Annotated in this window: 43 protein-coding genes, 4 tRNA genes, 1 rRNA gene and 1 riboswitch (2 of these 49 cut by a window edge); of the genes, 19 read left to right on the top strand and 29 right to left on the bottom strand. The window is 38.0% G+C overall.

What is annotated here, in order from left to right; translation table 11 throughout:
* Window positions 1-1175 (bottom strand): 16S ribosomal RNA (locus L6471_RS08280) (it extends 355 nt beyond the left edge of the window).
* 514 nt (window positions 1176-1689) lie between these two features.
* On the opposite strand from L6471_RS08280, the gene L6471_RS14260 reads away from it, so the two are divergent.
* Complete coding sequence (locus tag L6471_RS14260) at window positions 1690-1902, top strand: leucine-rich repeat protein (RefSeq protein ID WP_404830166.1); 213 nt, start codon at window positions 1690-1692, stop codon at window positions 1900-1902.
* Between the two features lie 662 nt (window positions 1903-2564).
* Here the strand turns inward: L6471_RS14260 and L6471_RS08270 are convergent.
* From L6471_RS08270 to L6471_RS08260, 3 genes are all read right to left on the bottom strand, one after another.
* Complete coding sequence (locus L6471_RS08270; RefSeq protein WP_173652183.1) at window positions 2565-3590, bottom strand: PrsW family intramembrane metalloprotease; 1026 nt, start codon at window positions 3588-3590, stop codon at window positions 2565-2567.
* A 24-nt stretch (window positions 3591-3614) separates the two neighbouring features.
* Window positions 3615-3884, bottom strand: coding sequence for a hypothetical protein (locus L6471_RS08265; RefSeq protein WP_006283244.1), 270 nt, complete (start codon window positions 3882-3884; stop codon window positions 3615-3617).
* Between the two features lie 172 nt (window positions 3885-4056).
* Entirely contained in the window at window positions 4057-4737 is a 681-nt protein-coding gene (locus L6471_RS08260) for a peptidylprolyl isomerase (protein ID WP_006283245.1), read from the bottom strand.
* Between the two features lie 154 nt (window positions 4738-4891).
* Here L6471_RS08260 and L6471_RS08255 point away from each other — a divergent pair, with 154 nt between their 5' ends.
* Window positions 4892-5728, top strand: coding sequence for a hypothetical protein (locus tag L6471_RS08255; RefSeq protein WP_237797672.1), 837 nt, complete (start codon window positions 4892-4894; stop codon window positions 5726-5728).
* Between the two features lie 310 nt (window positions 5729-6038).
* Window positions 6039-6135: riboswitch (purine riboswitch) on the bottom strand.
* 242 nt (window positions 6136-6377) lie between these two features.
* On the opposite strand, the gene L6471_RS08250 is transcribed toward L6471_RS08255, so the two are convergent.
* The 11 genes from L6471_RS08250 to L6471_RS08200 all read right to left on the bottom strand — a co-directional run bounded on the left by L6471_RS08250 (window position 6378) and on the right by L6471_RS08200 (window position 15786).
* Window positions 6378-6581: a hypothetical protein gene (locus L6471_RS08250; protein WP_006283246.1), complete on the bottom strand. Its 204-nt coding sequence runs from the start codon at window positions 6579-6581 to the stop codon at window positions 6378-6380.
* Between the two features lie 275 nt (window positions 6582-6856).
* Window positions 6857-6930: transfer RNA gene (locus tag L6471_RS08245), tRNA-Arg, on the bottom strand.
* 30 nt (window positions 6931-6960) lie between these two features.
* Window positions 6961-7034: transfer RNA gene (locus tag L6471_RS08240), tRNA-Arg, on the bottom strand.
* A 63-nt stretch (window positions 7035-7097) separates the two neighbouring features.
* Window positions 7098-7829: a tetratricopeptide repeat protein gene (locus L6471_RS08235; protein ID WP_094449000.1), complete on the bottom strand. Its 732-nt coding sequence runs from the start codon at window positions 7827-7829 to the stop codon at window positions 7098-7100.
* A 113-nt stretch (window positions 7830-7942) separates the two neighbouring features.
* The gene (gene leuB, locus L6471_RS08230; RefSeq protein ID WP_006283248.1) at window positions 7943-9004 is read right to left on the bottom strand and encodes a 3-isopropylmalate dehydrogenase; all 1062 of its coding nucleotides are present in this window, start codon (window positions 9002-9004) and stop codon (window positions 7943-7945) included.
* A gap of 32 nt (window positions 9005-9036) precedes the next feature.
* Window positions 9037-10611 (bottom strand): alpha-isopropylmalate synthase regulatory domain-containing protein, encoded by a 1575-nt coding sequence (locus tag L6471_RS08225; RefSeq protein WP_006283249.1) that lies wholly within the window; start codon window positions 10609-10611, stop codon window positions 9037-9039.
* Window positions 10590-11180: a 3-isopropylmalate dehydratase small subunit gene (gene leuD / locus L6471_RS08220; protein WP_006283250.1), complete on the bottom strand. Its 591-nt coding sequence runs from the start codon at window positions 11178-11180 to the stop codon at window positions 10590-10592. The genes L6471_RS08225 and leuD overlap by 22 nt, the downstream gene beginning before the upstream one ends.
* 32 nt (window positions 11181-11212) lie before the next feature.
* Window positions 11213-12607, bottom strand: a complete 1395-nt coding sequence (gene leuC, locus L6471_RS08215; protein WP_027453737.1) for a 3-isopropylmalate dehydratase large subunit — start codon at window positions 12605-12607, stop codon at window positions 11213-11215.
* Window positions 12608-12624: 17 nt separating this feature from the next.
* Entirely contained in the window at window positions 12625-14124 is a 1500-nt protein-coding gene (locus L6471_RS08210) for a 2-isopropylmalate synthase (protein WP_006283252.1), read from the bottom strand.
* A 417-nt stretch (window positions 14125-14541) separates the two neighbouring features.
* Window positions 14542-15075, bottom strand: coding sequence for an outer membrane beta-barrel protein (locus tag L6471_RS08205; RefSeq protein ID WP_237797671.1), 534 nt, complete (start codon window positions 15073-15075; stop codon window positions 14542-14544).
* A gap of 93 nt (window positions 15076-15168) precedes the next feature.
* Complete coding sequence (locus L6471_RS08200) at window positions 15169-15786, bottom strand: hypothetical protein (RefSeq protein ID WP_027453735.1); 618 nt, start codon at window positions 15784-15786, stop codon at window positions 15169-15171.
* A gap of 410 nt (window positions 15787-16196) precedes the next feature.
* On the opposite strand from L6471_RS08200, the gene dnaB reads away from it, so the two are divergent.
* Window positions 16197-17708: a replicative DNA helicase gene (gene dnaB / locus L6471_RS08195; RefSeq protein WP_006283255.1), complete on the top strand. Its 1512-nt coding sequence runs from the start codon at window positions 16197-16199 to the stop codon at window positions 17706-17708.
* A gap of 70 nt (window positions 17709-17778) precedes the next feature.
* Here dnaB and L6471_RS08190 read toward each other — a convergent pair whose 3' ends face one another.
* From L6471_RS08190 to sstT, 3 genes are all read right to left on the bottom strand, one after another.
* The gene (locus L6471_RS08190) at window positions 17779-19002 is read right to left on the bottom strand and encodes a tetratricopeptide repeat protein (RefSeq protein WP_036858186.1); all 1224 of its coding nucleotides are present in this window, start codon (window positions 19000-19002) and stop codon (window positions 17779-17781) included.
* 215 nt (window positions 19003-19217) lie between these two features.
* Entirely contained in the window at window positions 19218-21848 is a 2631-nt protein-coding gene (gene gyrA, locus L6471_RS08185) for a DNA gyrase subunit A (RefSeq protein ID WP_074548271.1), read from the bottom strand.
* Between the two features lie 162 nt (window positions 21849-22010).
* Window positions 22011-23243, bottom strand: coding sequence for a serine/threonine transporter SstT (gene sstT / locus L6471_RS08180; RefSeq protein WP_027453733.1), 1233 nt, complete (start codon window positions 23241-23243; stop codon window positions 22011-22013).
* 1470 nt (window positions 23244-24713) lie between these two features.
* On the opposite strand from sstT, the gene L6471_RS08175 reads away from it, so the two are divergent.
* The 9 genes from L6471_RS08175 to L6471_RS08135 all read left to right on the top strand — a co-directional run bounded on the left by L6471_RS08175 (window position 24714) and on the right by L6471_RS08135 (window position 36979).
* Entirely contained in the window at window positions 24714-26642 is a 1929-nt protein-coding gene (locus L6471_RS08175) for a RecQ family ATP-dependent DNA helicase (RefSeq protein ID WP_237797670.1), read from the top strand.
* A 70-nt stretch (window positions 26643-26712) separates the two neighbouring features.
* Window positions 26713-26946 (top strand): hypothetical protein, encoded by a 234-nt coding sequence (locus L6471_RS08170; RefSeq protein ID WP_006282288.1) that lies wholly within the window; start codon window positions 26713-26715, stop codon window positions 26944-26946.
* Between the two features lie 137 nt (window positions 26947-27083).
* Window positions 27084-27797 carry a glycoside hydrolase family 25 protein gene (locus tag L6471_RS08165; protein WP_237797669.1) on the top strand — a complete coding sequence of 238 codons (714 nt, stop codon included), beginning with the start codon at window positions 27084-27086 and terminating at the stop codon, window positions 27795-27797.
* A gap of 110 nt (window positions 27798-27907) precedes the next feature.
* Window positions 27908-29437, top strand: a complete 1530-nt coding sequence (locus L6471_RS08160; RefSeq protein ID WP_237797731.1) for a DUF4301 family protein — start codon at window positions 27908-27910, stop codon at window positions 29435-29437.
* Window positions 29438-30013: 576 nt separating this feature from the next.
* On the top strand, window positions 30014-32227 hold the full coding sequence (locus tag L6471_RS08155; RefSeq protein ID WP_237797668.1) for a RelA/SpoT family protein: 2214 nt from the start codon (window positions 30014-30016) through the stop codon (window positions 32225-32227).
* Between the two features lie 84 nt (window positions 32228-32311).
* On the top strand, window positions 32312-34705 hold the full coding sequence (locus tag L6471_RS08150) for a TonB-dependent receptor (RefSeq protein ID WP_237797667.1): 2394 nt from the start codon (window positions 32312-32314) through the stop codon (window positions 34703-34705).
* Window positions 34706-34774: 69 nt separating this feature from the next.
* Window positions 34775-36340, top strand: coding sequence for an acyl-CoA carboxylase subunit beta (locus L6471_RS08145; protein WP_006282293.1), 1566 nt, complete (start codon window positions 34775-34777; stop codon window positions 36338-36340).
* Between the two features lie 29 nt (window positions 36341-36369).
* A complete protein-coding gene (locus L6471_RS08140; RefSeq protein WP_006282294.1) occupies window positions 36370-36519 on the top strand; it encodes a hypothetical protein in 150 nt (49 codons plus the stop codon).
* Between the two features lie 34 nt (window positions 36520-36553).
* Complete coding sequence (locus tag L6471_RS08135; protein WP_237797666.1) at window positions 36554-36979, top strand: biotin/lipoyl-containing protein; 426 nt, start codon at window positions 36554-36556, stop codon at window positions 36977-36979.
* Between the two features lie 141 nt (window positions 36980-37120).
* Here the strand turns inward: L6471_RS08135 and panD are convergent, their stop codons facing one another.
* Both panD and panC read right to left on the bottom strand, forming a co-directional pair.
* A complete protein-coding gene (panD, locus tag L6471_RS08130; RefSeq protein ID WP_006282296.1) occupies window positions 37121-37465 on the bottom strand; it encodes an aspartate 1-decarboxylase in 345 nt (114 codons plus the stop codon).
* A gap of 2 nt (window positions 37466-37467) precedes the next feature.
* Window positions 37468-38325: a pantoate--beta-alanine ligase gene (panC, locus tag L6471_RS08125; RefSeq protein ID WP_237797665.1), complete on the bottom strand. Its 858-nt coding sequence runs from the start codon at window positions 38323-38325 to the stop codon at window positions 37468-37470.
* A 171-nt stretch (window positions 38326-38496) separates the two neighbouring features.
* Here panC and L6471_RS08120 point away from each other — a divergent pair, with 171 nt between their 5' ends.
* Genes L6471_RS08120 through L6471_RS08110 form a run of 3 tightly spaced genes read left to right on the top strand, consistent with a single transcriptional unit; the run spans window position 38497 to window position 40997 of the window.
* Window positions 38497-39303 carry a glycogen/starch synthase gene (locus tag L6471_RS08120; protein ID WP_027453722.1) on the top strand — a complete coding sequence of 269 codons (807 nt, stop codon included), beginning with the start codon at window positions 38497-38499 and terminating at the stop codon, window positions 39301-39303.
* A 32-nt stretch (window positions 39304-39335) separates the two neighbouring features.
* Window positions 39336-40859: a DUF4270 domain-containing protein gene (locus tag L6471_RS08115; protein WP_006282299.1), complete on the top strand. Its 1524-nt coding sequence runs from the start codon at window positions 39336-39338 to the stop codon at window positions 40857-40859.
* A gap of 6 nt (window positions 40860-40865) precedes the next feature.
* Window positions 40866-40997 (top strand): hypothetical protein, encoded by a 132-nt coding sequence (locus tag L6471_RS08110; RefSeq protein ID WP_006282300.1) that lies wholly within the window; start codon window positions 40866-40868, stop codon window positions 40995-40997.
* A gap of 66 nt (window positions 40998-41063) precedes the next feature.
* Here the strand turns inward: L6471_RS08110 and L6471_RS08105 are convergent, their stop codons facing one another.
* Genes L6471_RS08105 through L6471_RS08095 form a run of 3 tightly spaced genes read right to left on the bottom strand, consistent with a single transcriptional unit; the run spans window position 41064 to window position 44887 of the window.
* Window positions 41064-43415 carry an ATP-dependent helicase gene (locus L6471_RS08105; RefSeq protein ID WP_237797664.1) on the bottom strand — a complete coding sequence of 784 codons (2352 nt, stop codon included), beginning with the start codon at window positions 43413-43415 and terminating at the stop codon, window positions 41064-41066.
* Window positions 43416-43460: 45 nt separating this feature from the next.
* Window positions 43461-44201, bottom strand: coding sequence for a monofunctional biosynthetic peptidoglycan transglycosylase (mtgA, locus tag L6471_RS08100; protein WP_404830165.1), 741 nt, complete (start codon window positions 44199-44201; stop codon window positions 43461-43463).
* The gene (locus tag L6471_RS08095) at window positions 44198-44887 is read right to left on the bottom strand and encodes an OmpA family protein (protein WP_006282303.1); all 690 of its coding nucleotides are present in this window, start codon (window positions 44885-44887) and stop codon (window positions 44198-44200) included. The genes mtgA and L6471_RS08095 overlap by 4 nt, the downstream gene beginning before the upstream one ends.
* A 121-nt stretch (window positions 44888-45008) precedes the next feature.
* Between L6471_RS08095 and proS the strand changes: the two genes are divergently transcribed.
* The 4 genes from proS to L6471_RS08075 all read left to right on the top strand — a co-directional run bounded on the left by proS (window position 45009) and on the right by L6471_RS08075 (window position 47202).
* Window positions 45009-46490, top strand: coding sequence for a proline--tRNA ligase (gene proS / locus L6471_RS08090; RefSeq protein ID WP_006282304.1), 1482 nt, complete (start codon window positions 45009-45011; stop codon window positions 46488-46490).
* Window positions 46491-46557: 67 nt separating this feature from the next.
* Complete coding sequence (locus L6471_RS08085) at window positions 46558-46785, top strand: FeoB-associated Cys-rich membrane protein (protein ID WP_074614311.1); 228 nt, start codon at window positions 46558-46560, stop codon at window positions 46783-46785.
* 84 nt (window positions 46786-46869) lie between these two features.
* Window positions 46870-46940: transfer RNA gene (locus L6471_RS08080), tRNA-Cys, on the top strand.
* Window positions 46941-47131: 191 nt separating this feature from the next.
* Window positions 47132-47202 (top strand) — tRNA-Cys (locus tag L6471_RS08075).
* 501 nt (window positions 47203-47703) lie between these two features.
* Here the strand turns inward: L6471_RS08075 and nqrF are convergent.
* The 6 genes in view from nqrF to L6471_RS08045 are tightly spaced (at most 28 nt apart) and all read right to left on the bottom strand, a layout consistent with a single transcriptional unit that may run on beyond the window.
* Window positions 47704-48972, bottom strand: coding sequence for an NADH:ubiquinone reductase (Na(+)-transporting) subunit F (gene nqrF, locus L6471_RS08070; RefSeq protein ID WP_006282305.1), 1269 nt, complete (start codon window positions 48970-48972; stop codon window positions 47704-47706).
* Between the two features lie 28 nt (window positions 48973-49000).
* Window positions 49001-49627, bottom strand: coding sequence for an NADH:ubiquinone reductase (Na(+)-transporting) subunit E (nqrE, locus tag L6471_RS08065; protein WP_006282306.1), 627 nt, complete (start codon window positions 49625-49627; stop codon window positions 49001-49003).
* A gap of 18 nt (window positions 49628-49645) precedes the next feature.
* Window positions 49646-50275, bottom strand: coding sequence for an NADH:ubiquinone reductase (Na(+)-transporting) subunit D (locus L6471_RS08060; protein WP_006282307.1), 630 nt, complete (start codon window positions 50273-50275; stop codon window positions 49646-49648).
* A 24-nt stretch (window positions 50276-50299) separates the two neighbouring features.
* On the bottom strand, window positions 50300-50932 hold the full coding sequence (locus L6471_RS08055; RefSeq protein ID WP_006282308.1) for an FMN-binding protein: 633 nt from the start codon (window positions 50930-50932) through the stop codon (window positions 50300-50302).
* 13 nt (window positions 50933-50945) lie between these two features.
* Entirely contained in the window at window positions 50946-52103 is a 1158-nt protein-coding gene (locus L6471_RS08050) for an NADH:ubiquinone reductase (Na(+)-transporting) subunit B (RefSeq protein WP_006282309.1), read from the bottom strand.
* Between the two features lie 18 nt (window positions 52104-52121).
* Window positions 52122-53285 carry the 3' portion of a Na(+)-translocating NADH-quinone reductase subunit A gene (locus tag L6471_RS08045; protein ID WP_006282310.1) on the bottom strand. It continues 186 nt past the right edge of the window, so 1164 of the gene's 1350 nt are visible here — the last part of the coding sequence; the start codon falls outside the window, past its right edge; its stop codon occupies window positions 52122-52124.

Genomic DNA, 53285 nt, shown 5'->3' with positions numbered 1-53285 from the left:
CCTCACACCTTACGGTGGCAGTGTCTCCAGAGTGCCCAGCTTAACCTGATGGCAACTGAAGAGAAGGGTTGCGCTCGTTATGGCACTTAAGCCGACACCTCACGGCACGAGCTGACGACAACCATGCAGCACCTTCACAGATGTCCCGAAGGAAGTCTCTATCTCTAGATCCGGCATCTGCAATTCAAGCCCGGGTAAGGTTCCTCGCGTATCATCGAATTAAACCACATGTTCCTCCGCTTGTGCGGGCCCCCGTCAATTCCTTTGAGTTTCACCGTTGCCGGCGTACTCCCCAGGTGGGATGCTTAACGCTTTCGCTTAGCCACTCACCCCGAAGGGCAAACAGCGGGCATCCATCGTTTACCGTGCGGACTACCAGGGTATCTAATCCTGTTCGATACCCGCACTTTCGAGCTTTAGCGTCAGTAACACTACAGCGAGCTGCCTTCGCAATTGGAGTTCTTCGTGATATCTAAGCATTTCACCGCTACACCACGAATTCCGCCCGCTTCCTGTGCACTCAAGTCTGACAGTTCGCGCTGCAGTGCCCAGGTTGAGCCCGGACATTTCACAACACGCTTACCAAACGGCCTGCGCTCCCTTTAAACCCAATAAATCCGGATAACGCCCGGACCTTCCGTATTACCGCGGCTGCTGGCACGGAATTAGCCGGTCCTTATTCGTAGGGTACATGCAAATAACCACACGTGGCTAACTTTATTCCCCTAAAAAAGCAGTTTACAACCCATAGGGCCGTCTTCCTGCACGCTACTTGGCTGGTTCAGACTTCCGTCCATTGACCAATATTCCTCACTGCTGCCTCCCGTAGGAGTTTGGACCGTGTCTCAGTTCCAATGTGGGGGACCTTCCTCTCAGAACCCCTACTGATCGTCGGCTAGGTGGGCCGTTACCCCGCCTACTACCTAATCAGACGCATCCCCATCCATAAGCGATAAATCTTTATTCCATCTCAGATGTCTTTGACGGAAACCATAGGGCATTAATCTTACTTTCGCAAGGCTATTCCCTACTTATGGGCAGGTTGGATACGCGATACTCACCCGTGCGCCGGTCGTCATCAAAGAAAGCAAGCTTTCTTCATGTTACCCCTCGACTTGCATGTGTTAAGCCTGTAGCTAGCGTTCATCCTGAGCCAGGATCAAACTCTCCATTGTAAAATATCTTTGAATATCTAATTGAATAGATGATTTGTCTCTGTTTCAAGGACGCTTATCCTTTTATTGAAGTCGGTTTAAAGCCTGGACAAAAACTAAACTTGACGGTTCGTTTTTGTTACCCATTCACACATATTTATAATATGTGGACGCTTCTTGTACTACTTCTCTGTCTATGTAATCTTTTCAAAGAACTCTTTCTTTTAAGCCTCGTAACCAACGTTATTTGGCTGCTTCCGTTTGTTCGAAAGCGAGTGCAAAGGTATACAAAATATCCATAACCTCCAAATGTTTTCAAGAAAAAATTGCAAAAAACTAAGATTTTGCGCGTTCTTTGACAATAAAAGCTTGCTCCCGTGGACGTACACATTATAATATATAATATAAGAATAAAGAATTAAAGATTAAATAATATATAAGGACTAAAGAAAAATAAGAATAGTTTTAGATTTAAAGAAGGAAGATTAATTATAGGACTCCCCTACTCCCACAAATTATACGAGTATTGGCAGTTATGCATGCATTCATTGATTGCTCTTGCCTTACATCCGCCACAATCGGCAATAACATGACGAGTATTGGCAGACTGTCTTTCTCTGATTGCTATGGCCCGACTTCCGCCACAATCGGCAATAACATGACGAAGCTGGTTGACACCGCTTACTACACCTCCCGACATATTTTACAGTATCAGCCTACTTTTACCATTCTACGACATGTACAATAAAAGAACCGATTTGAAATTTACGGACAAGAACCCTCATGAGATTTGCGTATTTGAAATTGCGATGTAAGAATGCCTCAAATACGTGAATTTTGAAGAATTTTCATATCTATCTGAATATCAACACGTTACACATTTAACGTTTCTTCGGTTCAAGAAGTGGGCGCCAAAACCCCAGCTCCTAGGGGTCGAAAGCTTAGGGTTGATGCGATAAGGTCATAGAGTTTAGCGAACAAAGTCTTAGGTTTCGACCCCCAGGAGCTGGGGTTTTGGCGGGAGAGAGAATCAAGGGGAAGAAAAAAGTCCAAACAGGCTGATCAAAAGTTGAATATTTTGAGCTAGATGACGATTTTTGAAAACGCTGTTTTTTGATAAATTATTTGACAGCCCAACCATTACAAGCAGGAAAAATCAACAAACGCACGATACTTATAGTCGTGACAGGATTCAGAATTTTTAAATCAGATAAAAACAAAACGCAACATAAACAGAACAGACTCAAAAAATACTCATCACCACAAACAGTCCATTCAAAAAATGAAGTCAACACTAACGACAAACCACAAAAAAATACTCCTCATAGCTTCCTTAACAAGCAATGAGGAGTAACAGATAATTCAAAGTTAAAAGAAAAAAGTATTTAGCAGGGAAAACTATGTAACCTATCAAGCCCTCAATCTTTCTTGCAAACTTGAACTCTTTCTTAAATATGTCATCAAGAGAAGCACGCTACCAAAAGCTATCAACATTGAGACTAGATAGCTAAGACCTGCAAAAGAATCATACAAACCGTGCAAGGTAGCAGGAATAGCCAAGGCTAAAGTATACATCGATTTACGAAATCGTGGATATAAATTTGCCAGGGAAATAAAATATCCAGAGATACCAGCCCATATCGCATGTAGAAATGGAAGAGAAGTCAACCGAGCTATATTCAAAACAAAAGCTGAAGTATAATCTGCCTGTATATTTACTTGAGTTTGATACTGCACACCTTCAAATACACCAAAAGCAATACCAGCCATCAAGCCATAATAAACTAATGTCTGTGGCAAAATAGGTTCTTTTGCTTTTTTCTCCAAATATAATAATGGAACCATTTTCGCCAATTCCTCAGTCACACCTACACCTAATATATATCCGATAATATTTATAGGGAAGCCAACATGAGTAAACGAATAAAAGAAATTAAGACTATTAAGACCTGAAAAAATTAAGAACACTGCTAACTGAGTCAAAAAGAAAACACCAATAGTAGTCTTAACACTCACCTGCCTTGTCTTGAAAAAATAATAAAAGAAAATGCCCCAGATTGTTGCAAAATAAAGTGATACCGCATAAAAGACGAAATACCCTTCTATCGGCAAAAGCATTATTACTGATAAAGAGAGACCAACAATAGCCAATATCATCAACCGTTTGTCATCTTTAAATCCTTTCTCGGTCATCTCTTTGTGAGGAAAAATAAATTTTCTTCCTATATAAGATAACTGCTGACCAATAGTACCACTATTCTTAATTCGAGGATTTATACCAGCACGATTTAGAAATAATTCTATTGTCCCCTCTTCACCTGTCCATGCATCACGAGCTTTATCATGCATCAGAAGTTTACCTTCTTCTACATAATGCGCCACCACCACTTCCTCATAGGGTCCATAATCACGTGAATTTCTCGTTACTATTATCATAGTACATGTATGCTATTTAACACATTACTTAGAATAGTATCGCAAAGCCATACTTTCTATGGCCAAAACATTTGGAATCATTCCACCATTGATACTTCTTTTTAAAAAATCTCGGAGATTATAATGATCACAACCTATACTTTGAGCAGGATCATCAATAACACTAACACCAATTTCAGGTTGAACAAGCAATTTTGCATTACTTGGAAATAAGTTTAGATTATTAATGTAATAACTAAGCATATCTTCTACATTATGCACAAATTCTTTGATATTTTTAAATCTTTTTTCCATAAACTCTTATTATTATATTTTACATGACGAATATACATCATAAATTATAACAAACAAGGAATATGCCATTAAGTTTGGATAACTTTAAAATCTCTTATCAATTCATTAGATTTGCAAGGTATATTACCTATAATTATGAAAAATTCAGATCTACTGCCAATATGTCGCAATTCTATTTTACAACATAAGCCTTAATGATTTTTACATCTTCTTTTGGACGAGACCAAGCATCTACCTCAACTTGTTGTATCCTATCGATAACCTCTAACCCTTCTGTCACTTCACCAAAAACAGTATACTGTCCATCCAAAAAAGGCGTACCTCCCACTTCTTGATACACTTTTCTAATTTCTGGTGTAAACTTCACCTTAAAGTTTGTAACAGTATCTATAACTGACTGATAAAAGTTAAGCTGATGCTCTGAAAACTTCTTACCCCAAACAATATAAAATTGAGATCCAGATGATTTTTTGTCTGGATTTTCGTTGTCAGGTTGGCGAGCTGCTGCTAAAGCTCCACGCTTATGAAAGAACTGCGGATATATTATTTCTGCAGGAAAATCCTTTCCAATCTGATGATTTCCTAATACTTGCCCCGGCTTAGCCTTTCTACTATCAGGATCGCCAGTCTGAATCATAAAATCTTTAACAACACGATGAAATAACATACCATCCATCTGTTTACTATTTACTATCTTAAGAAAATTATCGCGATGTTTCGGAGTTTCATTATACAACTGAATTCGTACATTACCCATACTGGTTTGAAGCAGCACCTCGGTACGCTTCACAGACTGTGAGTAAACAGATAATTGCACCAACAACAAGCCTAAAGCCAAAATAAATTTTTTCATACACTATTTAAATTATATTTGTTTTCTTTACTAAAAATCCAATGACAAAGATAATAAAAATTTCGACATATCAGATTAAATTAGTATCTTTGCAAACCTTTTAGAATATAATTGGACTAGAAACCAAAATTAATGATAAATACATTAAGGTAATATGACAGACAACATGGATAACGCTGAATTTACAGCAGGAGTTTGGACTGAGGTAGAATGTACGGAAGAATGTTATAACCAATTTGTACAAGAACCTATTTTCGACGAAGACCATGCTCAATTTTTTCTTTGTCGCGAAGATGGTACACGCAAACCTGTTCGCATGAGTACGGTTGTTTTCCGTCAGTATGGTTCTGAAGATTGGGAAGATGATATCATGTACGGATGCGTTGAAGCTCAAGCCTTAGGTGATGGTCAAGAGGAACCTATACCTGTAAAAATATACAATTTAGGTACTCCTGCAGACGAACTTGTACAAGTAATCAAACAGGATGCTAATGGTACACTTTTCACCGTGAATTATGATGATGGTAATATAGAAATACCTGCTGCACAAAAAACTGATGAAGGCTTTTTGATTACTCACGAACAGGTTGTAATTGGAGACCCTATCGAAATAACATTTAACCCAACTAACGGGAAAGCTTTCACCATGCACATAGAAGTTCCAAACATCGGTTTGACTATTCGTGACGGTGAAGGCAAAGCTGTAACAGGCAATCTGGAACTCAGTTTCGAAGATGTAATGACATACACCTATAGTTTTAAAGGAAACGAACACGACGACCGTTTTCTCATTTCTTTTAACAACGACAAGAAAATATATCTATATATCCAATCTGACAGCCATACACTATCTATCAGAAACAAAAAAGATAAAATGGCCAAAGTGGGAGAAACAGCAAGTGAAGGAAAACTTGCCTTGCTACTTGAGGGCATACCAAACGCTGTTATTAAACACGGTAATGAGCGTTGGCGTATCAAAGTGGAAGGATAAATCCTCCCACTTTTTTCTTCAAAATAAATCTTATCTAAAGATACTTTAATCGATACAAAAAAACCGATGAGCAATTAATCCCTCAAGCTCATCGGTCTGTTTTTTTTCATCGTACAAAATATTAAAAATGTGGGTCGTCCGCCGACGACGAGTTAAGTCAAATATTATTTTTCCAAGATTATATATGTGAATCTTTAAAAGTATGCATGTTTAAAACTCACCAAATGGTTAAACCATCTCGCGAGCAGATTAAAATTTCGGACATAAAGTATATTAGTTATATAATGCTCACTATCCGTAAATTAGTTAATCCTTCAATCAACAAAGCTATAAGTCACTATTTACGGTAGTTTGTAGAAACGCCTGACCAATTACAGGTATATATAACTTTTGGGACAACAAAGGTACAAATATTATTGTAACTACCAAAATAAAATGGATGTTTTTTACAAAAAAAACATCCATTTCCCTTTAAATATATAATTAATTCCCAATTACAAAGCAAATTCCATGAGATTTACCCATTATTTCGAGCAATCCACTATCACAAGCAATCCTGCAATCATATATTAGATAAAGTATGAACAAAAAATTGAATTTCGCAATAATATAAAAATTATTGTAGCCCGCTTAATACAGAAAATCTATATTAATCATCTTCCCAATTACGAGCCTTCCATGTTGCATCTTTATAAGATGCAAATAAGCCACAAAATCCAACTATCATTCCAAAAATATTCCCAATTGAATTATCAAGATTATCTATCAAAAAATCATTAATGACAAAATTGATTTCAACAATTATTAATGCTAGTGACAATCCTACCATTGCAATTAAAAATAATTTTTTCATACTTCAGTAAAAAATAAAATTCAACTATAAGATTAACTTCATTTGCAAAGATACATTTTTTTTTAAAACATCCAAATATTCAAATAAGTATTTTTTTGAGTTTAACATCATTTAACTATAAAAATATAGATAATTAGGCAGGAGCATGGGAATTAGTTCCCCATAAGACCTTCCCGTTATTAGGGCGGCTTAGAAACTTGCGCTCGTTAGAATATGCCCATGCTGGGAGAACAAAAAAAAAGAGAAAAACAAAACTTGTTTTTCTCTTTAATCTGTGACTTCGCTGGGATTCAAACCCGGAACCTTCTGATCCGTAGTCAGATGCTCTATTCAGTTGAGCTACGAAGCCAAACCATAGAATTTGCAAATCAAAGAAAAGTGACTTCGCTGGGATTCAAACCCGGAACCTTCTGATCCGTAGTCAGATGCTCTATTCAGTTGAGCTACGAAGCCATATTTCTGAATTGCGAGTGCAAAGGTAGCACTATTTTTTGAAACCACCAAATATTTTAGCTATTATTTTTTGATTTTTTTTAATCGAATTCCGAATTCTTTTAAAGCACTTGGTCTAACTCCCTTATACATAAGGGCTTCCAGACATTCTCGAGATTCCTTCTTTCTACGCAGTAATAAATTCAAATCGAGCAAATTAGTAAGATAATCAATATTCATCGTATCAAGTTCATATGCTCTTTGATAATCATAAGCGGCAGTTTCAAGCATATTCCGCTCTTTTTCCATACCAGCTCTTGCTGCAAAAGCCACAGCACTGTCAGGATTAGCTTCTATCAGCATATTAATCTGATCATAAGCTTCTGTATAGTGCTTATCTTTTTGATTAAGAAGTGCCAACCCAAGCTGAGCTTCAAAATTACCAGGAACCAAAGTTAACAAATTCTGATAATCCAAACGTGCAAAATTATATCGCATCATCTTATCATTCACAAAAGCACGGTAAAAGAGTCCCGCAATATTAGTAGGATCAATATAAAGTACTTTATCTAAATCATCCTTAGCATATTCCCACTGCTCCAGTTGTATATTCCATGAAGACTTCTTCAACCTGAGATCTATACTATCAGGGTGATAAGCTAAAGCCTCTGTTGCAGCTGCCAAACTATCACGAAGTGGATTACGATAAGGTTGTACCGTTTGGTTTTGTATTCGCTGGTTAAAAGAACTCATTTGAGCCATGCCTTTCAGACCGCCCATAACACTTAGCAAATATAAGAGGAGAAACTTTTTCATATTATACCATTTACTATTAGACTCTACACCATAGTGTTCGTAGACTGCAAAGGTACAAAAAAAGCGGAACGAAATAGTCTCCGCTCCGCTTTGTTATCATTTATATTAAGAAATTAAGCATTCTTTATATAATTAGTGATCCACTGACCTACTTCAATAGTACCATACTTTGCGCCACCTTCTACCTGAATTTCTGGTGTACGCACATTCTCATTAAGAGACGCATCAACAGCCTGACGGATTAAAGCCCCCTCCTCTTTCAGACCAAAATGCTCGAGCAACATAGCAGCACTTAAAATCTGAGCTACAGGGTTTGCAAGGTTCTTTCCGGTAGCCTGTGGCCATGAGCCATGAACAGGTTCAAATAAAGGAGTATGTTCACCCAAAGATGAAGAAGGCTGAAGTCCCATACTTCCAGTGATACAACTTGTCTCATCTGTAAGGATATCACCAAAAGTATTTTCTGTAACGATAACATCGAAGAATGTTGGTTCAGTTAACACACGCATAGAAGCGTTATCAATAAACATATAATCTACGTTAACTTCAGGATACTGCGGCTCCATTTCTTTCGCAATCTGACGCCATAAACGAGAAGAAGCCAAGACATTCGCCTTATCAACAACAGTAAGGTGCTTATTGCGCTTCATTGCAAAATCGAAAGCTACCTTAAGAATACGCTCTATTTCTGGTCGATAATAAATATCAGTATCATAAGCCTTATCATTATCCTGATACTTCTCGCCAAAATACATACCTCCAGTTAACTCACGGATAACGACAAAATCTGCGCCCTTAAGTAGTTCATCCTTCAATGGACTCATATGAAGCAATGTGTCGAAAGTTGCAACAGGACGTACATTGGCAAACAGTCCAAGCTTTTTACGCATAGCTAGAAGTCCTTGCTCAGGACGAACTTTTGCAGTAGGATCGTTATCAAAGCGAGGATCACCTACAGCAGCAAAAAGAACAGCATCTGCCTCCATACAAGTTTTGAATGTTTCTTCAGGAAATGGATCACCAACCTCATCAATAGCATGTGCGCCACAGATAGCTTCCTTATATATAAAGTTATGACCAAATTTTGCTGCGATGGCATCCATAACAGCTACACCTTGTTTCATAATTTCTGGTCCGATACCATCACCGGCCAATACCGCAATTTTTAAATCCATAATTAATATTTTATGATGTACTAATACAATGTTTATTCCAAATTCAAATTTCTTGGAGAAGGATTGTTTATTGTACTTTCGTTGTTTTCTACCATATTAAGCATTTTGAGTGTTGCTTTGATAGCAGCCTCAGTCTGATCAGCATCCAATCCTCGTGTTCTCCAAATTTTATCACCTTCACGCCAGGTTATTACAGTCTGTACCAAAGCATCAGTACGCCCACCTGGTGGAATACTTACAGCATAATTGTCAAGTGCAGGAAATGTGCGATGCAACTTATGTTTGTAAATAGAACGAAGTGCTTTAACAAAGGCATCATACTGTCCATCACCAGTGGCATCCTCTTCATACTCTTCACCATTAATACTTACCTTCAGACTGGCTATAGGCTTTAAGCCATAACTAGTTGAAACCATGTAACTTACCAGCTTCACTTTATCTTCTGGTGCATTATGTTTAAGAACATCACTAACAATATATGGTAAGTCATCAGGAGTAACCAGTTGTTTACGAGCCCCAAGTTCTGTTATGCGTTTAGCAACAGCCTTAGTCTGTTCTTTAGTCAGTTCTAAACCGAAATCAGCCAAGTTTTTAATAATATTGGCTTTACCAGAATTCTTTCCTAATGCATATTCACGATGGCGACCAAATCTTTCTGGAACCAAAGCATTAGCGTAAAGATTTCCTTTATTATCGCCATCAGCATGTACCCCTGCAACCTGTGTAAAGACATAATCACCTACGACAGGTGTATTAGGAGCAACAGCAATGCCACTATAGCCCGCCACCAAATGACTAGCATCAACCAAAGCGGTTTCATCAATATTATCTTTATAGCCCATTTGGTCTTTAATCATTACATGAACAGACGACAAAGGAGCGTTACCACACCGTTCTCCCAAACCATTCACGGTAACATGTAGACCAGTACAACCCGCTTCTAAAGCTGCTAAAGAATCACCGACAGCCATATCATAGTCATTATGCGCATGAAAATCAAAACGTACACCAGGATAACGGCTAACCATATCATGAAGGAATTTATAGGCATTCAAAGGATTCAAGATACCCAAAGTATCAGGCAACAAGAAACGTACAATACCTTCATCTTTCAAGCCATCCATCATTTGATAGACAAATTCAGGACTATTAATCATCCCCTGCGACCAGTCTTCGAGATATAAGTTAACCTTCATATCCTTTCTATGAGCATAACTGATAACCTCCTTGATATCTAAGATATGTTCACGAGGAGTTTTACGCAACTGCTGTGAGCAGTGTTTAAGCGAACCTTTAGCCAGCAGATTGATAACTTTACCACCACACTCATTAATCCAGTCCACAGACTTCATTCCATCCACAAAGCCGAGAACCTCTACACTTTCCAAACGGTCGATGCTTTTGGCATAATTACAGATCATGCTAACAGCATCTTTTTCACTTTCAGATACTCTCGCCGAAGCCACCTCAATACGATCGACTTTGACTTCAGAGAGTAACTGACGCGCAATCATCAACTTTTCGTGAGGCAAGAAAGAGACACCATTGGTCTGTTCGCCATCACGAAGGGTTGAATCGAGTATTTCTATTTGTTTGCTAACTCCCATGCTTCGACCTTATCTCTATTTTGGACCAGGAAGTCTACATCGTCCAGTCCATTTTCGAGGCAGTGCTTCTTGTAACCATTGATTTCAAACTGTTCACTGTGACCTGTTGTCAGATTCGTGACAGTCTGATTAGGCAGGTCAACTTTCACCTGAGCTTGATGATTACCATCAATAGTATCGAAAAGCTCTTTCAAGAAATTTTCACTTACCACTACAGGTAACACCAAGTTATTCAACTCATTATTCTTATGAATATCTGCAAAGAAGGAACTAATTACGACACGGAAGCCTGCACCTGCGATAGCCCATGCTGCATGTTCACGAGAAGAACCTGAACCAAAATTTTTACCAGCCACTAAGATAACACCACTGTAAGAAGGGTCATTCATCACGAAATCAGCCTTTGGAGAACCATCAGCATTGTATCGCCAGTCACGAAAAAGATTTTCACCCATACCCTTTTTATCAATCGCCTTTAGAAAACGAGCAGGTATAATCTGGTCTGTATCTACATTTTCCAGAGGAAGTGGAATACAACTTGATGTTATTACGTTAAATTTCTGTTTCATTTTGATGTGCATTTGAATGTGAAAAGATAGAATTACATGAACTCACGAGGGTCTGTCAACTTACCTGTAATAGCAGAAGCGGCAGCGACCAATGGACTAGCCAAAATAGTACGACTACCTGGTCCCTGACGACCTTCGAAATTACGATTTGAAGTACTTACAGAATACTTGCCCGCCGGTATTTTATCATCATTCATAGCAAGACATGCAGAGCACCCTGGCTGACGAATTTCAAAACCTGCAGCTTCAACAATTTTATCAATTCCTTCTTCACGAATCTGCTTATCAACCAACCATGAACCAGGAACCAACCAAGCTGTCACGCCTTCAGCCTTCTGATGTCCTTTTACAATTGAAGCAAAGGCACGGAAATCCTCAATACGTCCATTCGTACAAGCACCAAGGAATACATAATCTATCTTATGGCCTAAAATTTTCTCACCAGGTTTAAAACCCATGTAATTCAAACTCTTTTTGAAAGAAGCCTGCCCCTCTGCATCGATTTCATCGAGTGTAGGGATAGTATCATTGATACCAATACCCATACCAGGATTTGTACCATATGTAACACGTGGTTCAATGTCTGCAGCATCATAGTTAAGTTCACGATCGAATACTGCATCATCACCACTCTTCAGTTTCTTCCATTCTTCTACAGCCTTATCCCACTCTTCTCCCTTAGGAGCATATTCTCTACCCTTGATATATTCAAAGGTTGTCTCATCAGGAGCAACAAAGCCACCACGAGCCCCCATCTCAATACTCAGATTACATAAAGTCAAGCGGCCTTCCATAGACATATCCTTGACCACATCACCAGCATATTCTACGAAATAGCCAGTAGCGCCTGAAGTAGATATCTGAGCCATGAGATAAAGTGCTACATCCTTAGCTGTTACACCTTTTTTAAGTTTACCATTGATATTAATTCGCATACTCTTTGGCTTAGACTGCAGGATACACTGTGATGCCATAACCATCTCTACTTCAGAGGTTCCTATACCAAAAGCAACTGCGCCCATCGCACCATGAGTAGAAGTATGAGAGTCACCACAAACAATCGTCATACCAGGCAAAGACAAGCCTTTCTCTGGACCAACGACATGTATTATACCATTGTCCTTTGAATTCATTTTGAACTCAGTTACACCAAATTCTGCACAGTTTTTGTCGAGTGTATCTACCTGTCGTTTACCAATAGGATCCTCGATAGGTTTGTCTTGATCATGTGTAGGAATATTATGGTCAGGCATACAGAAAATTTGATCAGGGCGAAATATTTTAAGTCCTCGCTCACGCATACCTGCAAAAGCCTGTGGTGAAGTCACCTCGTGACAATACAAGCGATCAATATAAAGTTGTGTCGGACCGTCTTCTACGATCTGAACTACATGTTTGTCCCAAATCTTGTCAAATAAAGTATTCATATATAATCTTGTATTTATTATTTCTTAAATTTATTAATACAATCGATATAAGCCTCTACTGAAGCCGTTACGATATCTGTGTCTGCACCAAAGCCATAATATACATGACCATCGTATTCTACCTGCATGTGCACCTTACCAACATCATCACTTCCTTTATCAATAGCTTGAATTGTAAACTCCTTCAGTGTCATGCGCTTTGTGATGATTTTCTTCAGCGCACGTATAGCAGCATCTACAGGACCGTTTCCGGTAGCAGCTGCTTCAAACTTTTCACCAGAGATATCCAAGCCTATGCTGGCAACACTGCGAACGCCTTTACCCGTAGTAACCTGTAGATAATCAAGAGACAAAGCATGCACAGAAGCATTGTCTGCACCTGCAAGCATCAGCACATCATCATCAGTTACCTCTTTCTTCTTATCTGCCAAAAGAAGGAATTGCTTATATAACTTATCAAGCTTAGCATCATCGTTGACTGTTATACCATTAACTTCTAAACGGTATTTTAAAGCGGCCCGACCACTTCGAGCTGTAAGTACAATAGCGTTATCATCAAGACCCACATCTTTAGGATCCATAATCTCATAGGTCTGAACATTTTTAAGCACGCCATCCTGATGAATACCCGAAGAATGAGCAAAAGCATTACGGCCAACAATAGCCTTATTAGGCTGAACTGGCATATTCATCAAGCTAGACACCATACGACTGGTAGGTACGATTTTGGTTGTATTAATATTAGTATCTATTCCGATATGTTTATGGCATTTAAGAATCATCGCAACTTCTTCGAGTGAAGTGTTACCAGCACGCTCACCTATACCATTAATAGTAACCTCAACCTGACGGGCACCATTTAGAACACCTTGTAAAGTATTGGCAGTAGCCATACCTAAGTCATTGTGACAGTGAGTAGACAAACGAGCTTTATCCACTCCATCTACATGCTCCATCAAATACTTAATTTTAGCACCATATTCATCAGGCATACAATAACCTGTAGTATCTGGGATATTCACCACAGTGGCACCAGCCTTAATAACAGCCTCAACAACGCGAGCCAAATACTCATTATCTGTACGACCAGCATCTTCAGCATAAAACTCAACATCCTCAACATACTTTTTTGCATACTTGACAGCAGCAACAGCACGCTCTATAATTTCTTCACGATTGGAGTTGAACTTATATTTAATATGAGAATCGCTGGTACCAATACCGGTATGTATACGTTTATGCTTAGCATATTTTAGAGCTTCAGCAGCACAGTCGATATCCTTCTCTACCGCACGTGTCAGTGCACAGATTGTAGGCCACGTTACAGCCTTAGATATTTCAACCACAGAATTAAAATCACCTGGAGAAGAAATTGGGAAACCAGCTTCGATAACATCGACACCTAGCAATTCCAACTGTTTAGCCACCTGAATTTTCTCTACTGTATTCAGCTGACAACCAGGAACCTGCTCGCCATCACGAAGTGTTGTGTCAAAAATGTATAATCTGTCACTCATAATAATATAATGTTTTTATTAAGTTCAAATTAAAAAAGCCTCTCGCACCCGCAATCGGAAGTGTGAAAGGCTTTTGTATTTCTTACATCAGAGCTACAAGCACAAATCTTCACTTCCGGCCACTCGTTGTAGTCGAATTCGAATAATAATACTTAGTAGAATCTGATTTTTTGCCATTTTTCGGTCAATTTTAAATTTCGAATGCAAAGGTAATGAATTAAATTGATACAAACAAACAAATTATAACTTTTTTGCTATATTTCCTTTCAGTTTCGCATTATTTCTTTTATAAAGCCGTTAATATCATGTAATATATTCATATATAAAACAAAATAGCAGTATGTAAATACAAAATTCGCCATTAAGAGTTACCCCTTAATGGCGAATCTAATTTACTTATAAAAAAATATTTGATGTTTAGAAATTAACCTTCACTTTTGCCATCAAATTAAAGACCTGTAAATCATTAAATCCAAATTCTGTCCAAAGGTAATCTACAAATTCTGGAGTTACACCGATTTGCACCGTATGCTTAGGATTACAGTTGAAAAGTAAATCACAACCAAGCTTACCTGTCACTGCAGAATTACTATATGGTGAATACTTAGACCAACCATAACCAAGACCAGCAAATGGCTCAACTTCAAATATACGAGAACTCTTGTAAGCCATCGGACGAAAACGTATCTTAGATGAGAAATTTCCTAAAGAAGAACGCGTACCTGTAGCTGGTGCAATATTCAAATCTACACCAAGTCCTATCAGCTTATTTATGTAATAGCCTCCACTAACTTCCAAAGCACCCATAGTTTCGCTATCACCATTGGTAACAACATCTATTCCGCCGCCAAACTGTACATACCATCCTTTACCACGCTGAGCATTTGCATTCAGAACTCCCAAACTTGTTAAACAAAGAGCTACCAAAACTTTACCCCAAAAAAATTTCATACTTGAATCTATTTATATTAATAAACTTGAAATAATTCTGACTTGCAAAAGTATAAAAAAAAGAACAATTTGCAAAAAAATATTCTTTTTTCCTTATCTAGCAAAGAGTTCAAAGTTAGACTCGTGTACCACCGTTTTAACCATCTTCCTAAGTAACGACAAAGGATGGCCTGGATAATGTTTATCAAAGCCTTCCTTTTCTGAGAAATTACGAAGTATTGGGTGCTCATAATTTGAAGAATAAGGGTCAGCATTCCATTTCTGATTTCCATTTCTATTAAGCCAACCTTTTTGATCCAGCACCTCTCGTATTTCACGTTCTCTTCGTCCTATATTATCAATTTCATTAAAAGTACCTAAAAGTTCAAGACAACAATCATACAAATCAATATGCAACTTCACTTTGTAAGATGTTCCACCTGAATCTAAAATTGACTTTAAAATCGAATAAATATATCGATTACCATCATCAGTAATTCCATTACCAACTTCCACTAAGCCTTGTGTGTCTTCCAAAGTCTGATGAATACGCAGAATTAACAATTCAACATCGTCATAAGGCATTGCTTGAACACGTTTAATGGGGTAAGCTAGCAGATTTACTTCTGCCTGATTAGACATATATCCATAAGCAACAGCATCTACAGGGCTTTTTGGACGCTCAATTTCATAAAAACCTTTGGGTAATTCTAAAAATTCTGTTATTTCCATAATAGTGATTATTATTATTCGGTTGGTATTTTCTTCATTTTGTTAATGATACACTATAATCGGTTAACGCAGGCAAATTTAAAAAAAATATACAAAATAAGCATACTTTTTAAAATAAAAATTCTCTATTTTTTTAAACAGACAAAAAAGTAAAATTCACTTGAACTCAATCTAAACACCAATATAAAAAAAATACCCCCATAAATACTGATCTTAAAAAATTATCATACTATTTAAACCAACAACCCAAAATTTTATCTAATTTATTTTGTGAATTCATATTGATTCTAAAACTAAGACTTTAGCATTAGATTTATACATCTTTGACAACAAAAAATAATATAGCCACAAATTACTAAATTCACAAAAAAAATAGCTATATTTGCAATTTGTAAAAAACAAAAAAATACATGCCAACAAATCGTAAACAACGTAAAACATCTGCTCCTATCGATAATACGTATGGGCATCTGCAGCCACAGGAACCTGAGGTGGAAAAGGTTGTACTGGGTGCGCTCATGATTGACAATGATGCATTCTCAGTAATATCAGAACTGCTTAAACCAGAAACGTTCTACATACCTGCTCACCAGAAGATATACCAGGCAATACAGACACTCAACATGAATGAGCAACCTAGCGACTTTATTTCGGTTACCCAGCAGCTAAAAAAAGATGGCAATCTGGAGAAAGCCGGTGGTGCAGCTTATGTCACAGAACTGTCTTCACATGTTACCACATCTGCACGTATTTCTCACTATGCCAAAATTTTAGTACAGAAATATACCGCTAGACAGTTGATTTCATTTGCAGGTAAAATTGAAACAGGCGCATTCGATGACAGTGTAGACATAGATGAACTCATGCAACAAGCAGAAGGAGGCCTCTATGAGATATCACAGAATAACATGAAGCAAGACTACACGCAGATTGACCCTGTTATCAAAGAGGCACAAGAAATTCTACAACGTGCTGCAAGTAACAGTGGAGGTTTGACAGGTATTACCACAGGATATACAGATCTAGATGATGCTACTTCGGGTTGGCAGGCATCCGACTTAATTATTCTAGCAGGACGTCCAGCCATGGGTAAAACATCTTTTGCACTTAGTTTGGCCAAGAATGCAGCTATTGACAATAACATACCAGTAGCCTTCTTCTCTCTAGAAATGAACAACGTTCAGTTAGTAAACCGTTTGATTAGCAATGTCTGCGAAATTGAAGGTAAAAAGATACTGAACGGTAACATGGATCAACAAGACTGGCAGAGACTTGATGTAAACCTACGTAAAATGCAGGGTAAGCCACTATACATTGACGACACTCCGGGTCTCTCTATTTTTGAACTACGTACCAAAGCTCGCCGACTGGCGCGTGAGAAAGGTATAAAAATGATTATGATTGACTACTTGCAGTTAATGAATGCCAATGGTATGCGATTTGGAAACCGTCAGGAAGAGGTTTCTACGATTTCACGATCATTAAAAGGTCTAGCTAAAGAGTTAAATATACCAGTACTCGCCTTATCACAGTTAAATCGTACAGTAGAAAATCGTGAAGGCATTGAAGGTAAACGCCCACAGCTGAGCGACTTACGTGAATCTGGAGCCATTGAGCAAGATGCCGACATGGTACTCTTCGTTCATCGACCAGAATATTACCACATTTATCAAGATGAAAAAGGAAATGACTTACACGGCATGGCCCAAGTTATTATCGCAAAACATCGTAAAGGTAGTACAGGCGATGTACTGCTTACCTTTGAAGGCCAATATACTCGCTTTTCTAATCCTAGTGATGTAAGTATGGGGGCACTCCCGCCAACTATGGGAGGCGAGATATTGGGTTCTAACGTGGGCGCAGCCCCAGGTGCATTTCCACCACCAGACCCTAATGGTGGCGGAGGACCACTTCCCTTCTAAGACTTTTGAAATATATATAAAAAAGGCTGACGAAACTAATCGTCAGCCTTTTATATATCGATAAGCAAAATTACTTATCAAGTTCTGCATCTTTAGTTCTAGGATCAGCCTCACCATAACGGCCATAATAAGCCTGGTAGCGATTGTAACCCCAGTTTGCCTGCTGCTTATTAGGATCAAGCTCCTTAGCCTTATCAAGGTGCTTAATAGCCTCATCAAAGATGACATTACGTGTAGCCTTAACCATTTCATTAGAAGCCTTAACATTCAATACTGTACCAAGGTAAGTATGAACAATAGGATTCTCTGGCTGAACTTCTACTGCCAACTTCAAATAGTGGATAGCATCCTTCTCATTGTTCTCTGAGATAGCAAGCATACCAAGATCAGCAAGAGCAACGAAATTCTTAGGATTCTTAGCAAGTGCATCATTCAATACCTGTTTAGCACCAGCCTTATCCCCCATACCAGAGTATGTATTGTACAGTTTATCCAAGATTACATCATTATCAGGATATTGAGCCTGAAGTTCCTTCAATTTACCAATATAGTTCAAAGAATCTTCTTTAGTCTTCAAACCATCACCCATGATAAGAAGTTTCAAGTTAAACGCATTCTTAAACTCAGCAGTATCCTTCATAGCAACCTCTACATAACGGTTAGCAGCATCAAGTTTTTTAGCCTGATAAGCATAAACTGCAGCGAAACGAGCAACCTGGCCACGATAAGAATCTTCAGCCTTACGCTTATCCTCACCAATGCTCTTAAAGAGATCAGAAGATTCTGAATCGAGGAAAGTACCCCAATACTTCAATACATTATCAGCATCCTGCTTCTGTGCAGCAGCCTGACCACCATTAACGAGATCAGTATGTACAGGCCAAAGACGATCAGCCAAACCCGTATACTTAGGTTTTACCTTACCTTTTTCATTAGGCTCTGCATCATATTTAACACATTCCTGAGCAGCGTTAAGAGCATCAACAGCAGCATTATACATACCAATAGTATCATAAGCCTGGTTCTTATCACTCTGCTTCAACTGATCATTCATTTGGTTTTGTGTAACAATCTTACTTTCATTGTTATACTTGTTCATAGCCAACTCGACCAACTGATTATAAGCCTTAGCCTTTTCAGCAGCATTTGCAAGATTATTGAGGTTCTGCTCCAAAAGAGCCTTAGCCTCAGCATAAGTGCCAGCTTTCAAGATCTGCTTCAATGCTTCACTGTCACCAGCAAAAGCTGTGCTTGCTCCAAGAAGCATTACAGCTGCAATCATTACTTTTTTCATAACTTTTTAATTTAAAGGGTTATTGTTATTTATTTTCTAATTCTATTCGATTTCCAAGTAAACACACAAACCCGATATCAGTTTTATCAGGTCTATACCTTATATATTATGTACTTAACTCGAATACCTAAGAAATGTTGTTTTTTCGAACAAAAAATTTTAAGAAAATTCCCCTATCACTTGATTTTCATCAAATGACAGGGAATAACCTTATATTATTCGAAATCTACAGGAGTATTATCATCTGAAGTATCAGCTTTAACCTCCTCATCATCAGCAGATTCTACTGTTTCTACAGGAGCTGCACTACCAGTAGTATCAGCTTTGATTTCTTCAGATTTCTTAGCCCACTGAGCACGACTTTCTTCTTCTACACTTGCTTCAAGTTCGCTACTCATTACCTTACATACACTAGCAATGATATCGTTCTTTTTAGAAAGGTTAATGAGACGAACACCCTGAGTAGCACGACCCATAACTCTTACATCAGCCACAGAAAGACGGATAGCAATACCACTCTTATTGATAATCATCAAGTCATTCTCATCAGTTACATTCTTAATAGCAACCAAGCGACCTGTTTTCTCAGTAATAGCGAGTGTCTTTACGCCCTTACCACCACGGTTAGTGATACGATAGTCTTCTACTTGCGAACGTTTACCATAACCCTGCTCGCTGACAACCATAACTGTTTCAACATCAGCATTGTTAACAGGTACCATTCCAACTACTGCATCATCATCACCATCGAGTTTCATACCACGCACACCAGTCGCAGTACGACCCATTGTACGTATAGTATTCTCATGGAATCGGCACGCACGACCATTACGGTTAGCGATAATCAGTTCATTCTCACCATTAGTCAGACGTACATCAACCAATTCATCACCCTCAGCAAGGTTAATAGCAATTACACCATTAGCACGAGGACGAGAGTAAGCCTCAAGACAAGTCTTCTTCACAGTACCATTCTTAGTAGCAAAGATGACATAGTGACTATTAATAAACTCTTCGTCAGTAAGTGTTCTCAATCGCAGGAATCCATTAACAGCATCATCCTTTTCGATGTTCAGCATATTCTGGATAGCACGACCCTTAGAGTTTCTGTCACCTTCTGGAATTTCATAACACTTAAGCCAGTAACAACGTCCTTTCTTTGTAAAGATCAGCATTGTCTGATGCATTGTTGCTGGATAAATATTCTCAGTAAAGTCTTGTTCGCGAGTACGAGCGCCCTTACTACCGACGCCACCACGAGCCTGTTCACGGAAATCACTTAGCGGAGTACGCTTAATATAGCCCAAGTGGCTCACAGTGATTACAACAGGATCATTTGGATAGAAGTCCTCAGGATTAAATTCCTCTGAAGAATATTTGATTTCGGTACGACGAGCGTCACCATATTTTTCTTTTACCTCGAGGAGTTCATCCTTCATCACCTTCTTACAAAGTTCAGGATCGCTCAATATCTGATTATAGTAATCTATCATGCGCTCCAACTCTTCATATTCAGCATGCAACTGATCCATACGTAGACCTGTAAGCTGACTAAGACGCATATCAACGATAGCCTTACTCTGCAGTTCATCCAGTTCGAAACGCTGTTCCAAGTTACGCTGAGCATCAGCAGGAGTTTTGCTTGCACGAATAATATGTACTACTTCGTCGATATTATCACAAGCAATAATTAAGCCTTCGAGGATATGAGCACGTTCCTGCGCTTTTTTCAATTCATACTGAGTACGTCGGATAGTAACATCGTGACGATGCTCCACGAAATATTTTACACAATCTTTCAGACCGAGCAAACGTGGACGACCCTTTACAAGAGCAATACAGTTTACAGAGAAAGAACTCTGCAAAGCTGTCATCTTGAAGAGTTTATTCAGAATAACGTTAGCATTGCTGTCACGCTTCAAATCGACAACGATACGCATACCCTGACGGCCAGATTCATCATTGACATTAGAAATGCCATCGATTTTACCTTCCTTAACGAGTTCTGCAATATATTCGATAAGCTGAGCCTTATTGACACCATAAGGAATCTCAGTAACAACAATTTTGTCATGATTATCATCGCTCTCGATTTCAGCCTTAGCACGCATTACCACACGTCCACGACCGGTTTCATAAGCCTGACGAACACCTTGTATACCATATATATAAGCACCAGTAGGGAAATCAGGAGCTTTAATATACTGCATCAGACCATCGAGATCTATATCAGGATTATCAATATAAGCACAGCAACCATCAATGACCTCACCGAGATTATGAGTAGGAATATTAGTAGCCATACCAACGGCAATACCATTAGCACCATTTACCAACAGATTAGGAATTTTAGTAGGCATCACACTTGGTTCCTTCAATGTATCATCGAAGTTATTCGTCATGTCTACAGTATCCTTATCAAGGTCATCCATGATATGCTCACCCATCTTGCTCAGACGACACTCGGTATAACGCATAGCAGCAGGAGAGTCACCATCCACAGAACCAAAGTTACCCTGGCCATCAACCAGAAGATAACGCATATTCCAGTCTTGGCCCATACGAACGAGGGCGCCATAAACAGAAGAGTCACCATGTGGGTGATACTTACCAAGAACCTCACCTACTACACGGGCACATTTCTTATAGGCATTATTGCTAGTATTACCAATACCAAGCATACCATAAAGGATACGACGATGAACAGGTTTGAAGCCATCTCGTACATCAGGGAGCGCACGAGCCACAATAACCGACATAGAATAGTCGATATATGACTTTTTCATCTCCTCTTCAATGTTGATCCTCAAGATTCTGTCATTGTCAATTGTCTGATTTTCGTCCATTGTTTAAAAATATCTATTTTTCGTTGTAAAATTCACGCTAAGGCCCTTTATTTTCGTTCTAAGCGATTTCGGGTCTCAAAAACGAAGCAAATTTAATACATTTTTCTGAGATAGAAAAGCCTTAGAACGAAAAAAAATGGCTTATAGGCTATTATAAAATAACTAAGAACCCTTTCTCTTAAGTTTTTTTCTACGTTCATATAGCTCAGCAGAAGCAGTAAAGAAAACATCTCCACTCGAATTAAGAGCAGTTTCTACACTATCCTGTATCACACCGATAATAAAACCAACAGCTACCGCTTGCATCGCCACGTCATTTCCGATACCAAGAAACGAGCAGGCTAAAGGTACAAGCAATAATGAACCTCCAGCTACACCTGATGCTCCACAAGCACCTATCGTTGCTATAATACTTAAAAATAGAGCATGGTAGAAATTAACATCTACACCTACTGTATGTGCCACTGCAAGCGACATTACAGTAATTGTTACAGCAGCACCATCCATATTAATTGTAGCTCCCAAAGGAATACTTACAGAATAAAATTCCTCATCAAGGCCCAATCGTTTACAAAGCGCCATATTTATAGGTATATTAGCTGCAGAAGAACGAGTAAAAAAAGCATTTACCCCACTTTCTTTTAAACAGGTAAAAAGTAGAGGATATGGATTTTTCCGGATTAGAAAAAAGGATATTATCGGATTAAATATAAGTGCATTGATCAACATACACCCTACAAGAACAAGAACAAGATGTCCATAAGTTGTAAATATCTCCATGCCACTTTCAGAGACAGCCGAAAATACCAAACCAAAAATACCAAATGGAGCAAACTGAATAATCCACTTTATAACTACTGAAATTACATCTGCCAAACCGCTTACTAAATCAATAACAGCAGGTTTAGCTATTTTTTTCATGGCTAAACCTATTAAAACTGACCAAAACAAAATACCAACATAGTTAGCATTACTTACAGAAGCGACCGGATTACTTACCAAATTAATTAATAAGTTAACAAAAACATTTGACAGTGTACTAGGCATAGTACTATCTACCGTTTTTTCCAAAAAAAGAGTAACCGGAAATAGCATACTAACCACGACGGCACACAAAGCTGCAATAAAAGTACTCAGCAGATACTGACCAATAACAACAGAGAATCGATTTCCCACACTACCCGTAGCCTTCGCTATACTTGAAGTTACCAATACAGCAACAAGTATTGGGGCTATAGCCTTCAAAGCACTAACAAAGATATTTCCAAAAACAGAAATACCACTCCACTCTGGTACAACAACCCCCAAAATAGCTCCTAAAACTAATCCAATACAAATACGAAGTACTAAACTAATATTGGTCCATGCTACCAAAAAACGTTTTAAATAAAACATGATTATTAAATGATATAAAAAGACATTTTAAATGTTTCAACATAAACGCTTCCAAAGGTAATATGATAAATTGTAACAAACAAATTATTTTCACGAAACTTTCAGCTTTTCGAATATAAATAGGAAAAAATATAACACCCCATTTCTGGATAATATAGTCATATAAAAAGTTGGCAATCTGAGATATTTTTTTACATCTTTATTATTGATTTTCAATCACTTACAAAGTAAGCAAAAGAATAATATCATAGTATAATTTTAACACTGTAGACATACAACTTCTTCGATAACAAGCCACAGTCATTACAGGAATGTTACATTGAAAACACAAAACAACTCATGCTTTTTAGAATTTCTTATCACGAATCGGAGTAGAATATAATAGATTCCGTCTGTCCTGACAGCAACACATGCATCCACGATAGGAATGATATACCAACATAGCCGCTGTTTTGTTGTCTATCGTGGACGAAGCCATCCCACAATACCTCTGTCTCAAGTGTAGGATCAACAGCCCGACCGACTATCTAGTGCGAGTAGACAACCGTAACGAGGGATAGGCAGCACAACCCTTCCTCCGTTTTCATGCATGTGATATCGCTCACCTACATTTCGTTGGGACGATACGGTACAATCTCCTTTAATCTGGTCATACTCCTATTGGCAATATCTTCAGAGGTTTTGATTCTACAAAGATAAATAATAATCATGAGATACATACCGATCAACACAAGCATACAGTGTTTGTTCTAAGCAATTTGGGCATAAAAATGTGCATTTTGCTAAACAAATTTTCATCTCTTAGTCATTTTATACTTTTAATACAACTATATCTCTTTACCTTACTTCCCTACTACTTCTTACTTCTATACTTTGCGTCTTTGCAATCTTTGCGAGAAAATAATATCAAAGTTCATTATGGTCATTTGTCAAATAAAATAGCAAAAAAGCGAGATCTACGAAAATTGCAATCTAGCTCGAAATATTCAACTTTTGGTCTACCCTATTTACATTCCACCACTACACCACACATGCACTTGCGACAAAACCATAGTTATTGATGGGTAAAAGCATACATTTAACTGATAACTACTATGGTTTTACAACATAAACCTTATGGTTTTAAGCCGTAAAACCTATGCTTTGATCAAACATCTTGTCAAATCGCCAAAACAAAAAAAGGATAATATACTATATATCAAGTATTTACATAAAGCTGCGAAAATTTGAATATTTGAGGCATACAACATATCAAACTCCAAATATGCAAGCCACGAAGCACTTCCTGTCAATTTAATTCAAAAGATTCCAACTTGATCGCTTATTACATTATTTCTAAATCATAATTCTATCTACACGAAAACTTGTAATAAACAAAGTATTTAGACAAAACCTCGCACATAATTAAGGAAACATATCATATTATCACAAAAAAATAAGTATCTTTGCAATTCGACAAAAAAAGCAATAATGACTCCCAAGGAGATATTAAAGAAATATTACGGATATGATTCTTTCCGACCAAATCAGGAAGATATTATCAATGAGGTAATGGCAGGCAAAGACTGTTTTGTTTTGATGCCTACTGGTGGCGGTAAAAGTCTGTGTTACCAAATTCCAGCATTGGCTATGCCTGGAACAGCTGTCATTGTATCACCTCTCATTTCGCTGATGCACGATCAAGTAGAAGCTCTTAAAGCCAACGGTATCCCTGCAGAAGCTCTCAATTCAGAGAATAACCCTGAAGAAGAAACAATAATTCGACGCAGATGCTTTTCTGGTGACCTCAAATTGATCTACGTTTCACCAGAAAAGCTATTGAGCGAAATTCCTTATCTATTTAAAAGTATTAAGATTTCTTTATTTGCGATAGACGAGGCTCACTGTATCAGCCAATGGGGACATGACTTCAGACCAGAATATGCTAATCTGGGAATCATTCACGAAAGTTTCCCCGGAATACCGGTCATGGCACTTACAGCAACTGCCGACAAACTGACCCGACAGGATATCGTAAAACTACTTCATCTAAACGGCAGAACCTTCATCAGCAGTTTTGACCGACCTAATTTGTCACTTGCCGTAAAGCGAGGTTATCGCAAAAAAGAAAAACTGCAATACATTTCTCGTTTAATGCAACGACACCCTGGCGAAGCTGGCATCATCTACTGCCTTTCACGCAAAAATGCTGAAAAAGTTGCAGAAGAACTATCTGCTTCTACCGGCATCAATTGTGAAGCCTATCACGCAGGTATGAGCACACAAGAGAGAGCTCGAATTCAAGAAGGATTCAAGATGGATCAAATACAAGTGGTATGTGCAACTATAGCCTTCGGTATGGGTATCGACAAAAGTAATGTAAGATGGGTAGTACATTATAATTTGCCCAAAAGCATCGAAAGCTTTTATCAGGAAATCGGTAGAGCTGGGCGCGACGGTGCTCCAGCAGAAACAGTACTCTTCTATAGTCTTGCCGATATCATTCAGTTACGAAAATTTGCAGAAGATAGCGGACAGCAAGGCATTAATATGGAAAAATTAAAAAGAATGCAAGAGTATGCAGAAGCTCAAGTATGTCGTCGACGCATACTTCTCAACTACTTTGGTGAGCAAACTGCACACGAATGTAAGCACTGCGATATCTGCGAAAATCCACCACAAAAGTTTGAAGGCACTGTTATTGTACAAAAAGCACTTAGCGCTGTTGCACGTACAAACGAGATGTGCGGTGTCAGCACATGTATCGAGATATTAAGAGGACTACATAGCAGCACCGTGATGCGTTTGCATTACGACCAGTTGCCAACCTTTGGCGTTGGTAAAGAAACCAGCAGTGATGACTGGCAAGACTATATTCTGCAGATGATGCAAATGGGATTTACAGAAATTGCTTACAATCAACATAATGCACTTAAAATCACATCATTAGGTTGGGATGTTTTACGTGGAAAACGAAAAGTACAACTAGCTGTCATTGACAGAAGTACAGAGTATGCACCCAACAAACATTCTTCTGCCACTAAAGGTGTACCGAAAGCACATCTTAGTGCAGTCCAATTAGGCTTAAAAGCCCAAATTGAAAGTTCTACAAGAATGAATACCGCTAGAACCAAAATTACCAACGGTAATATGAAATCTACAGAACTTATCGCACAACTTGGACTACAAGAAGACAACGCTCTGTTCCAAAGAATAAGACAGCTACGACTGGATTTGGCCCAAGAACAAGGCTATCCAGCATATATCGTCCTTAATGATAAAGTGCTACACACTCTGGCTACTATCAAACCAACAACAATCGAACAGTTTGGAGCTATCGATGGCGTAGGTGAATACAAAACAAAAAAATATGGACAGATATTCATTGACGCCATCAAGAAATATCTCAAAGAATCATAAACAAACCAAAGATAAATTTGGTTATTTCATTTTTTACTATTAATTTTGCACTACAGAAAAAATAAATATTATGGGATTAGAAATTGTTATCGGACTTATCGTTGTAGCCCTTGTCGGTTGGGCTATTTGTGAATTTAAATATAAAGCACTTCCATTTGAACACGCTCCAGAAGAGGAAGAAGGTTGGGAAGAGTTTAAAGAGCACTTGGAGGCAAATGGCAACCATGAGCTTAACATTCGCGAAATCATGGCTAACAACAGCACAAATGGCTTCGATGCTGTAGATTCTGCAGACGCTGAATAAAAACAATAGGAAATAATATTAATACATAATATGAAGCACTAGGTTACAAAGCTAATCTGGTGCTTTTTTTTGCAATGAACAAAAAAAGAAAAAAGAAAACAAATAAAGAAAAGATATACACTGCCACTTTTATAATTTTGGCTTTAATATTCTTTACACTTTATATCGCACCCTGGAATTTTATAACCGAAATAAGATACGATAAAAAATGGCCTTACCACGATCAAACAAGTGGAAGCTATTCTGGAGACTACGATGGTATCGATATATCACGTCATCAAGGAAAAATAAGATGGGATGAGTTGAAAAAGAACACACATATTCAGTTTATCTACATCAAGGCTACTGAAGGACTGACACTTAATGATCCTTGCTACGAGGAAAACATCAAGAATGCCCGCAAACATGGATTCAAAGTTGGATCATATCATTTCCTAAGTAAAGGTTCACTAGGAGAACTACAATTCCTTCATTTTTATCATGTTATCAATAAAAGCGAACAAGATTTAAGACCTGTTATAGACGTCGAGGATGATGGAACTTTTGGTTGGAGTCGCAGTCAGATACAATCCCATCTGAAAGGCTTTATTCGCGCTTGCGAAATGATATATGGTGTACAGCCTATTATCTATTGCAGCGCCTCGTACTATAAAGATTATTTATCACCTGAATTTGATGAATACTTACACTTTATTGCCAGCTATAGTGGCAAACCTGTCTTGCCTGGAGAACCAACCTATGACATATGGCAATTTTCCAGAAAAGGTAGAATACCTGGTATATGGAATTGGGTTGACCTAAATCGATTTGCTAAAGGAATGAATGTAGAAGAAATTCTATGGCATAAATAAAAATTTTTACCATTTTTACTTTTTGACTGAATATTCCTAGGTTTTATCATTCTATTTTAAAAAAAATGTCTACATTTGTAGCGAAAACATTGATCATTAAACTAACTCATATGAATCAACAAGATTTAGACCAAATCAAGGCTAGAGGTATCTCTGAAGCCAAACTTGAAAAGCAACTCAACCAGTTTAAAACAGGTTTTCCCTTTTTAAAGCTTGAAAGTGCCGCAGCTATCAACAAAGGCATTATAGCTCCTGCTGATGCAGAACAGAAGGCATATATCAGCACATGGGAAGACTACAAGAACGAAGGACACAAAATTCTGAAATTTGTACCTGCTTCAGGTGCGGCGAGCCGTATGTTTAAGAATCTATTTGAATTCTTAAGTGCTGACTATAACGTTCCAACTACAGATTTCGAAAAAAATTTCTTTAATAATATTAAGAAGTTTGCTTTCTACAAAGCTCTTGATGCTCAATGCGTGAAGAATGAAAATGGCAAGCATATCGAAGAACTTGTCAGTGAAGGCAATTTTAAAAATATTATAGCTAATTTGCTTGAAGCCAAAGGCCTAAACTATGGTCAATTGCCAAAGGGTCTACTGCAATTCCATGAATATGATGAGAATGAAGTACGTACACCTATGGAAGAACATCTAGTAGAAGCTGCACTTTATGCAAATTCAAACGGGGAAGCAAATATACACTTCACCGTTAGTCATGACCATTTAGAACTTTTCGAAAAAATGGTAGCAGACAAAGCTCCTATCTATGAGAAGAAGTTTGGCATCAAATATAATATTTCTTTTTCTGAACAAAAAGCTAGTACCGATACTATAGCTGCCAATGAGGATAATACTCCATTCCGTAACGAAGACGGCTCACTTTTGTTCCGTCCAGGTGGCCATGGCGCACTTATCGAGAATCTAAATGCTATTGATGCCGACGTCATATTCATTAAGAATATCGACAATGTTGTTCCTGACAGACTGAAGCAAGATACCGTAACTTGGAAACAGGTTATTGCAGGTGTACTTATCTCATTGCAGAAAAAAGCTTTTGAATATCTTCAAATTCTCGATAGTGGTAGCTATAACCACGATAAACTTGAAGAAATTATTCGCTTTATTCAGCGCGATCTTTGCTGCAGAAGAACAGATATTAAAGAATTAGAAGATGCAGATTTAGTCATCTACTTACGGAAAAAGCTTAACCGACCAATGCGTGTATGCGGTGTCGTTAAAAATGTAGGTGAACCTGGCGGTGGTCCGTTCCTTACATACAATCAAGACGGTACTATCAGCTTACAGATTCTTGAATCTTCTCAGATTGATCAAAATAACGAAGAATACCTTAAAATGTTTAAGAACGGCACTCATTTCAACCCGGTAGATTTGGTTTGTGCTACAAAAGACTACAAAGGTAATAAGTTTGATTTGCCAAAATACGTAGATGAAACGACAGGGTTTATCAGCAGTAAGAGTAAGAATGGCAAACAACTGAAAGCACTAGAGTTGCCAGGACTTTGGAATGGTAGCATGAGCGACTGGAACACAGTATTTGTAGAAGTGCCTTTAAGCACATTCAACCCAGTAAAAACTGTCAACGACTTACTAAGAGACGCTCATCAAGGCAAAGCATAAAACAATACAAAAAGGGGCTTGATTATTGATATCAAAGCCCCTTTTTTAGATCCTTAAAGTTGAAGTTTAATTTCCTTTATCAGTTGTACCATAGCGATTTAGGTTTCATAGTACTTTAATTGTACCAAATTTCTCCTCCAAGTTTCTCTTCTAAACATTCTTTTTTTGTATGAACTTTTGAGTAATCCTTGAAGATAACTTGCTTTTTTGAGTCATTAATTTTCATGATGTAAACGATTAAAATGAGTTAATATTAAATGTATGTGAGTAAATGAATTATTGTTTATATTTTCGCTCTACTTAAGTTTGCTGCAAATATATATAAAAATAAAATAAAAAGCAAGCTATATCGTTACAAATTATAGGTTTTAACTCTTTTTCAAAGATAATACCAGCTTCAACCAAATAACTCAAAATTAAATGAAATCCACATATCATCATGTTTAAATAGAAATTATTCCATACATTTCTGAATTCGCGATGTTCTTATCTAATAAAGCAAGTTAAATGTTTAAAAAATAGAGCCTATATTCAAAATTTTAAGTAACTTTGTAGAAAACAAACCATAAAAAGCTTATGTCCGAAACAAAATTCGAATTCACTGCTGAAGAGAGAGAAGAAACAACTCAGCTACTTGAACATGTCAAGCAGGCCATCGGAGACACTCTTCAGGAAAATGACGAAAAGAAAATATACGAACACATCAAGGAAGGATTAGAACGAGGGCAGTTTCAACGAGACATTTTCGGACTCAACCCTATCCTTCATGCTCTAAGAACAGCAAAAATAGCTGTAGATGAGATTAACTTAAAACGCGATGGTGTATTATCTATACTTGCTTATTACAGCGTAGTCAATGGTTATAATACCATTGACGACATACAAGCTAAATTTGGAGATAGCGTCGCTCATATTATACGTGGGCTCGTCCGCATACATGATCTATACAAGAAAAACCCAGTAATAGAAAGTGAAAATTTCCGTAATCTGCTCATATCGTTTTCTGAAGATATGCGAGTTATTCTGATTATGATAGCAGACCGAGTAAACGTCATGAGACAGATTAGGGATACTAACGCCGTAGAAGCCCGCCATCAAGTAGCAGAAGAAGCAAGTTATCTGTATGCACCCCTCGCCCATAAATTAGGTTTGTATACTTTAAAAAGTGAACTAGAGGATTTGTCTCTTAAATACCTTGAGCATGATGCTTACTATATGATCAAGGATAAACTGAATGCGACTAAGGCAACACGTGATGCTTATATAGCTCGTTTTATCAAACCTGTTGAAGAGAAATTGAAAGCTGCAGGATTAAAATTTCATATCAAAGGAAGAACCAAAAGTATACACTCTATTTGGCAAAAGATGAAAAAGCAGAAATGTGGATTCGAAGGTATCTATGACCTCTTTGCTATCCGCATTATTCTTGACTCTCCTTTTGATAAAGAAAAGATGCAATGCTGGCAGGTATATTCCATTATAACAGACATGTATCAACCTAACCCTAAACGATTACGCGATTGGTTAAGTGTTCCTAAAAGTAATGGTTACGAGTGTCTGCATATCACGGTTCTTGGTCCAGAAAATAAATGGGTTGAGTGTCAGATTCGTACAGAAAGAATGGACGAAATCGCAGAACATGGTCTTGCAGCTCATTGGCGTTACAAAGGCATCAAGAGTGAAGGAGGCATAGATGGTTGGCTGGCTAACATACGTTCTGCATTGGAAAGCAAAGATGACTTGCAACTCATGGATCAGTTCAAACTCGATCTCTATGAAGACGAGGTTTATGTTTTCACACCAAAGGGAGATTTATTAAAATTTCCAAAAGGTGCAACCATACTCGACTTTGCTTACCATATTCACTCCAACATAGGTAACACCTGTATCGGTGGTAAGGTAAATGGTAAAGCTGTCAGTTTCAGAACACCAATGAAATCTGGTGATACCATTGAGATTCTGACACAAAGCAATCAAAAGCCAAAGGATGAATGGGTAAAAATAGTTCAGACGTCACGAGCTAAAGCCAAAATAAGACTAGCATTAAAAGAGACCCAACGCAAAGAAGGTCTTTATGCTAAAGAAATTCTGGAACGAAGATTTAAGAATAAGAAGGTTGATTTGGAAGAAAGTCTGATTGCACAAGTGATCAAAAAAATGGGTTACAAAGAAAACTCAGACTTCTACAAAGATATCGCAGAAGAAAAACTCGATCCTAATACTGTTATCGATCGATATATCGAACTTCAAGAGCACAAAGAAAAAACAGGCGATGGCGTTCCGGCTGTGAGTGCTGAAAAATTTGAGTTTGAAAATCCAAACGAAGAAGTTCTCAAACAGAAGGAAGACGTACTGACTATTGATCAAGACTTAAAAGGTATAGACTATAAACTTGCAAAATGTTGTCATCCTATCTATGGCGATTCTATATTCGGTTTCGTAACGGTTAATGGTGGTATCACGATTCACAGAACTGACTGTCCGAATGCCCCAGAGTTACGTTCTCGATTTGGCTATCGCATAGTTAAAGCAAAATGGAGCGGAAAAGGTAGCAGTCAATATGCCATTAGCTTACGTATAGTAGGTAATGATGACATTGGTATCGTAAGCAACATTACGAATCTTATCTCAAAAGAAGACAAGTTGACGATGCGCAGTATACGTATCGACAGTAATGACGGCCTCTTTTCCGGTAATATTGTAGTACAACTTGATGATACCAGTAAACTTAATGCCCTGATCAAGAAATTAAGTGCCATCAAAGGTGTTAAGCAAGTTACAAGACTATAAACAGGTTATTCATCTCTAGATAAATAAGTAAGTTACAAGGTGTGCATCATGCAATAATGCACACCTTGTAACGTTATAATACTAATGAAAAGAACTATTTTATTCGTCACAATAATATGGTTGAGTGCCTTGCAGGCTATCGCTCAACAATTCATACTTCAAGGGAAGGTTATGGATCAGGATATGAACCCCGTAGAACTGGCCACAGTAGCTTGTATAAAACAAGGTAAAGTTACAATGACCTCACTAAAGGGCGAATATTCCATAACCTTACAATCAGCAGATTCTGTCGTTATCCGCTTTTCAATGGTAGGCTATAAGACTAAGACAAGAGTTCTTCGTAGACCTAGAGGAAAACAAACCCTACAAATTCAACTTTTCAGTGATAACACCCTAAGCGAAGTTGAAGTTCAAGGAGAGCGAATACAAACTGGCCAAAATCAAGAACTGAATAAAGAAGATTTGAAAAAAATGCCATCGGCAAATGGCAATGCCGTAGAAGCTCTTATACAGTCACAAGCAGGTGTTTCTACGCATTCTGAATTATCATCACAATATAATGTTAGAGGTGGTACATTCAACGAAAACTCTGTATACATCAATGGTGTAGAAATATTCAGACCTTTCCTTGTTCGCTCTGGACAGCAAGAAGGGCTTAGTATCATCAACCCATATATGGTAGACCGTATTCATTTCTCTACCGGTGGCTTCGCTGCCAAATATGGTGATAAAATGAGTTCTGCATTAGATATCACCTACAAAAATCTTACACCTAAAAACGGGCATAAATTTACACACGAAGGAAACATAAGTGCTAGTTTATTAGGAGCAGATACCTATTTCGGATTTGGAACAAAAAAAATAAGTTGGCTCAACTCTATAAGATATAAAACCAATAAATATCTCATGGGAAGTACTGAGACTTCCGGTGAGTACCGTCCCAATTTTCTAGATTTCCAAACCTACTTAAACTATCGTCCTAACGAAAGATGGAAAATTGATTTTATTGGCAATATTTCTGATAACCATTACAATTTTAAGCCTAAAGACAGAGAAACCTCTTTTGGCACACTGGAAAATATAACTAATTTCAGAGTATATTTTGACGGCGAAGAAAAAGACCATTTTCTCACCTACTTCGGTACTGTCGGACTTACACGTTTTATCAACAAACAAACAAGTGTTTCACTTATAGGTAGCGCCTTCAGCACAAAAGAGCAAGAGACATACGACATACAAGGACAATATTGGCTTGATGATACAGAAACAACGCAAAACTTAGGTGTGGGAACCTACTTCCAACATACACGAAATTATCTGAAAGCAAATGTTCTCAGCGCTAAACTCATGTTACAACACAAAAGCAAAAAACATGAAGTAGAAGCTGGACTTAATTGGAAAAAAGAACATGTAGAGGAAAACTCACTTGAATATGAAATGCGCGACTCTGCCGGGTATAGCATACCCCATACAGGTACAGATCTCAACATGATTTATTCGCTCAAAGCACAAAATACACTTGACGCAAATCGCATCGAGGTATACGCCCAAGATACTTACCGCTTTTCTAGCAAAGGCGAGCATACCCATTTCACGCTTAACTATGGTGTGCGCATGAGCCATTGGAACTTTAATAAAGAAACTATTTTAAGCCCACGTGTATCACTCGGCATCATACCTGCTTACAGCGAAAACACAACATTCCGCATAGCAACAGGCTTATACTACCAGACCCCATTTTTCAAGGAACTGCGCGATACTACAATAACAAATGGTATTACTACAGCCACCCTGAATCATAAAATCAAAAGTCAACAGAGTATTCACTTCATCTTAGGATACGACTATCGTTTTAAGCTCAACAACCGCAGATACAGATTTAGTAGTGAACTGTACTATAAAGCACTACGAAATCTGGTACCATATTCTGTCAACAATGTACAGGTTATCTATTATGGCGACAATAAGGCCACAGGACACGCCATGGGATTAGACATGAAACTCTATGGAGAATTTGTACCAGGAACAGATAGCTGGCTTAGTTTATCACTGATGAATACTCGCATGAATTTTAATGGCGTAAGCATGCCACTGCCAACAGATCAACGGTATGCCATTAATCTCTTCTTCACTGACTACATGCCTGGTACCGAAAAATGGAAAGTTAATCTAAACATAGCCGTTGCCGATGGACTACCCTTCTCTGCACCACACAAGGAATTAGAACGTAATAATTTCCGTGCACCAGCTTACAGACGTGTAGATTTAGGTATGAGCTATCGATTACTCGACAATGAAAAGCGTGAAAAGAAAACCATCTTCAAGAATATATGGCTCGGACTGGACGTCCTCAACCTTTTCGATATCAACAATGTTAACAGCTATATATGGATAACAGATGTCACCAACCAACAATATGCCGTACCAAACTATCTGACAGGCCGACAAATTAATGGGCGCATTAGTTTTGATTTCTAATAAAATATTAGTATCTTTGCACGGTTATTATAAAATACGACTAAACGGAAAAATAATATAAATTATATTATGAGTAAGCAATTAGAAAAGATTAAAGAACTGATCGCTAAGCGCGAACAGGCACGTCTTGGTGGTGGCCAAAAAGCTATCGACAAACAGCACGCACGTGGTAAATACACCGCACGTGAACGTATCGACATGCTCGTTGATGAAGGTAGCTTCGAGGAATATGATATGTTTAAGCTCCATCGCTGTCATAACTTTGGCATGGAGAAGAAACAATACCTCGGCGACGGTGTCGTAGCCGGTTCAGCAACTATCGATGGTCGATTAGTATATGTTTATGCTCAGGACTTTACCGTTAATGGTGGTTCACTTTCAGAGACCATGGCAGAAAAAATCTGCAAGGTTATGGATATGGCCATGAAAATGGGTGCTCCTGTTATCTGCATGAACGACTCTGGAGGAGCACGAATACAGGAAGGTATCTCAGCTCTCGCTGGTTACGGTGAACTTTTTGAACGTAATATTCTTGCCAGTGGTGTAGTTCCTCAGATTTCAGCCATCATGGGTCCTTGTGCCGGTGGTGCAGTTTACTCTCCTGCTCTTACCGACTTCATCATCATGAAGGAAGGTACATCGTACATGTTCCTTACAGGTCCAAAGGTAGTAAAGACTGTAACTGGTGAGGATATCGATGCAGAGCATCTTGGTGGTGCTTCAGTACACGCTTCTAAGAGTGGTGTTACTCACTTCACTGCTAAAACTGAGGAAGAAGTATTTGAGTTGATTAAGACTTTGCTTTCTTATCTTCCATCAAACAATATGGAAGAAGCTCCTCGCACAGAATGTACAGACCCTATCAATCGTATGGATGACAGTTTGAACGCTATTATCCCAGAAGACCCTAACCAGGCATATGATATGTATAAGGTTATTGCAGCAGTTACCGACAATGGCGAGTTTTTTGAGGTTCAGCCTAAATTTGCAAAAAATATAATCACAGGTTTCGCTCGTTTCAACGGTCAGAGTGTAGGTATCGTTGCAAACCAGCCAGCAGCATACGCAGGTGTTCTCGATGTTAACGCTAGCCGTAAAGGTGCACGCTTTGTACGCTTCTGTGATGCATTCAACATTCCTATTGTTTCTTTGGTAGACGTTCCAGGTTTCTTACCAGGTACAGGTCAGGAGTACAATGCAGTTATCCAGCATGGTGCCAAATTGCTTTATGCCTACGGTGAAGCTACAGTGCCTAAGATTACGATTACTCTCCGTAAGAGCTATGGTGGTAGTCACATTGTTATGGGCTGCAAGCAGCTTCGTGCTGACCTCAACTTCGCATGGCCTTCTGCAGAAATCGCAGTTATGGGTGCTAGTGGTGCTGTTGCTATTCTTTGTGGTAAAGAGGCTAAAGCAGTTAAGGAAGAAGGTGGAGATGTTAAGGCATTCCTCGCTGAAAAAGAAGATGAATATACTGAGCAATTTGCAAATCCTTATCAGGCAGCTCAGTTCGGTTACATCGATGATGTTATCGAACCAAGAAACACTCGTTTCCGTATCTGCCGTGGTTTAGCACAACTCCGTACAAAACGCCAGACTCTTCCTGCTAAGAAGCATGGTTGCGAGCCAATGTAATCGAGTCACATATACTAAAATCAATAGTTATGGATAAGAATATATATGCAGCCATTGCTATGGCTATCTATGAATACCAGGGCAATAATGTTCACGATAAGGAATCAGGTATTATCACTATTAAACCAAAGGAAACTTTATGGAACGCTAAGCCATTTGGTATTACTCCTAGGCCATAAGCAATACATCAATAACATTTAAAGAAGAAATTCAATGAAAGAATTCAAATATACAATCGACGGAAAAGAATACAATGTTTCCATCAATGAAGTTGATGAAAATTATGTAGCTTCTGTATCAGTCAATGGCGAAGATTATCAGGTGCAGTTAGAGAAACCTGAAGAGCCAGAAAAGAAAAAACCGGTATTGGGTCAGCCTGTTGCTGAAGAGAGTGGAGATACAACTCCTGCAGCAAACATCAATGCTAATAACGCTATCAAAGCTCCATTACCTGGTACCATCACTAGTATCAATGTTGAAGTGGGCCAGGAAGTAAAGGCTGGTGATACAGTAGTTATTCTCGAAGCTATGAAAATGGCCAATAATATCGAAGCAGAAAAAGACGGTAAGGTTACAGCTATCTGCGTAAAAGTAGGTCAGGCCGTCCTCGAAGAAGATCCACTGGTTGTTATCGAATAATAACCAAAAATCAAAATATTTCATAAAGGAATGAAGTCAAAAACTTCATTCCTTTTTTTATTCATTCAACATCAAAAAAAAAGAGCCAATCGTTAAATAACGACCGACTCTAACTTCTGCTCTCGACAATTTATATTTCTTTTAAAGCTTGTTTCCTTCTTTTGGGAATATTACAGTTGGCTTAAAGGTCTTAGCCTCTTCAAAATCCATAATTGCATAAGCTATGATAATAACAGTATCACCAACCTGAACCTTACGTGCAGCAGCTCCATTCAAACAAATAGCACCAGAACCACGCTCACCCTTTATAATATAAGTCTCTAGACGCTCACCATTATTATTATCAACAATCTGAACTTTCTCGCCAGCAATCAATCCTGCAGCATCCATCAAATCTTCATCGATGGTAATGCTTCCCATGTAATTCAAGTTAGCTTCAGTAACCGTCGCACAATGCAGTTTTGATTTTAACACTTCGATTTGCATGACTAGTCTTTATTTTTATATGTAATATGATCGATTAAACGAATTGGTGTTTTACCACAGTATACTGTGATACAACCAGCGATATATGGAGCATCCCAACTTTCTACATCTGTAAGCATATTACCATCGACTATAGAAAAGTATTCAACCTCCAAACCTTCAACAGCATTAATATCAGCTACTACTTTATCATGAGTTTCCTGTACAGTATGACTCTTAGCATACTCAACACTTGCTACAAGCGTTGCATATATTTTAGGAGCTATAGCACGCTCATCATCTGTTAATAACGTATTTCTACTACTTTTTGCTAATCCGTTAGTTTCACGAACAGTTGGACATTCAACTATCTCCACATCAGAATTAATGTACTTTACCAACTGCTTGATAACAGCAATCTGCTGCCAATCTTTTTCTCCAAAATAAGCTCTATCTGGCTTAACTATATAAAAAAGGCGACTAACCACTTGGCATACGCCATTAAAATGCCCAGGACGACGAGCACCTTCCATAACAGTTGTAACAGGAGGAAACTCAAAGTGACGCTGATCAGGAGTAGGATACATCTCCTCGACTGTTGGTGCGAACACAATATCTGCGCCACAAGATTCAACCAATGCACAATCAGCATCAAGTGTACGTGGATAACGCTCCAAATCACCTTTATCATTAAATTGAGTAGGATTCAGGAAAACAGACACCACTGTTATATCATTATCCTCAACGCTCTTTTTGATAAGTGAAGCATGTCCCTCATGAAGGGCACCCATTGTAGGGACAAATCCTACCATCTTCTTACCTTCGCGGCGAACATCAAAAAGTTCGTTCTGGAGGTCAACAATTCTATTGAATACTTTCATTTCGCAAAATAAGTTTTCTCAATCGGTTTGCAAAATAACAACTTTTTTCTTAAATAAGAAAGAAATATTATAAAAATATGCCAAAAATGGTCACAATTATCGGTTTTAATAGATTTTATGACAAAAAAAGAACTTTTTTTTGTACCTTTGCAACACTATAAAAGTTATAAAATGGCAAAGAAAGTATTATTCATTAACCAGGAAATTACTCCGTACGTACCAGAGACAGAAATGTCTATATTAGGTAGAGACCTACCACAGAAGACACAAGAAGCAGGATTTGAGATCCGCACATTCATGCCTAAGTGGGGTACAATTAATGAACGTAGGGGCCAATTACACGAAGTAATTCGCCTTTCAGGAATGAATCTTATTATCGATGAAACGGACCACCCACTAATCATTAAGGTGGCTTCAATACCTACCTCAAGATTGCAGATTTACTTCATCGACAACGATGACTATTTCCAAAAGCGACAAATGAGTGCAAATGAAAGTGGCGATGACTATGCAGACAATGGTGAACGAGCTATTTTCTATGCTCGTGGCGTATTGGAAACTGTTAAGAAATTACGTTGGACACCTGATATTATCGTATGTCAAGGATGGATTAGTGCAGTTGTTCCTTTTTACATTAAGAAAGCTTTCAATGAAGAACCTTCATTTGCAAATGCTAAAGTTATCACTTCATTCCACGAAAATCAGCTGAAGAGTGATCTTGGCGAAGACTTTACTAAATTAGTTGATTTCAAAGAAGCACAGAGCAGTTTACTCGAAGGTTATGCAAAACCGTTTGATTTTATGGAATTAGGTAAACTAGCTATCGACTATAGTGATGGCATCATTGAAGCTGGTAAAGACGTTAATCCAGAACTTTTGGCATATGCCAAGGAGAAAAACATTCCTGTAATGAGCAATCCTGGCGATGACTATGCTCAGTCTTATGCTGACTTCTTTAATAAGATAGCCGGTGAATAAAAAATATATATATTATTCATTTATAATATCACATGAATTTTAAATCTTTGGCAACTATTGCTGCCGTTGCTTTTGCATTTACAGCATGCGACGACACAACCGACACTATTGGCGGAAGCCTTACTGATGATATGGATAACATCATTGTATCTACAGATACATTTGGTGTAATTTCTGATTCTTATGTACCAGATTCTGTGTTGGCAAATAATACGACTGGCTATCTGGGACGAGTGAAAGACCCAGAAACGATGAGTTACATTACAGGTAACTATATGACGCAGTTGCATGTTCTTGAGGACGAAGCATACTTTGTTGACTCTACCTACATGCTCAATGACTCTGTAAGAGTTACACGCAAAATCAATAGAGATACTGATGGTTCCGTTATCGTGGATTCTACAAGCGTTCTCGTCTACTATAATAGTTTTTACGGCGATAGCTTAACCAATATGAAAGCATCTATCTATCCGATGGACAAGCCGATGGAAGAAGGTGTGAATTATTATACCACTTTTAATCCTAAAACTGCAGGCTATGTAAATGAAAAGGCTATTAGCTCTCGCGTGTATACTGCTGCAGACTTTAATAGAACTAACGGATTAGGTGATTTAACTGGTTATCAACACTTTACAAGATTTTGGCTAAACGATAACTATACTAAAGATGGTGTCACTTACAAGAACTATGGTGACTATATCGCAAAAATGTATAATAAAGAGCCGAAGAATTTTAAAAATAGTTACAAATTTAATCACTACGTATCTCCAGGTCTATATTTCGAGCATACTGCAGGTACAGGAAACATGCTATACATTTATAATGCTCGTTTAACAATGTTCTATGATACTACTGTAAAATACGATACCATTTCAGGTGTAAAACAGGGAAATTCTAGTACTGTTAAATATGTTTCGTACGATTTCCTCGATGGAACCTCAGAGGTATTGCAGCATACAAGCATAGCTAACAATAAAGAGCTAATGACACAAATGGCAGCAGATCAGAGCTGTACTTATATCAAGACTCCCGCTGGACTGTTTACTACTGTAACATTGCCTATCGAGGAAATTATGCGCAATCATGAAAATGATTCAATTAGTAGTGCGAAAATGGTAATAAGACGTATCAATAATCAAACTTCAGAGAAGTACGAATTACCAATCCCTACTACACTGATGATTATTCCTGTAGACAGTATGAAATCATTCTTTGAAAATAGAGATATTATTAATTATCGCACATCCTACTATACAACTTATACTTCAACTTCTACAAGTACAGTGTCTAATGCTTACAACTTCAATAACATTTCAGGCATTGTAACTAGCATGTGGAAGGCAAAACAGAATGGTACAAATAGTGAGAACTGGAATAAAGCCATCATCGTACCTATTACGATTTCTACGACGACAAATAGTTCTACAACAACTATTTCTAAGGTAACAAATGATATGTCGTTAGGAAGTACCAAATTAGTTAGAGGTACAAGTTTTGATAAAAATGAATCTCCAATAACAATCAGTGTTATTTATAGTAGATTCGATAAAGAATAAATCTATATGGCTGATAATTATCTAGAGCGTCATCGCGAAGATTATGAAAAAAGGAAAGCGGCTTGGCTTCGACGTAAACAAAGATTACCCAAGACAAATTCTAGAAATATCGAAAAGCCTGATGATGAAAGTCTATAAGAACTTTAAAAGGCATCCTTTAAAAATAAAGGATGCCTTTTAAAGTTCTTATAGACTTGGTATTTATTAGCCCACAATACTAAAACGTGCGAATTTCAAAAGAAGTTGCTTAGTACCGGCATTCTTAAATTCTACTGTAGCTTTGGTGTTTTCTCCAGTTCCCTCTAATTTTTGAACGACACCGATACCAAAACGCTGATGTTCTATAATACTACCTACAGACAGATTACCAGCATTAGTACTAACCATAGATGACGAAACTGTACTCGCGGCAGCAGAAGAAGGCACTACCCTTCTCAAATTCTGATTCGAATGCGATTGAGTTAAATGAACTTCTTTTGGCTTAGACTGATTATAAATACTTGAATAACGACTTGTATGACCACTATAACGGGCAGTATAATCTGTATCAACAGAGCTATCCATTCCGCCCCTTTCACTTTCCACATTCAGCAAAGCTGGGTCAATATCACGAAGGAATCGGCTTGGAGTGTCATATTCCATCTTACCATAACGCCAACGATTTCTAGCGCAAGTAAGAATACAGTGTTTTTCTGCACGCGTAATAGCAACATAAAGCAATCTACGCTCCTCTTCCAATTCCCGTGCCGAACTAGCAGCCATAGGACTTGGAAAGATATTCTCCTCTAATCCGACTATAAAGACTGTAGAGAACTCAAGACCTTTTGCACTATGAATAGTCATCAGTGAGACTCTACTCTGCTCGTCTTCACCATTACTATCACTATCCAAATCTGACATCAAAGCAACATCTTGGAGAAAATCGGAAAGAAATATTTCATCTTCTCTTCCCTCTTCTCGTCTACCTTCGACAAAATCTTGCATACCACTCAGGAACTCTTCTAAATTTTCCTGTCGAGACAAGGCTTCAGGTTCACGTGAAGAATAAATATCAGCAGTGATGCCACTAACTTTAATAATTTCCTGTCCCAACTCAAATGCATCTACTTTTGGCATTTTTTCCATGAAAGAAGTAATCAGAGCTCTAAAAACATCCAATTTATTAAGAGTTCCCTTGTTTACATTCAGGCCAAAATGAGTAGGTGAACAGATAACATCCCAAAAACTTACTCCATATTTACGTGCCGCCTCTGCAATTTTTGCCAAAGTGGTATTGCCGATTCCACGAGACGGATAATTAATAATACGTTTAAAAGCCTCCTCGTCATTCGGATTAGCAATCAAACGAAAATAAGCAATGATATCCTTAATTTCTTTACGTTGATAAAAACTCAACCCTCCAAAAATACGATATGGAATATCCTGTTTACGCATTTCCTCCTCAAAACTTCTACTCTGAGAATTAGTACGATATAAAATAGCAAAATCACAATACTGTGCATGATCTGCCGCCATAATACGCTTGATATCTTTGCAGACAATCATTGCTTCTTCTTTATCACTGTAAGCAGGCTTCAACGTCAACTTCTCACCTTCGGCATTTGTACTGAATACATCTTTCGGTATCTGACGTTCATTTTTTTTCATCAAACTGTTAGCAGCAGACACAATATGTTGAGTACTACGATAATTCTGTTCTAATTTAAAAAGTTGTGCATTAGCATACAACTTACTAAACTTAAGAATATTATCAATATTCGCACCACGGAAACCATAAATACTTTGATAATCGTCGCCTACTACACAAACATGTGGATTTTCTTTAGTTAACTGCAATATGATACACTGTTGTGCATAGTTGGTATCCTGATACTCGTCCACCAAAATGAATCTAAAATGATCTGCATACTTTCGGCGTATATCTTCATGTTCTCTGAAAAGAATATATGTCAAAACTAACAAATCATCAAAATCCATTGCATTTGCGTTTTGGCACCGTTGCTGATAAGTCGTATATATCTGACTAATAGCAGGTTGACGAGTATCAATATCACGACTAATCAACTCTCTATCCAGCGCATAATCAGCTGGCATTATCAAATGGTTTTTAGCCATTGAAATCTTACTATGTACACCAGCAGGTTTATAAATTTTATCATCCAACTGCAGCTCTTTGATAATCGTCTTAATCAAAGAACGAGAATCAGCTTCATCATAAATAGTAAAATTAGGATTATAACCAATATGAGCAGCTTCACGACGAAGGATACGGGCAAAAATGGAATGAAAAGTACCCATATTGAGATAACGGGCACGATCAGCACCAACAAGACTTCCTATACGCGATTGCATTTCCTTAGCAGCTTTATTAGTAAAGGTAAGAGCCAAAATATCCCAAGGCTCATATCCTTTCATTAACAAATATGCAATTTTATAGGTCAGCACACGTGTCTTACCAGAACCAGCTCCAGCTATAACTAATGATGCTCCATCAAGATATTCGACAGCAGCCCGCTGAGAATCATTCAGCTGACTTAACAATTCTTTTTCTTCCATTTTATTATTCTATCAAGTTTTCCAGACTAGCTACTTATCATGCTATTATTTACCACGATAAGCACCGCCCACAACAGTTTTGGGATCAACATCTTCACCCTCTTCTGGAAAAACAGGTATAAACTTCATTTCTCGTTCAATACGTCTTTTGCGTTTGCGCATATATGCACTAGGATTAGACGAGTCAAATCGACGCGGGTTAGGCAGAGTTGCAGCAATAAGTGCACATTCTCCCCTAAACAAATCCTTAGCATTCTTATGGAAATGATATTCAGCAATAGCATCTACACCATAAATACCATCACCCATCTCTATACTATTAAGATACACCTCCATTATACGTTGCTTACTCCATAGAGTTTCAATAAGAAAAGTAAAATACACTTCGAAGCCTTTACGAACCCAACTACGACCCGGCCAAAGGAACACATTCTTAGCCGTTTGCTGACTAATTGTACTTCCACCATGGATTTTACTTCCTCCACGCAAATTGTGCTTAGCAGCATTCTGGATAGCACCAAAATCAAAACCATGATGAAGTAAAAATCTTTGATCTTCACTAGCCATTACTGCCACTGGCATGTGCTCTGAGATTTTATCCATAGACACCCAGTGATGATGCATGGTAAGACTCTTACCATCAGCTAATTGTTCACCACAACGAATAAACATTAAAGGTGTAAAATATACAGGTAAAAACCTATATATCACTACAGCAAGAATGGTGGTACTGAAAAACAGTGCCACCATCCATCTTAAAATTACAAATATTTTTTTTTTCATCATTCAAGCGTACCATTTTCTGCACTCTTTACCATTTTATCGCTGGCGTACAGATAAACCTCAACTCGACGGTTTTCAGGAGCTACAGTAGCATTAACGATTGGGTTAGCACTAGCGTAACCTGCAACATTCTTAAACTGACTGCTAGAAACACCCTGAGAGACCAAGTATGAAGAAACGGCCTTAGCACGCTTATCACTCAAAGGTAGATTAATAGCATCACCACCTGTTGCATCTGTATAACCTTGAATATCTACAGCCAACATTGGATCATTTTTCAATGTTGAAGCAAATTTAGCCAAATCATTTTTTGCTGCAGACTTAAGAGTAGACTTACCCAAATCAAATTGTAAACCACTATCGAAAGTAACCTTAATAGCTTTCAAACCATTCGCATCAGTAACTTCCTCAACCTTAGCATTAGAAACCTGCTGAGCAATTTCAGCCTTTTTCTTGTCCATGTGAGCACCAATACGATTACCAGCCAAACCACCAACAGCAGCACCGATAGCAGCACCTACAACAGCACCTGTTCCATGATGACTATTATTAGCCAAACCACCAATTAAACCACCTAAAACTGCACCAGCACCAGCACCAATACCAGTACCTGTTCCCTGGCTTGTACCACAGCTTGAAACTGTTAACAAAGCAGCCAATGCGACTACTGTAATCTTCATCTTTCTCATAATCTCTAATCTTTTTATAAACGAATTATTTGCAAAGATAATTGTTTTTTCACTAAGTAATTCAGTTTATCAACATTTTTTTGTACTTTTGCGAGCAAAATAAAATATAAACATTAGTATAATGGCAAAAGAATTAAAAGAACTTACCAAACGTTCTGACAATTATAGTCAGTGGTATAACGATTTGGTGACCAAGGCAGACTTGGTAGAACAGGCTCCTGTCAGAGGATGTATGATTATCAAACCTTATGGTTTTGCTATCTGGGAGAAAATGAAAGAGCAATTGGACAAAATGTTCAAAACTAAAGGTGTACAGAACGCCTATTTCCCTCTCCTTATCCCTAAAAGCTTTCTTTCTCGCGAGGCAGAGCACGTTAAAGGCTTTGCAAAGGAATGTGCCGTTGTTACTCACTATCGTCTGAAATCTTCAGAAGACGGTAATAGCGTTGAGGTAGACTCTGAGGCTAAGTTAGAAGAAGAACTTATTATCCGCCCTACTTCTGAGACTATTATCTGGAATACATATAAAAATTGGATTCACAGTTGGCGAGATCTGCCTATTAAGTGCAATCAATGGTGCAACGTTATGCGCTGGGAAATGCGTACCCGTCCTTTCCTTCGTACTTCAGAGTTTTTATGGCAGGAAGGTCACACTGCTCATGCAACTCGCGAAGAGGCTGAAAAGATGGCACAGGATATGCTTCATGTATATGCAGATTTTGCAGAAAAATATATGGCTGTACCAGTTATTCAGGGCGTAAAAAGTGAGACAGAACGTTTTGCAGGTGCTCTCGACACTTACACTATTGAGGCTATGATGCAGGACGGTAAAGCTCTCCAGAGTGGTACTTCTCACTTCTTAGGACAGAACTTTGCTAAGAGTTTCGATGTTACATATCTTACCAAAGAGAATAAACCTGAATATGTTTGGGCTACTTCATGGGGTGTTTCTACTCGTTTGATGGGTGCACTTATCATGACTCACTCTGATGATAATGGCTTAGTACTTCCTCCAAAATTAGCTCCAGTGCAAGTAGTTATCATTCCTATATATAAGAATGACGAACAACATGAACAGCTGAACCAAAAACTACAGCCTGTTATCGATCAATTAACAGAACTTGGTGTTTCTGTAAAATATGACGATGCTGACAATAAGCGTCCTGGATTCAAATATGCAGATTATGAGTTGAAGGGTGTACCTGTTCGTCTTGTTATGGGTGGTCGTGACCTCGAAAACAACACTATTGAGGTAATGCGTCGTGATACTCTCGAGAAAGAAAACGTTACTTTTGATGGTATCGTAGAACGTATCAAAAATTTGCTTGATGATATCCAGCAGAATATCTACGACCGTGCTGTGAAATATCGTGATTCTAAGATTTACGAATGCGATGATTACGAAGAATTTAAAGAGCGTATTAAGGATGGTGGTTTCTTCCTTTGCCACTGGGATGGTACAGCAGAAACTGAAGCTAAAATCAAAGAAGACACACAGGCTACTATCCGTTGCGTGCCTTTCGCTTACGAACAAACTCCTGGTGTCGACATGGTTACAGGTAAGCCTTCTAAGTATCGCGTAATTATTGCGAAAAGCTATTAATTTAGTCACACATAATATATGGGGGCAGTTCTTGATAACTTGCCCCTATTTTTTTTATTTTAACAATATGGAATTATTAACTGTACAATATATCATTGTTGCCATAATTGTCTTAAGTGCATGGATTTATGCCATTTATCGTATCATTCAAACCATAAAGCATTCCAAAGACAAATGTTATGGCTGCGCTGGCTGCACACTTCACGACGAAATTCTAAAAAAACAAAGACAACAAAGTAGCTCACGACCACGCTGTTACAGAAAAGCATCAGCTTTTTCACAAAAAAATCAATAAAAAAGCAAACAAAAGTTTGGCTATATCAAAAAAAATCCATACCTTTGCACTCGCAATTAAGAAATGGTGCTTCACCGTAATAATGGTGCCTTGGCCGATCGGTTAGGTAACGGTCTGCAAAACCGTGTAGAGCAGTTCGACTCTGCTAGGCACCTCTTAATTATAATAGGAAGAAAATATTTTTATTTTCTTCCTATTTTATTTTTCGACCTTCCAAACCGCTCATACTTGCAATTCCAAATATTCTAAAAAAATATACAATCTAAACAATTAAAAGTTTGGTGGTATCATTTTTTTTTCATACCTTTGCACTCGCAATCAAGAAATGGTGCTTCACCGTGATAACGGTGCCTTGGCCGATCGGTTAGGTAACGGTCTGCAAAACCGTGTAGAGCAGTTCGACTCTGCTAGGCACCTCATTAAAAAGGAATCTTTCTTTTAGAAAGGTTTCTTTTTTTTATTCTCTATCCCCTCATTCATTACCTATCGATTCCAATTAGAGACTTAATAAAGATATCATTTATCCTTAAATACCAAACTACGAAAATCTCTAAAAAAAACTGTAAAAAAGATTATCAACTCGCTTAAAAAGACATTTGATATTCTACAAAAAAACATATAATTGAACCATTTTACTTCACAGCCAGCCATTAAAAGCTTCCAAAAGCATTTTTTGGAGAAAACAATCTTACTCTTATGGATGTATTTATTAAACAGCCGATAGGAATGAGTATTAAGTGATTAGTGACATACCTTTAAAAAAACAACATTCAATCGCTTATAATCAGCAATTGAATGTTACTTCTGTGACAATAAAAAGTTTTAGCGGATAGCCCTAAAAGATAATGAACACAAAAAAGGGATCGGGCAACCAATTAGCCCGATCCCTTTTTTTTACACTATCATGTTGAAAATATATTAGCCAAAATTATCATACATGATACTCTCCGGCTCTACACCAATACTATCCAAATAATCAGTTACAGTCTTAATCAGCATTGGAGGTCCACAGAGATAGTATTCACAATCTTCAGGTGCTTCATGATCCTTCAAATAAGTATCACGTACACAGTTAACAGCAAAACCAGCATAATACTTCACACCAGCTTCATCAGCCTTAGGGTCAGGACGATCGAGACTCAAATGCAAGTGGAAATTAGGAAATTCTTTCTCCAGCTCCCAGAAGTCTTCCATAAAGAAAGCCTCGCTCAAACTACGAGCACCATAGAAGAAATGCATTTCGCGATCAGTACAGTGCAATGTTTTTGTCATATGCATAATCTGAGCACGTAAAGGAGCCATACCAGCACCACCACCAATCCAAATCATCTCCTTTCCACTAGTGAAATTAGGATGGAAGTCACCATAAGGCCCACTCATCATTACTTTATCACCAGGCTTCAAAGAGAAGATATATGAAGAACCAATACCTGTTGGTACATCCTGGAAACCGACCTGAGGACGTGGTAAAAATGGAGTACTTGCAATACGAACTGTCAAAGTAATAATATCACCCTCAGCAGGATAGTTAGCCATAGAGTAAGCACGAACTGTATCTTCTGGGTTATGAGCCTTCAGAGAGAGTATATTAAAATTCTTCCATGCACCAATATACTCCTCACCAATAAGTTCTTTATCAAAATCCTTATCATAGTCAATACAGTCATAAGCAGGAATCTTAATCTGTGCATAAGAACCCGGGATGAAGTCCATGTGTTCACCTGGAGGTAAAGCCACCTTAAACTCTTTGATAAAGCTTGATACATTCTTATTACTGATAACAGTACACTCCCATTCTTTTACATTAAGGATAGCATCACTAACCTTAATTGAAAGATCATTTTTCACCTTGGTTTGGCATCCTAAACGCCAATGATCCTTGATTTCCTTACGAGTAAAGTGACCTTTTTCTGTATCTAAAATTTCACCACCGCCTTCAAGCACCTGACAGCGACACTGACCACAACTACCCTTACCACCACAGGCAGAAGAAAGATGTATGCCATTTTCATTTAACGTAGAAAGCAGAGTACTACCCTGTTCTACTTCCAACTTCTGATCACCATTGATTGTGATAGTAACCTTACCACTTGGACTAAGATATTTCTTAGCAACAAGCAGAATAACCACCAAAAGCAAAATGATGATCAAGAAGACTGCTATACTTAGTATTATAAATTGTCCCATAATTATTATCTTCTTGTAAGCATGTTAACTAAAACTGCAGACCACTGAAGCACATCATAGCCATAGCCATGAGACCCACAGTAATAAAAGCGATACCCATACCCTGAAGAGGCTTAGGTACATCGCTATAAGCCATTTTTTCACGAATAGCACCAAACATCACAATAGCAAGCGTCCATCCGATACCACTACCCAAAGCATAAGCAAAACTATCCCAAATATTAGAAATAGCCTGAGCATTAGAAGAATCGAGAAGAATACGTTGCTGCATAAACAAAGAGGCACCCATAATTGCACAGTTTACAGCAATCAACGGCAAGAAGATACCAAGGGCTGCATAGAGTGATGGAGAATATTTTTCTACAGCCATCTCTACCAACTGTACAATACCAGCTATAACTGCGATAAAAAGAATAAAGCTCAAATAGCTCAAATCTACGCCGTCAACTAGACAATTAGGGCCAAGCACCATTGTTTGAAGCAAATAGTTAACAGGTTCGGTTACAAGCAACACAAAAGTAACTGCGATACCCAATCCAAGCGACGTTTTAACATTCTTACTTACAGCCAAATATGAACACATACCTAAAAAGTATGCGAAAATCATATTATCTACAAAAATAGACTTGAAGAATAATGATATTGCGTGTTCCATTTTTCTTGTCTTTTAAAATTATTTATCGTCCTTAGCAAAAAAAGCACGATTAATCCAGATAACAACACCAATAAGAATAAGGGCTGTACAAGACATAGTCATCATACCATTATTCATATATCCTACTGTATCATAGAATGACTGAGGAATAAGTTGGAAACCTAAAAGGCTACCACGACCAAACAACTCTCGGAAAGCACCTACGATAATTAGAATGATAGCATAGCCTAAGCCATTACCCACACCATCGAGAAAAGAAGGCCAAGGTTTATTGCTCATAGCAAACGCTTCCAGACGCCCCATCAGAATACAGTTTGTGATAATCAGACCAACGTATACAGACAATTGAACGCTCACATCATAAGCGAAAGCCTTCAATACCTGATTAACGATAGTCACCAAGGCAGCAACCACTACCAACTGTACAATAATACGAATTCGCATAGGAATTGTATTACGGATGATAGAAATAATTACATTAGCAAAAGCAGTAATCACTGTTACAGCCAAACCCATAACGAGAGCAGGCTTCAACTGTGAAGTTACAGCCAACGCACTACAGATACCTAGAACCTGAACCATAATAGGGTTGTTCAAGTGCAGAGGCTCCATGAATGCGGCTTTATTTTGTTTTGAAAATAAACTCATCTTGAAATAATATATTACGGTTAATTATTTTTGATTCAAGAAATCAAGATACTGTCCTAGACCTTTATCTTTATCCATCAGCATCTCAGCAACACCATTACTGGTCAGAGTAGCTCCAGTCACAGCATCTACCTGTGTAACAGGGTCTTCCACCTTTTTCTTTACAGAGAGTGCAATTTCATTAGTTACACCATCCTTAAAGAGTTTCTTTCCCTGGAATTTTTCTTGCCAACTCTGATTATCTTTGATTTCTGCACCAAGTCCAGCAGTTTCACCTTCATGAGTAAAGTAAGCACCATATACTGTATTTTTATCATCATTTACTGAGATATAACCACCGATGCCACCCCAAAGACCCATTCCTTTGACGGTGAATACATACTTAGTTTTACCATCGATATTACAAGTATAGATAGTACCCCTACCCTCATTTACACTTTTTTCCGATTTAACAACCTTCGCATAAGTTTCCTCTGTTTCAGCGTTATTCAGATTACGAATATTCAAACTATATAAAATCTGCTTTTTCTTATCAAGTGCTTCATTAGCATCCTGCATAGGCTTCAAGGCCTTGAAAACAAATGCGAGCAGGAAGGCTACAATTATGACAATTACTGCCGAATAAATAATGGTATATGAATTTGAATTAGTTTTCATTGCCATGCCCTCCTTATTTAATTAAACGTTTTGCTCTCTTAGAAATGTTGCGTTCTACCACACAATAATCAATAAGAGGAGCTATCATATTACCGAAGAAAATGGCTAACATCATACCTTCAGGATAACCCGGGTTTAGTACACGAACGATTACCGCAAGCGCACCAATAATGAAACCATATACCCATTTACCACATTCTGTACGTGCTGATGTAACAGGATCTGTTGCCATAAATACAGCACCAAAACAGAAACCACCTAAAACAATGTGCTCATACCAAGCGATAGGAGTCTTACCAGTGGCAGAGAAAAGAAGAGCCATAGCAATTCCACCTACGAAGACACTCAACATTGTCTTCCAACTAGCAATACCTGTACAGAGCAAAATAACAGCTCCTATAGCAATAGCAATTACAGAAGTTTCACCTATAGAACCTGGAATAAAGCCGAAGATCATATCGCTTAAGGAAGCCTGAACAGCAGAGCCCTGAGCAATCTGTCCTAAAGGAGTAGCCATAGTGAAAGCATCTGGCAGATTATTACCTAGTCCCAGAATAGCATCTTTAGCAACCCATACATTATCACCTGTCATACAACTTGGATAAGAAAAGAACAGAAACATACGGGCACCTATAGCAACATTAAAGATATTCATACCAGTACCACCGAAGATTTCCTTGCAGAAGACTACAGAAAAAGCAATAGCTAATACCAATATCCACCACGGTGTAGTTACAGGGATGATCAGTGGAATTATAATACCTGTAACAAGATAACCCTCCTGAATTTCCTCATGTTTCCACTGGGCCCAAGCGAACTCAATGCCTAAACCTACAACGTAGCTTAATATTACCTTCGGCAATACAGCTAAAAATCCAAAGCCAAAAATCTCACAGAAAGAAGCATTTGCAAGTGTACCTGCTGCCAAATAATTCTGGTAACCTACATTATACATACCAAACAATAGAGCTGGCAACAAAGCGATAACCACAAAACTCATGATGCGCTTGCTATCGATAGCATCATGGATAGAAACACCACTCTGCGATGTCTTATTAGGCACAAAGAGGAAACTCTCGAAACCATCATAGACACTCCAAAGCGAATGCAGCTTACCACCCTCTTCAAAGTTTGGCTTTATCTTATTTAAATAATTTTTTAAAGCACTCATTTTGTAATAATTAAATAATTAAGCATTCTCCTTTCGAAGTGTATTCAGTCCTTCTCTGACAATTTTCTGCAACGGCAGTTTAGATGAATCAACAAACTCTGCCAAAGCAAAATCTTCAGGACTTACTTCATAAATACCTAATTGTTCCTGTTTATCAATATCACCAGCGATAATGGCCTTTATTAGATATTCGCTATAAATATCCATTGGCAAGACCTTATCATATTCGCCACTCATAATCATATGACGCTCACCACCTTTAATACGGGCGTCCAGATTATAGGCTTTCTTACCAAAGAGCCATGAAAAATAACTATGATTAGCAGAATACTGTTTAGTTCTTGGCATAATCCAACCCAGGAGTTCATCTACATTATCACCTTCTGGTATTACTGTAACCTCTGAGACATGTGCATGAAGATAATCCTCAATCGAAGATTTTATACCTGTAAGTGGGTTACCATTCAAGATACGTACATGTTCCGTTTGTTTTAAATTACCTTCGAGTATAGCCTTCAATGGTGTGCCTACCAATACTTCAACATAAGAAGGGTCTTTAACTTCACTACCAGCAACAGCTACTTTCTTACGAAGATCCACTTTACCCGTCAAGAAAAGACGACCAAAGAAGATTACTGCAGAAGGATCCACAGTCCAAACGACTTCACCTTTATTAACAGGATCTATATGATTAATTTGAACTCCTACATTACCTGCAGGACACTTTCCATCGAAAACGTTAACTTCCGCATTCTTAGCAGATAACAGAGTTTGATTAGACTGATTCTTTCCGACCCCTAAATACACCTTTGCAATTTTTGAGAGGGCAGAAATACCAGTCTGAAAAGCCTCCTCATTTCCTTTCAATTCATACTCAAAATTACCAGCAAGAGGCATGTCGCGCAAAGCAGAAACAAAAATAGCCTTAGGCGTTGTACTTGGATTTGTTGCAATAGCATAAGGAAGTTGGTTCATGTAGCCAAACAAACCTGCATCCAACAGACTTTTCTTTACTTCTTCACTAGTTAATTCATCGACATTCTTGATACCGAAATCTACATACTGCTGATTTAGATCAGCCCTTACTTTTACGCAGAGCACCTTTCTACGTTCACCTCTCACGATAGCAGTAACAGTACCACTAACAGGTGAAGCAAATTTTTCCTCAGGAAAAGCTTTATT

Origin of the sequence: Segatella bryantii (assembly GCF_022024215.1) — a bacterium.
In the GTDB taxonomy this organism is placed as follows: Bacteria; Bacteroidota; Bacteroidia; order Bacteroidales; family Bacteroidaceae; genus Prevotella; species Prevotella bryantii.
This window is presented reverse-complemented; position numbering and strand designations above follow the sequence as displayed.

Excerpts from the sequence above, each read along its gene's own strand:
- L6471_RS08120 (WP_027453722.1), top strand. The coding sequence starts at position 38,497 with ATGGCAAAGAAAGTATTATTCATTAACCAGGAAATTACTCCGTACGTA.
- L6471_RS08110 (WP_006282300.1), top strand. The coding sequence starts at position 40,866 with ATGGCTGATAATTATCTAGAGCGTCATCGCGAAGATTATGAAAAAAGG.
- nqrE (WP_006282306.1), bottom strand. The coding sequence starts at position 49,627 with ATGGAACACGCAATATCATTATTCTTCAAGTCTATTTTTGTAGATAAT.
- L6471_RS08175 (WP_237797670.1), top strand. The coding sequence starts at position 24,714 with ATGACTCCCAAGGAGATATTAAAGAAATATTACGGATATGATTCTTTC.
- nqrF (WP_006282305.1), bottom strand. The coding sequence starts at position 48,972 with ATGGGACAATTTATAATACTAAGTATAGCAGTCTTCTTGATCATCATT.
- L6471_RS08250 (WP_006283246.1), bottom strand. The coding sequence starts at position 6,581 with ATGAAAAAATTATTTTTAATTGCAATGGTAGGATTGTCACTAGCATTA.
- L6471_RS08105 (WP_237797664.1), bottom strand. The coding sequence starts at position 43,415 with ATGGAAGAAAAAGAATTGTTAAGTCAGCTGAATGATTCTCAGCGGGCT.
- L6471_RS08270 (WP_173652183.1), bottom strand. The coding sequence starts at position 3,590 with ATGATAATAGTAACGAGAAATTCACGTGATTATGGACCCTATGAGGAA.
- L6471_RS08255 (WP_237797672.1), top strand. The coding sequence starts at position 4,892 with ATGACAGACAACATGGATAACGCTGAATTTACAGCAGGAGTTTGGACT.
- L6471_RS08095 (WP_006282303.1), bottom strand. The coding sequence starts at position 44,887 with ATGAGAAAGATGAAGATTACAGTAGTCGCATTGGCTGCTTTGTTAACA.
- L6471_RS08260 (WP_006283245.1), bottom strand. The coding sequence starts at position 4,737 with ATGAAAAAATTTATTTTGGCTTTAGGCTTGTTGTTGGTGCAATTATCT.
- L6471_RS08115 (WP_006282299.1), top strand. The coding sequence starts at position 39,336 with ATGAATTTTAAATCTTTGGCAACTATTGCTGCCGTTGCTTTTGCATTT.
- L6471_RS08200 (WP_027453735.1), bottom strand. The coding sequence starts at position 15,786 with ATGGAAATAACAGAATTTTTAGAATTACCCAAAGGTTTTTATGAAATT.
- L6471_RS08155 (WP_237797668.1), top strand. The coding sequence starts at position 30,014 with ATGTCCGAAACAAAATTCGAATTCACTGCTGAAGAGAGAGAAGAAACA.
- L6471_RS08205 (WP_237797671.1), bottom strand. The coding sequence starts at position 15,075 with ATGAAATTTTTTTGGGGTAAAGTTTTGGTAGCTCTTTGTTTAACAAGT.
- proS (WP_006282304.1), top strand. The coding sequence starts at position 45,009 with ATGGCAAAAGAATTAAAAGAACTTACCAAACGTTCTGACAATTATAGT.
- leuB (WP_006283248.1), bottom strand. The coding sequence starts at position 9,004 with ATGGATTTAAAAATTGCGGTATTGGCCGGTGATGGTATCGGACCAGAA.
- L6471_RS08150 (WP_237797667.1), top strand. The coding sequence starts at position 32,312 with ATGAAAAGAACTATTTTATTCGTCACAATAATATGGTTGAGTGCCTTG.
- L6471_RS08140 (WP_006282294.1), top strand. The coding sequence starts at position 36,370 with ATGGATAAGAATATATATGCAGCCATTGCTATGGCTATCTATGAATAC.
- L6471_RS08225 (WP_006283249.1), bottom strand. The coding sequence starts at position 10,611 with ATGGGAGTTAGCAAACAAATAGAAATACTCGATTCAACCCTTCGTGAT.
- L6471_RS08145 (WP_006282293.1), top strand. The coding sequence starts at position 34,775 with ATGAGTAAGCAATTAGAAAAGATTAAAGAACTGATCGCTAAGCGCGAA.
- L6471_RS08170 (WP_006282288.1), top strand. The coding sequence starts at position 26,713 with ATGGGATTAGAAATTGTTATCGGACTTATCGTTGTAGCCCTTGTCGGT.
- L6471_RS08135 (WP_237797666.1), top strand. The coding sequence starts at position 36,554 with ATGAAAGAATTCAAATATACAATCGACGGAAAAGAATACAATGTTTCC.
- sstT (WP_027453733.1), bottom strand. The coding sequence starts at position 23,243 with ATGTTTTATTTAAAACGTTTTTTGGTAGCATGGACCAATATTAGTTTA.
- L6471_RS08190 (WP_036858186.1), bottom strand. The coding sequence starts at position 19,002 with ATGAAAAAAGTAATGATTGCAGCTGTAATGCTTCTTGGAGCAAGCACA.
- L6471_RS08235 (WP_094449000.1), bottom strand. The coding sequence starts at position 7,829 with ATGAAAAAGTTTCTCCTCTTATATTTGCTAAGTGTTATGGGCGGTCTG.
- dnaB (WP_006283255.1), top strand. The coding sequence starts at position 16,197 with ATGCCAACAAATCGTAAACAACGTAAAACATCTGCTCCTATCGATAAT.
- L6471_RS08055 (WP_006282308.1), bottom strand. The coding sequence starts at position 50,932 with ATGAAAACTAATTCAAATTCATATACCATTATTTATTCGGCAGTAATT.
- L6471_RS08265 (WP_006283244.1), bottom strand. The coding sequence starts at position 3,884 with ATGGAAAAAAGATTTAAAAATATCAAAGAATTTGTGCATAATGTAGAA.
- L6471_RS08085 (WP_074614311.1), top strand. The coding sequence starts at position 46,558 with ATGGAATTATTAACTGTACAATATATCATTGTTGCCATAATTGTCTTA.
- L6471_RS08050 (WP_006282309.1), bottom strand. The coding sequence starts at position 52,103 with ATGAGTGCTTTAAAAAATTATTTAAATAAGATAAAGCCAAACTTTGAA.
- mtgA (WP_404830165.1), bottom strand. The coding sequence starts at position 44,201 with ATGATGAAAAAAAAAATATTTGTAATTTTAAGATGGATGGTGGCACTG.
- L6471_RS08210 (WP_006283252.1), bottom strand. The coding sequence starts at position 14,124 with ATGAGTGACAGATTATACATTTTTGACACAACACTTCGTGATGGCGAG.
- L6471_RS14260 (WP_404830166.1), top strand. The coding sequence starts at position 1,690 with ATGCATGCATTCATTGATTGCTCTTGCCTTACATCCGCCACAATCGGC.
- L6471_RS08160 (WP_237797731.1), top strand. The coding sequence starts at position 27,908 with ATGAATCAACAAGATTTAGACCAAATCAAGGCTAGAGGTATCTCTGAA.
- leuC (WP_027453737.1), bottom strand. The coding sequence starts at position 12,607 with ATGAATACTTTATTTGACAAGATTTGGGACAAACATGTAGTTCAGATC.
- panC (WP_237797665.1), bottom strand. The coding sequence starts at position 38,325 with ATGAAAGTATTCAATAGAATTGTTGACCTCCAGAACGAACTTTTTGAT.
- gyrA (WP_074548271.1), bottom strand. The coding sequence starts at position 21,848 with ATGGACGAAAATCAGACAATTGACAATGACAGAATCTTGAGGATCAAC.
- L6471_RS08060 (WP_006282307.1), bottom strand. The coding sequence starts at position 50,275 with ATGAGTTTATTTTCAAAACAAAATAAAGCCGCATTCATGGAGCCTCTG.
- leuD (WP_006283250.1), bottom strand. The coding sequence starts at position 11,180 with ATGAAACAGAAATTTAACGTAATAACATCAAGTTGTATTCCACTTCCT.
- panD (WP_006282296.1), bottom strand. The coding sequence starts at position 37,465 with ATGCAAATCGAAGTGTTAAAATCAAAACTGCATTGTGCGACGGTTACT.